Consider the following 45,580-nt stretch of genomic DNA (forward strand, 5'->3'; position numbering starts at 1 on the left):
CGCGGTCGCCAGGCGCTGCGCGTGATGCGTTCCAACGCAGTTGCTTTGGAGAAGCGGTGGGAACAGCTGCTGGGTCCCGAGCGGCTGGGCGAATTGCGCGACACCCTGCAGACGTTGCTCGCCAGCGAGGCCGACGCGGCGCGCGACTGACACGGCGTAAGTTCGACGCAAGACAATGACAGGAGTCCGCCGTGCCCATCTTCATGGTCGAGCGCAACTTTGCCGAGGACATGGAACCGAGCTTGGAGGTCGCCGACGGCATCAACCGGATCAACGACCTCGAGGGCGTTCGCTGGATGTACTCGTTCCTGTCGGCGGACAAGCGCAAGACCTACTGCCTTTACGAGGCACCCTCACCCGAGGCCATCAGGACGGCGGCCGCGAGGGCTGGCCTGCCCGCCGACGTGATCGTCGAGGTCCGCGATCGCGTCATGCCCGACGGCAAGCTCTCCGATATCTGAGGGTCGTCACCCGAGCAGCTCGTGGTCGGCGGCGTACATTGCCGCCTGGGTGCGGTTCGCGGCGCCCGTTTTGATCAGGATGTTGCGCACGTGGTTGGCGGCCGTGTTGGTGCTGATGTAGAGGCGTTCGCCGATCGCCCGATTGCTCAGCCCCTCGGCCAGCAGCCGCAATACCTCGACCTCCCGGTCCGTCAAGCCGTCCGGGCCCGTCACCAGCACCGCATCCACCAGTTCGACGACGCGGTTCTGACCGATCGGCGTGGCGATCGCGCGTGCCTCGTCGGCAAGGCGCCGGGCTTCCTCCGTGCGCCCGCGTGACGCCGCGAACAACGCGTGCCGGGCCAGCGTCTCGGCGATGTGAACCACCGAGCCCATCCGGCGGTCCATCTCGAGCGCCGCGGCGAAATGCCGCTCGGCCGCCGCGGTGTCGCCGTCGAGTGCCGCGATCCGGGCGAGGTAACGGTCGGCGCTGCCGAACAATGCGACGAACTGGCCGGCGACAAGGTTCTTGCCGGCATAGCGCCCCATGTACGGACGCAGCGAATGCAGAGCCTCGCGGTTGCCGAGCTCCAGCGCCGCCTCGACCATGAACGCCAGCTCCATCGGCCACTGCGCCTCGTCGGTGCGATCGCCGAGTTTGCGGTTGAGCAGATGGTTGAGGGCTCGGGTCATGCCCGCTTCGCAGTTCAGCTCGGTGTACAGCGCAAGCAGCCCGGGCACCCAACGTCCGGCGAATGTCTCGCTGCCGTCGATGAACCCGGCGAATCGCTTCAGGTCCGAAGTCTCCCGGCGGATCATGAACATCTGGACGCCGTTGGAACCCGCGGTATCGTCCGCGTCGAACAAATCGCCTGCGCGCAAAGCGATGTCGGCCCACCGTTCGGCGCCGGTGAAGTCGCCGCGCAGATAGGCCAGCGCCTGCTCGACGCACGCACCGACGAACCCGAAGACCGGTTGCCCGATGGCTTTTCCTGCGCGGCGCATGTCCGCGGTCGACGCGGCCAGGTCGTCGGGTCGGCCGGCCAGGTAACTGACCATGGCGCGAAAGTGCGAGGACGCCCCGAGCACCTCGTAGTCGCGGCGCTCCAGCGCCATGCGGGATACCTCGGCCGATCGCTCCGCCTGGGCTTCGCACAGCTCCGGGGTGAGCCCGTGCCACAGGCTCGTCTTGAGCGTGTGCATCAGCACCGTCTGATCACCCGTGGCCCGCGCGCGGTCGATGGCGTGGCTGCCGACCTCGCGCGCTCGCGCCGCCTCCCCGGCGAAGGCCAGCGCGCGCCCAAAGCTGCCGAGTGCCTGCAGGTAGCGCAGGTCGTCGGTCTCCAGCCCGCAGGATTCCAGCGCCGACGCGAGCAGGTCGGCGGCCGTCGAATCCGACTGTCCGCGACGCCAATTCGCTTCTTCGTAGCCGACGGCCGCCCCCAGCCGGATGAGCGGATCGTCCATCGCGCTCAGGCGTTCATAAATCGCTCGCGACCGCGCGAAATCGCCGGCGCGCACGTGGTTGGCGGCCGCATCGAGGTCCAGCCGCGCTCGATCGGTGCGGCTCAGCTCCGGCAGCGACGCCGCCCGCTCGAACCACCTCGCGGCGTCCTCGTAGGCCAGGCTTTGTTCGGCCATCCGGGCCGCCTGGTGGGCGTACCGCAGCGCCTGCTCGTGGTAGCCGAGCACGTGGGCCCGTAGGTAGTGGTTTGCCAACCGGGGAATGAGCGACGGGTCTGCCCGGCCCTCGAGCGCTTCGGCCGCCCGCGCGTGCATGATCCGCAGCCGGGACGCCGCCATTCCGCCGACCACGGCCTCGCGGGTGAGGGCGTGCACGAACGCGAACTCGCCGTCGGAGTCGCGAACCGGCCGGATCAGGCCGACCCCCTCGGCCGAATCGACCGCCGCCAGCGTCGCGGCGAGATCGGTTTCGCTGGCGGCGATCAGCGCGGGCAGGTCGAACGTCTCGCCGAGCACCGCCGCCTGTTCGATGACGGCCCGGACACCGGCGCCCAACCCGCTGAGCCGGCGGGCAATGGCGTCCCCGATCGACGCCGGCACGGTCTGCTGCACACCGAGTGTGGCCAGCCCACCCCGGGCTTCAAGGTCGCCGACCAGCTCGGTCAGGAAGAACGGATTGCCACCGGTCTTGTCGCGCAGCAAGGCGGCGGCCGTGCGCGCCGACGCGGGAGCCAGCTGCTGGGTCCGCCTGACGAACTCGGCGATCGCCTCGGTGTCCAGCCCAGCGAGATCCAGGCGCCGCACCCCGTCGAAGCGGTGCAGCTCGGCCAGCCGGGTGGTGAGCTCGTCGGAACGGTCCGGTTCGGTCGACCGGAAGGTGGCGACCACCAGCATTCGGACGTCGGCGCAGCCGATCACGACGCGTTCGAGCATCACGAGCGTGGGCAGCTGCGCCCAATGCAGGTCATCGAGGATCAACGCGATCGGACGGTCGGCGGCCAGGCGCCGCAGGAAACCCGTCAGGGCGTCGAAAAGTGCCTGCCTGGGCGCCCCGACCTCGTCTGCCGGGCCGATGTCGGGCAAATGCCGATCCACCTGGGTGGACAGCCGGCGCAGTTGCGCTCCGGCGTCGGCCAGGGTGGGGGCCAGCGAACCTGGCGGGGCCGCGAGCAGCAGCCGGTCCAGCGCCTCGGCGAACGGCGCGTACGGCACGTCCGCGTCGGCCGTCGAGCTCCCGACGAGCACCGGGACGCCGTGGTCGGCCAGCGTTCCGGCCACCTCGGCCGCCAGGCGGGTCTTGCCCGCCCCGGGTTCACCGCCGATGAATACCGCCTGGCGGGTGCCGCCTTCGACGCGTTCCCACGCCTGCTCGAACGCGGCAAGCTCCGCCGCGCGGCCGACGAGCGGGCCGCGCCGACGCGCCAGCAATTCCGCCGGAAGGGGTGGTGGCACCCACTGGGCCATGGAATCAAGGTAACCGCGCCGATTTGGCCGGTCGATAGTCAGATCTGACTATCGTTGGAGGCCTGGCAAATGCTTCGTTGTGGTCATGACGCGGGGCCTCGCCGCCTCGTAGCGTCGCGGCATCAAACCTGCGAGGCAACCAGAGGAGGTGCGGGCGATGAGCGTGACAACCGCAACCGACGAACTACGCGGCCGGTTCGGGGCACAGGTGATCCTGCCCCACGACGCCGGATACGACGAGGCCCGTGCGCTGCACAACGCGATGATCGACAAGCGGCCCGCCGTGATCGTGCGCTGCGGAACCACCGGCGACATCGTCGGCGCCCTCGAGTTCGCCAGGGCATCGAACCTGGAGGTCGCCGTCCGCGGGGGCGGCCACAACGGACCCGGCTTCGGTTGCGTCGAGGGCGGTCTCGTCATCGACCTATCGCCGATGAACCGCGTCCACGTGGACCCCGACCGGCGGACCGCCCGCGTCCAGGGCGGGGCGACGTGGGCGCAGGTGGACGCCGCGACCTACGCACACGGCCTGGCGACGCCGTCGGGCATCATCTCGAGCACCGGCGTCGGTGGGCTGACCCTGGGCGGCGGCCACGGCTACCTGACCCGCAAGTACGGCCTGACCATCGACAACCTGCTCGAGGCCGAGGTCGTGCTGGCCGACGGCCGGGTGGTGACGGCCTCCGAATCCGAGCACCCCGACCTGTTCTGGGCGCTGCGCGGTGGCGGCGGAAACTTCGGCGTGGTCAGCTCGTTCACGTGCCGCCTGCACCGGGAGCACACCGTGCTGTGCGGCCCCACGGCGTGGCCCGCATCGGCGACCGCCGACATCCTCAGCTGGTACCGGGACTTCCTGCCTGCCCAGGACGAGGACCTCTACGGCTTCTTCGCGACCATGACCGTCCCGCCGGCGCCGCCGTTCCCCGAGGCGTTCCACCTGCAGAAGGCGTGCGCGGTGATCTGGTGCTACACCGGCGATCCCAGCGGGGCCGACGAGGCGTTCGCGCCGGTCCGCCAGATGCGGCCAGCCTTCGAGGGCCTCATGGCGGCACCCTATCCCGCGCTGAACTCCACCTTCGATGCACTGTATCCCAAAGGGCTGCAATGGTATTGGCGCGGCGACTTCATCCGCACGATCCCCGACGCCGCCGTCGCGGCCCATGCGCGCTTCACCGAGGAGCTGCCGACGATGCACTCCACGATGCACCTCTACCCGATCGACGGTGCGGTGCACCGGGTCGGCCAGACCGACACCCCCTGGGCCTATCGCGATGTGAACTTCTCTCAGGTCATCGCGGGCGTCGACCCCGATCCGGCCAACGCCGGGGCGTTGAAGCGCTGGACGAAGGAGTACTGGGAAGCCATCCACCCGTACTCGGCCGGCGGCGCCTACGTCAACTTCATGATGGACGAGGGCCAGGACCGGGTCCGCGCCACCTACGGCCCGAATTACCAGCGGCTCAGCGAGATCAAGGCCGTATACGATCCGGCCAACGTGTTCCACATCAACCAGAACATCCTTCCGGCCGGGTCGCCTGGCACCGCTTAGGCGTCGAACCGGCGAAACAGGCGCGGGCGGGGGTCGGCGTCCATAATCATCGGGTGATGGAAGATCCCCATATCTACCGCCGCCTCGCGCTGCTCGAACAGCAGGTGCGCCTGCTGTCGGATCGGCTCGGGGTTCCGTGCCCGACGTTCGGCAGCGACGTGGGCGCCACATCGGGTGTGCTCGAAAACGGTGTGCCCTCGGAAGTCGTCGCCCTGGCCCGCTCCGGGAACGCCATTGCCGCGATCAAGCTGTATCGCGAGCTGACCGGCGCGGGGTTGCGCGAGGCGAAAGACATCGTCGACAACCTGTAGGTCGGCTACTGCCGGCGAAAAGCACCGTTCATCCGCCGCTTGAAGGCGCGATCGAAACGCCGATAGCCGCGGCGCAAGTCCTGGCCCGGCCAGTCGTCGCCCGCGAGTTCGACCGGCAGCAGCGGGTCGAGCTGAAGATGGCGCACCACGGCGATCGACAGCGCGAACTCGTAGGTGAAGCTTTCGGTCGAATCGTCACGCGTGTCGGCGTCGAGCGCGGCATCCATGGCCTCGATGAGCGCCCGCGCGTTGGCGGCCCATTCGTCGAGGGAAAACAGCGCTCGCACGTGCGCTGCCGTGATGTCGGTGGCGGCGCCGTGAAAGCGGGTGCACTGCTGGTCCAGGACGGCCGTGAGGGCCGGAAACCGTTGCGGATCAAGGTTGTCCGGGCGGATCCAGACGCCCTCCCGCAGCTCGGCCAGGTGCAGGGCCGTCGCGGCCTTTCTCAGCTCCAGGCGATCGGTCGCCGATCTGCGCTCCAGCGCGACGATCGCGAGTTCCCACGTCCCGTCCCATCGGTGGGCGGCCGTGTCGTCGAGCCTTGCCGCCTCGTCGACGCGCTGGCGGCGATCCGACAGCCGGCCCGCGAGTGCGTAACTGCCGTCGTCGGCGGTCAGTTCACCCGCGGACACCATCCGCCACAGGCAGGTGCGGGCCGCGCCGGGGCTGATGCCGAACAGCGAGGCAACCGCCACCAGTTCCGCCACCGTTAGGCGGCCGCGGTCGGACCCCAGCAGCGCGGACGCCAGCACCGAGCGCGCGCTCAGCGGCCGGCTATCGACCAGGTCGCTCGCTCGGGATCGGGGCAGGGCGGGCACGGCTGACAACGGTATCACCAAATCATTGACGCGTGACGACGATGGTGTGATACTGACACGCATGAGCTTGCCGACCAAGTCGGTGCTCGCCGACGATGTGGAGATCGTCCGGCGCGTTCTCGCCCATATTGACGCCGGTACCACCGACGAGGGTGACGCCTGGCGCGAGCCGGTCGAAAACTATTTGAGCCCAAGCCGATTCGCCGAGGAACTGCGGTTGCTCCGCGCGATGCCGAGCGTCTTCGTTCCGTCGGCGACGATCCCCAATCCAGGCGACCACGTCGAGCGGAACGCATTCGGCGTGCCCCTGTTCGCGGTGCGCGGGCGCGACCGCCGGGCGCGGGTATTCCGCAACGCGTGCCGGCACCGCGGTTTCGCGCTCGTCGAGGGGGCCGGCTGCGCGCAAGCGTTCGTGTGCCGCTACCACGGCTGGACATATCGGCTGGATGGCTCGCTCTCGCATGTGCCGCACGCCGAGGCTTTCCCCGGTCTCGACATGGCGACCCGTGGTTTGGTCGAGGTGCCCAGCCACGAGGTGGACGGTCTCATCGTCATCGGCGCGCTCGACTCCTCGGGCGCGGGCCCGGGACACGATGTCGAAGATGCGATGGCCTGGCTCACGGACGGGAATCCGTGGCGTGACAAAGTTTTGCCATTTGAACGGCTGGTCTACGTGGAATCGACCCCGCGAGAGATGAACTGGAAGGTGCTTGCCGAGCAGTTTCTGGAGGGTTATCACATCCGATCGACGCACAAGAACACCTTCTATCCTTTGCAATACGATGATCTCAACGTGGTCGAGAAATTCGGCCCAAATAGCCGTATCACGTTCCCGTACCGCAATATTGAGCGACTGCGGGATCGTCCCGAGAGCGCTTGGACGATCGACGCGCGGGTGACGTTTTTGTATCAGCTGTTTCCCAACGTGATGTTGGCGACGTTCCCGGACCTGATATCCGTGGTTGTGCTCGACCCAGTGGCCGTCGACCACACCACGGTAACGGTGTATTCGATGGTGAGGCCCGAGGTCGCCGAGCGGGAGTCGCTCGACCGACCGAGCACTCTCGTGGGCGCGGGAAGCCTCATTGGAACCGGTCTCGTCGAGGACAACGAGATGTCCGAGGGTGTCCAGCGCGGGCTGCGTTCGGGCGCTAATGAATTCGTGGAGTTCGGTCGGCATGAGAGCGCGATCGGCCACTTTCACGCCACGCTTGATGAGCGCCTTGCCGCGCTGGCCCGCTAGGAGTCGAACGGCGCCATCCGCACGGCCAACGGCAGCCCACACCGAACCAGGAGCCCGAAGCGTCCCCTCGGCACCGCGGCGGCCTCGGCGCGCGCCATGCCGATCAGCTCGGTCTTGAAATCGCCTCGCGGATAACGCCGCAACACCGCTTCGACGTTACGGGGCGCGACGTCCCATATCCGCAGTCCGGCGCCGTCGACCATCGCGCCCCATTGCAGATAGCAGCCGATCGGGCCGTCGGTGTCGACCTTGACGCCCGGCGTGGTGTGGACGCAGATGCCATCGGCGAGCAGTTGCGCGCGTTCGTCGTTCAGCCCGGCGGCGGTGGCGCACGAGAGCAGCCGCTCGGCGCTGCCGAGCGTGAAATCGCGGTCGGGCGTCGGGTTCACGATGCCGTAGTCGTGCAGGAGCGCGCCGCAGTAGAAGAGCTCAGCGTCCAACTCGCACCCGTCGAGGCTCGCGAGCGCATGCCCGAACAACCACGTCCGGTAGGAGTGCCCCTGAAGGCCGGCCGGTAATTCCGCGCATGCCTGCTCGGCCTCGCGCGCGAACCGGGAGTCGGGGATCGAAAAGGCGGTTACATCCACGCGCTCGGCGGCGGCCGGAAGCCGGCCCAAGGCGAGCTTGGCCCGGCCCACGGCGTTCTGCCACTGACCCACCGCGATCGCCACGAAAAGTCGGCGCCGCTCGGCGGCCGACAGCCGACCCCCGGTGCGACGGACCCAGGCAAGGCCGCCAAGCCGCTGCGGATCCGGCGCCTGCACTTACGGCGTCTTGAGGAAGACGTCGTTCAGGGTGACCGTGCGCAGATCTCGGTCGCGGATGATGTCGACGAGTTGCGGATAGACGTGCGTGACCGGCGGGTGGTTGAGGTGGCCGATCACGATGGACTGCGGGGTGAAGTACTCATCGGCCATCTTCACGATGTAGTCCTCGTGGATCAGGGTGGAATCCGACAGCGACCCCGACCACAAGGTCGGCACGGTGTAGCCGAGGTCGGCGGCCACCGCGTCGACGGCGGCGTTGCGCTTCGCGTACGGCGGCCGCCAGTAGGGTTTCGCGCCGATGCCGTAGGTCTTCTTCAAGAATTGGTCGTTGCGGGTGAGCTGCTGGGCGATCTGGTCCTTGGGCAGCGTGGTCAGGTCCGGGTGCGACCAGGTGTGGTTGCCCAGTTGGATCTGCCCGGAGTCGACCAGCGGCCGCAGTAGGTCCAGGTTCTCGGTCCAGGAGTCGTAAACCCCGTTGACGAAGAACGTCAGCCGGATCCCGGTGTCCTTGGCGAACTGCGTGTAGGCGCGCACCACTTCGCTGTTGACGCCGTCGTCGACTGTCAGCGCGAGCAGATCGCCCTCGCCGGGGATTTTGGTCAGCGCGCCGCCGCCAGGCAGCGCGATGCGCGCGCTCGGCGGTGGGGGTGGCAACAGAGCCGACGGGGCCGTCGGGCCGGAGGTCGCGACGTTCGCTGGCGGCGCCTGGGCGAACGTCCGGGGTTGTGGGTCGACCACCAGGCGAGCTGCGCCCACGCCGGCCACGGTCGCCGCGGCCAGCGCCCCCAGGAAACGGCGCCGGCTCAGCTCCGGCGCGGTGCCGCCGCCGATACTCGGGACGGCGAACGTCACGCGCCTCTCGGGTCTTTTGCGGTGGGATGTCGGCACTCGCGACCCGGTACCCCGGGTACCTGTGTTGCCAAACTCCGCCGCCACAGCAGCGAACGGTACCAGTGCCGGTTTCAATATGCCGGGTTCGTTACAGGAGGTTCAGCTGTGAATTGGGGCTCGAAAAGGTAACGGTCTTGCATAGCTGGCGTCAATGCGGCGCGCCGCCGCCGCGCCGCGGCAGTTCGACGGGGTCGGTGCCGGGAGTCCCCAGCGTCCCGGCCAGCCAGGGCAACGACGCGGCGAACGCCTGCGCGGCAAACGGCCAGTCGTGCCTGCCGGGCTGGGTGACCACCGCGCAGGTGATCCCGTTGGCGGTCGCGACGTCGCACAGCGCGTTGGCGGCGGCGTCCTGGCCCTCGGGGTTTGCGGCGGGATCGACGCTGGGGCCGGCGATGGCGGAGTTGGCTTCCTCGGCGACGGCGTGCGGACCGGGCGACGAGGGAACGTCGAACCACCCCGACAGCCCGGTGTAGTGGCCGTGCCGGGTCATGACGGTGGTGGGATCGAAGGCGGCCCAGGCGGCGCCGTCGCCGCCGAACAATCGGGCGACGGTCTGGTCCTTCGACCCGATGCTGGGGCTGCGGTCGCCGGCGATGTCGACGAACGCGCTGAACAGATCCGGATGCATGACCGCCAGGTCGACCGCGCAGGTGCCGCCCATCGACCATCCGGCGACGCCCCAGTTGGCGCGGTCGGCGCTCACCCCGAAGTTCGAGACGACGAAGGGCACCACGTCCTTCGTCAGGTGATCGGCGGCGTTACCGCGGGTGCCGTTGACGCATTCGGTGTCGTTGTCGAACGTGCCGGTGGGGTCGACGAACACCAGCACCGGGGCGAAGCCGTGATGCTGGGCCGCGAAGTCGTCGATGGCGGTGAAGGCGCCGCCGGGGCGCAGCCAGTCGGCGGGGGTGTTGAACGCCGAGCTGATCATCATCACCGCCGGCAGCCGGGGCGGCGGATTGCTGTTGAACCAGGCCGGGGGCAGATAGACCAGCTCCTGGCGGTGCGGGAAGTGCGACGCGTCGGCGCTGATCGTCACGGGCACCACGACGCCCTTGGCGGGCTTGGTCCCCTCGAGCTGCATCGCGGTGACCCTGAGCCGATCGATTTGATCGGGCAGGGGCTGCGAGGTCAGCTGGTCCCAGGCCGCCGCCACGGTGGGGAAGTAGCCGACCCAGCCGTTCAACGCGAGGGCCGCGCACAGCGCGCACAGCGGCACCGAAACCACTGCCAGGCCGCGTCGCCACCAGCGGGCGCCCGGCCAGCCGAGGGCCAGCACCGCGACCGCGAGCCCGCTAATCGCGATCCACAGCCACAGCGTCACCGGGGCCGGGTCCCCGGCCACACCGATCGACGTGATGTACCAATACGACAGCGCGGTGGCCAGGCCCGCGACGCCCAGCGCCACCGGAAGCGCCCAGCCGCGCCAACGGCGCCTCGTCACACCGATCGCGCCGACGACGACCAGCAGCGCGAGCGCTTGCGCCGCCACCGGCAGCCAGCCATGCAGCAAGGACAGCTGTTCGACGAATGGGGGCAACGGCGGCGACCTTCGCTAAATCAAATCTGGTTGCGAATAACCCACCGGCCAAGGCTTGAAGAACGCGGTAGGCCAGACCAACTATCCCACAGGATCCGTGCGCATCGTGCCCGCGAAGGTGCGCAGTCGCAGGCTGTTGCCGACGACGAACGCGCTGGAGAACGCCATCGCCGCGCCCGCCACCATCGGATTGAGCAGGCCGACCGCCGCCAACGGGATCGCGGCGACGTTGTAGCCGAAAGCCCAGAACAGGTTCGCCTTGACGGTGCGCAGGGTCCGGCGGGACAGCCGGATCGCGTCCACCGCGGCGCAGAGGTCGCCGCGCACCAGGGTCAGATCCGCGGCCTCGATCGCCACATCGGTGCCCGTCCCCATGGCGAGCCCCAGATCGGCGCGGGCCAGGGCCGCGGCGTCGTTGACGCCGTCGCCGACCATGGCGACCACCCTGCCCTCGGATTGCAGGCGTGCGACGGCGGCCACCTTGCCGGCTGGCGTCACCCCGGCGACGACGTGCGCTATGCCGACCTGCTCCGCGACGCGCCGGGCGACGGTCTCGTCGTCACCGGTCAGCAGCAAGGGCGCCAGTCCCAGGGCCTTGAAGCGCCGGACCGCCTCGGCGCTGGTGGGCCGGACGGCATCGGCGACCACCAGGATCCCGCGTGCGCGGCCGTCCCACCCGATGGCGACGGCGATTTTGCCGTCGGCCTCGGCGCGGGCTTTGGCCCCCGACAGTTCGGCGTCGAGCTGCTGGGCCCGGTCGGCCAGCAGGTCGTCCCGCCCGACGACGACGGCATGGCCGTCCACCATCCCGTGCACGCCTTGCCCGCCCACCGCCACGAAATCCCGGGCCTCGGGCAGGGCGCCGAGTTCCGCCCTGGCGGCGGTGGCGATCGCCTGTGCGACCGGATGTTCCGAGGCATCCTCCACGGCCCCGGCATAGCGCAGCAGCGTTTCGCGGTCCGCGTGCGGCCCGGCAATCACCTCGACCAGGGTCATCCGGCCGGTGGTGACGGTGCCGGTCTTGTCGAGCACGATCGTGTCGACCTTGCGCGTCGACTCCAACACCTCGGGTCCCCTGATCAGCACGCCGAGCTGGGCCGCCCGGCCGGCCCCGACCAGCAGGGCGGTCGGCGTGGCCAACCCGAGCGCGCAGGGGCAGGCGATGATGAGCACCGCGAGCGCGGCGGTCACCGCGGCGGGGATGGGAGCGCCCGCAGCCAGCCACGTCGCGAGGGTGGCCACCGCGACGACCATGACGGCCGGGACGAACACGCCGGAGACGCGGTCGGCCAGCCGCTGCACCCTGGCCTTGCCCGATTGCGCCGCTTCGACGAGCCGTGCCATCTGCGCCAGCTGAGTGTCGTCGCCCACCCGGGTGGCCCGCACCACCAGACGCCCCCCGGCGTTGACGGTGGCGCCGGTGACGGCGTCGCCCGCGCCCACCTCGACGGGGACGGACTCACCGGTGAGCATCGAGGCATCGACCGCGGAGGAGCCCGAGACGACGATCCCGTCGGTGGCGATCTTTTCGCCCGGGCGCACCACGAACACGTCGCCCACCGCCAGCTGGTTGACGGGCAGCCGGGTCTCCGACCCGTCCCGGAGCACGGCGACATCCTTGGCGCCGAGCTCCACCAGGGCCCGCAACGCGGCTCCCGCGCGCCGCTTGGCGCGCTTCTCGAAGTAGCGGCCGGCCAGGACGAACATCGTGACGCCCGCGGCAACTTCGAGGTAGACGTGTCCCTTCCCGAGGAGCAAGGCGTACAGCGAGCCCAGGAAGGCCGAGAGCGTCCCGACCGAAATGAGTGTGTCCATCGTGGCGGCGCCGTGCTTGAGGCTGGCCCACGCGCCCGCGTGAAACGGGCGGCCCGCCCACGCGACGACCGGGGCGGCGAGGGCCAGCGACACCGATTGCCAGCCGCGGAACTGCACGGCGGGCAGCATCGCCAGCGCGATCACCGGGACGGCGAGCACGATCGCGCCGACCAGGCGGGTGCGCAGCGCCGCCAGCTCGCCGTCAGGCCCCGGCGTTTCGGGGGCGGATTCTGGTTGCGGGAGCGCCGCGGTGAAGCCGGCCCTCTCGACCTCCGCGATCAGCTCCCGCGCGTCGTATCCGAGGGGGAGAGCGACGGCGGCCTTTTCGGTGGCGTAGTTGACCTGGGCGCTGACGCCCTCCAGCCTGTTCAGCTTCCTTTCGATGCGCGCCGCGCACGAGGCGCAACTCATCCCCCCGATTTCCAGCTCGACGTTGTTGGCCGTGTTAGCGTCCGCCGTCACGCGACCAGGACCGCCTGATAGCCGGCCTCGTCGACCGCTTCCAGCACCGCGCTCGCGTCGACCGGAAGGGTGCTCCGCACGACGAGCCTGCCCGTGCCGGCGTCGACGTCCACGCCGTCCACGCCGGGGATCCGGCCCACCTCGTCCTTCACGGCGGCCTCGCAGTGCCCGCACGTCATCCCGGTGACGCGGTACTCGTTGGTCGCCATGAAACTCCTTCTCGATGCCCCTGTGGAAGGCGGTATTCCCGTTATACGGGCGCCGGTTACCGCCGGCCACCCGGGGACTGTGCCGGTCGCCCGAACTTGCGCCGGCCGGGCTACGGCTCCGACAGCAGCAGCATGACCCGGCCGGTGGAAGGCGGCGCGGGAAATGCGCCCACGTCGAAGCCGTAGTACTTGCGCTCATCGGCCGAGACGGCATCGATCACCTTGCCTGTCGCGGTGAGTTCGCCATTGCGAACCTGGGCCATCATGCCCTTGAAGTCGGGCACCGCCATCGATTCGGCGAGTAGCAGCGCCTCACCACCGGTGCGCAGGGCCACCAACACGCCCGCTCCCGCGTAGTTGTTGCCACCGCGGCCGAGGCCCGCGGGCGCCCAATAGGCGGGGGTCGAGGCCACGGTGCCCTTCACCCGCCGATACTCGCCGGGATGTTCCGCGTCGGCGACGGTGACGACGGGCAGCCGGGCGATTGTGCGCTTTTCCTTCAACCACAATCCGCCGAGCGGGAGGCAGGCGATGGCGTACATCAACAACACCAGCGCGAGTACCGGCTTCCAGGCGATCTCCCAGCCGAGCCGCCGCGCTGAGATCGGCAAGCCACGCAACTGCGCATCGAGCTCGCGGCGACCGAATTTGAAGACGTACCAAGCCAATACGCGCGCCAGCGCCATGCACGCGATGATGATCAGACCCACGATGCCGCACACCCGCCAGTAGAAGGTGCTGTCGCCTTGGTTGATGGTCGCCGCGAGCATCACGGCGGGGATCGGGGCGGTGATCAGCAACAGCAGCGCGTACGACGGGTGGCTGGTCAGGTACGGGTAGGTCACGCGCCAGGCGCGGTTGCCGCCGTAGACGGTCACCTGGCCGATGTCGGCGTGCACCGTCGGTGTCCACGACCCCTGCACCACCCTTGGCCTGACCAACGAGCGGACGAAGAAGAACCCGAAGAACAGCGACACCGCGAGCGCTCCCCAGAAGGTGCCGTCGAGCCGCTCGCCGGTGCCCGGCACCCCGAACGCGCCGTGGATATCGATGACCTTGCCGATGAAGAACATCAGCGGCATCACGACGAAGAACTCCATCAGCCATATCTGGATCAGCTGGGGAATCCGTGAGCCGAGGCGGTCGAAGGCCAGCACCCGTTGCCAGAGAAACCGCAGAACCCGCACGACCAGGCACTCTAGCGGGCTTCAGACGTAGCCGACGCCGATGTCGACCGACACCTGACTGGCGGTGACCAGCCTGGACTGGTCCGAGACCAGCCACGCGACCGCATCGGAGATGTCTTCGGGCTGGGCGATGCCGTCGGGCAGCAGCGGTTTGTGCATGCCCCGCAGGTGTGGGTAGCTGTCGGCGGCCGATCGAAGCGCGTCGCGCATCCGGCCGGTGCCCATCGGGGTGGCCACCGCTCCCGGGTTCAAACTGTTGACGCGGATGTTGTAGCGGCCGAGTTCGGCGGCGAAGGCGCGCGCCATCCCGACGACGGCATGTTTGCTCGCCGTGTAGTGGACCATGAACGACTGCATGTTGATGCCGGCGGCGGATCCGATGAGGATGATCGAGCCGCCGCGACCGCCGTCGATGATGTGGTGAGCGCCGGCCATCACGGTGTTCCAGGTGCCGATCACGTTGGTGTCGATGGTGTCGCGAAACGCTTGCGCGGTGATCTGGTCCCAGGGCGCGGGACTGCAGATCCCCGCGTTGGCGACGATGATGTCCAGGCGGCCCAACTCCGCGACGGCCGCGTCGACGGCGGCCGTGAGCGCGTCGAGGTCACGGATGTCGACCGCCGAAGTGATGGCCCTTCGGCCGTTGGCGCTCACGAGTCGCGCCGTCTCGGCCAGGTCGTCGGGCGTCGCTGAATCGTAGGGAACGCTGGGCGGCAACGGCCCGGCGATATCGACCGCGATGATGTCGGCGCCTTCGGCGCTGAGCCGCACCGCATGCGCCCGCCCTTGTCCCCGCGCGGCGCCGGTAATCAACGCCACCCTTCCCGGAATCGACTGGCTCACCGAACGCCTCCCCGCTGAACGTCGTTGTTCGAACAACAGTGTTGTAAAGGTTCAATCCGGCGAAGCGTAGCGTCGAGTCCGCGCTGCCGGACACCCGGAAGGAGACCGTCATGACCGTCAACCTTGTGGACGCGGGTCCCCGACAGGTGAGCCGCTCGGTCGAAGTGGACGCCCCGGCCGCCGAGCTGTACGCGATGGCCATCGATCCGCGGCGGCACCACGAACTGGACGGATCGGGCACGGTGGGCGACAACATCAGTGTTCCCGCGGAAATGGCTGTGGGATCGAAGTTTTCGACCAAGATGAAGATGTATGGCGTGCCGTACCGCATCACCAGCCGGGTGACGGCCCTCAAACCGAATGAGCTGATCGAATGGCGCCACCCCGTGGGACACCGCTGGCGCTGGGAGTTCGAACCGCTGTCACCGACGAGGACGCGGGTCACCGAGACGTTCGACTACCGCGAGGCCGGCGCGATCAAGAACGCGCTGAAGTACTACGAGCTGATGGGTTTCCGCAAAGCCAACGCCGAAGGCATCGAGGCGACGCTGGCCAAGCTGCGCGACCGTTACGCGGGACAGTAGATCCGGGTCCGAGTATTTGGGTCAGTGAACCCAAACGTGTCGCCGACCGTGGTCTTGTCGGGAACGATTGCCCGCCCACCGACCCGCTCGGCGAAAGGATCCCTTCTCGATGATCGACCACGCCCCGTCGCCCGCCATCACGTCGTATCGGGTGGCCGAGTTGCTGACCCGCGCGGGACAGCTGATCAGCCGTTATGGGCTGGTGGTCGTCCTGGCCTGGATCGGGTTCGGCAAGTACGTGAAGATGGAATCCCGGGTGCTCATCGAGCACAACCCGCTGATGAGTTGGATTTATCACGTGGCCTCGGTCAGCACGGTGGCACGTGGGCTGGGGACGATGGAAATCGTTGCGGCGCTTCTCATTGCGCTGCGACCGGTGTGGCCGCGGGCATCGGTGGTCGGCAGCGCGCTTGCCGTGGTGCTATTCATGGGAACGCTGAGCTTCCTGTTCACCACGCCGGGGGTCGTGTCGACCCACGCCGCCGGCATTCCGGTGCTGTCCGCGCTGCCGGGTCAGTTCCTGCTCAAGGATCTCGTTTTGATCGGCGTTGCGCTGTGGACGCTCGGCGACTCGCTCGCGGCTCGAAAAGCGTTCCCCTGAGCAGCTTTTTGGCCGACGCCAGCGTGGCGGCGTACGCGTCCGCGGTCAGGTTGGCCGACCGGTCCGTCAGCCCACGGGCCAGCGCGTAGATTGCGTTGACCGCGGCGCCCGGGTCGGTATCGGGCGACAGCGCTCCCCGCGCCTGAGCGTCCCGGACGATGCCATCGATGGTGTCGCGCAAGCCTTTTAGGCCGGCATGCCCGCGCATCGCGCGTTCGAACGCGGCCAGGTGCGGATACTCGCGCAGCAACCTGTCCAGCTCGTCCAGCATCGCCTCGAGGCGCTCGACAACGTCATCGGAATGCGCCGCGGCGGACCGCACCCGTGGCAACGCGATCTCGTCGATCTCCCGGACGGTCGCCGTGAGCAACTCGGACTTGTTCGGGAAATAGTGGTACAGGCTGCCGCTGGTCATGTCGGCGGCCTTGGCGATCTCCCGAATTGTCGCCTGGGAGTAGCCCACCTCCGCCACGCAGCGCATCGCCGCGGTGATTATTCGAGCGCGGGTCCGCTCGCCGCTGGCGCCCACCGGGCGCCCCAACTGCGACCGCGCGGCGTTCATGCGGGCGCACCTCCGAGCAGGAACCGGATATTAATTGATCGTTCGATTATATTCGACGGCATGCTAGGTCGCCCGGTCGGCGCCAGCGGCGAGGAGACGCGCCAGCGGATAATCGTCGCCACCATGCGGTGCGTGGCCAGCGTCGGATACTCCCGCGCGACCATCCGGGAGATCGCCCGCACGGCCGACGTCACCAGCGCGAGCCTGTACAACTATTTCCCGAACAAGTCCGAGTTGATCAAGGCCGCCGTCGCCGCACGAACCGAGGTCGCGTTGCCGCGGCTGCGCGAGGCGGCCGGGAGCCCCGGTGACGTCGTCGACCGGATCGAAGCCGTGCTCGACGAATCCGGCCGGTTGATGCGCGAGTACCCCGACCTGGCGGCCTTCGAGTGGGCGATCCGCGCCGAGGGCGCAGTCGATCCCGGGGCGCACGGCGCCGGCTTTCAGGCGTTCCGCGAGATCATCGAGGGCATCGTCGGACGCGCCGGCAAATCGGGTCCGGTCGAAGCGATCTATTCGTTGATCTACGGGCTGACCGAACTGGCGGCCACGCTGCCGCCCGAGGACTACCACGCGGCGCTGGGCGCGGCCAAGCGGCTGGTCAGGGGCACGCTGCTGGGCGTCGGTCCACCGGCCCATTGATATGATCAAACGATTGATTATATAGTCGCCCCGGGGTCACGATGAGGGAGCCGATGCCAAGGCCTGCGACCGTTGGGGCGACGTTCGACGTCGACGCGCTGCGCCGCAAGTACGCCGATGAGCGGGCGCGCCGACTGCGCCCGGACGGAATCGCGCAGTACGTCGAGACGGCGGGTGCCTTCGCGCGATTCGCCGAAGACCCATGGGTGGACGGCACGTTCACCCGCGAGCCGCTCACCGACGAGGTCGACGTCGCGGTCATCGGTGCCGGCTTCGGCGGACTGCTGACCGGCGCCCGGCTGCGCGAGCTCGGTGTCCAAAGCGTGCGGCTGATCGACAGGGCGGCCGACGTGGGCGGCACCTGGTACTGGAACCGGTACCCGGGGATCGCGTGTGACGTCGAAAGCTATGTGTACATGCCGCTATTGGAGGAGCTCGGCTACGTTCCGGCGGACAAGTACGCCCGGGGTTCGGAGATCTTCGCCCATTGCCAGCGCATCGCCGAGCACTACGACCTCTACCGCGACGCCTGCCTGCAAACCGACGTACACGAGATCCGTTGGGATTCAAATGCTTCGCGCTGGATCATCCGGACCAACCACGGGGACGAGATGCGGGCCAAGTTCGTCTCCATGGCCAATGGTTACCAGGCCAAGCCCAAGCTGCCCGGGATCGCCGGCCTCGGCAGTTTTCGCCGGCCGACCTTCCACACCAGCCGGTGGGACTACGGCTACACCGGCGAAAAGCTGGAGCACCTGGCGACAAAGCGCGTCGGGATCATCGGCACCGGCGCCACCGCGATCCAGTGCGTGCCGCACCTCGCCGCGGCGGCGCGGCATCTCTACGTGTTCCAGCGCACGCCGTCATCCGTCGACGTCCGAGCCAATCGGCCCACGGACCCGCTGTGGGCCAACGCATTACGGCCGGGCTGGCAGGCCGAGCGCATCCGCAACTTCCAGATCCTGACGGCGGGCGGTCAGGCCGACGAGGATCTGGTCGCCGACGCGTGGACGAGCATCACCCGCAAACTGCCCGTCATGCGCCAGGACGGCGCCGGCGCCGCCCCGAACATCGAACTGGCCGACTTCGCCAAGATGGAGGAGATCCGGGCGCGCGTCGACGAGATCGTGATCGATCCCGTGACCGCCGAGGCGCTCAAACCGTGGTACGGCTACTTCTGTAAGCGGCCGTGTTTCCACGACGAATATCTGCAGACTTTCAACCGCGACAACGTCACGCTGGTCGACACCCGCGGCCGCGGGGTCGAGCGCATCACCGAGGCCGGCGTCGTCGTCGACGGAACGACGTACGAACTCGACTGCCTGATCTTCGCGACCGGATTCGAGGTCGGCACCGACTACTGCCGGCGCACCGGGTTCGACCTGATCGGCCGCGACGGCGTGACGCTCACCGACCGGTGGCGCGACGGAGTGCGCACGTTCCAGGGCTTGTGCGCCAACGGGTTTCCGAACTGCTTCATCGAAAGCATCGCCCAGGCGGGGCTCACCGTGAACTTCCCCTACCTGCTGGACGTGCAGGCCAGCCACGCCGCGTGGATCATCGCGTGGGCGCTGGAGAGCGGCGTCAGCGAGATCGAGGCGTCACGCGAGGCCGAAGCCGCGTGGGTCGACCTGGTGGTGGCCCGCTCGACGGCGACCGCCGAGCGGGCCAGGACCTGCACCCCCGGCTACTACAACCGGGAAGGCAAGGCGGACGCCAAGACTCGGCAGGGCAGCTTCTTCATCGGCGCACCGACCGAGTACGCGGACCTGCTGCAGGCGTGGCGGGCGAAGGGGGACCTCGAAGGGTACGACGTCCGCGGCGGAAGGGCCGGGCCGTGACGAGCCGAGGCGCCCGCCGGCGCTATGCGGTCGGCAGGCTGCGGGCGGCCACGCGCCGCCGGCGCCCGCCCAAGGTGGCGATCATCGGGGCCGGCTTCGGCGGCCTCGGCGCGGCGGTGGCGCTACGCCGCGCCGGCCTCGACGACCTGGTGATCATCGAGGCCGGCGACGGGGTCGGCGGCACCTGGCGCCGCAACACCTATCCCGGCGCCGCCTGCGACATCCAGAGCCACCTGTACTCCTTTTCCTTCGCGCCCAACAAGTCCTGGAGCCGCACTTACGCTCGTCAGCCCGAGATCCTGGCCTACCTCGAGTCCGTGGCCGACGACTTCGACCTGCGCCGCCATCTCATGCTCGGCACCAAAGTGCGTTCGGTCCGGTGGGACCCCGACGCGTGGTGCTGGAACTGCGAAGTGGACCGCGCGGGGCAAGCCGAGACGCTGAGCGCCGACGTCGTCGTCTGCGCCGTCGGATTGTTCGGATCGCCGAAGCGTCCCGACATCGCGGGGCTGACCGACTTCGGCGGCTCGCTGATGCACACCGCGCAGTGGGATCACGGCATCGAGCTGGCCGGCAAGAAGGTGGCGGTGATCGGCACCGGCGCCAGCGGCGTGCAGGTGGTCCCCGAGCTCGCGAAGACCGCGGAACGCGTGACGGTGTTCCAGCGGACCCCGCCGTGGATGGTGCCCAAGGACGACCGGCCTTACAGCCCGGCCGAATTGGCGCGCTTTCGGCGTGATCCCCTGGCGGTGCGCCGCGCCCGTTGGCAGATCTGGAAATTCCAGCACGACAACACCGCCACCTTCGCCGACGACCCGGTGGTCGCCGCGCGCACGCACGTCGCGACGTCGTTCTTGGAGCGCACCGTGGCCGACGGGCGGCTGCGCCGCGCGCTGACGCCGGACTATCCGTTCCGCTGCAAGCGGGTGCTGCTGGGCGACGACTATTACCGCGCGTTGCAGGCGGACAACGTCGAGCTGGTCACCGATCCCATCGCGCGGGTCACCGAGACGTCGGTGCTGACCGCGGCCGGCCGGACCGTCGACGTGGACGCGATTGTGCTGGCGACCGGCTTCGAAACGTCGCGCTACCTGTCGGGGATCGACGTGGTCGGCGTCGACGGTCAACGGCTGCACGAGCACTGGGGCGCCGACCCGAGCGCCTATCTGGGGGTGGCGGTCGCGGGCTTCCCGAACTTCTTCATGCTCTACGGCCCCAACACCAACCAGGGCGGCAACTCGATCGTCTACATCCTGGAGGCGGGCGCGCGGCTGGTGGCCAGCGCCGTTAGCCGGGTGGCGCGCCGGGGCGGCTACGTCGACGTTCGTCCGGAGGCCGAAAGGCGCTACAACGAGGCGCTTTCCGCGGATCTCGAGCGCACCGTGTGGACCCAGTGCGACAGCTACTTCCGTTCTCCCACCGGCCGCATCGTGACCCAATGGCCCTATACCGAACTGGAATACGCGCGGCGCACCTGGCGGCTGCGGTCGCACGATTGGTCGCACCGCTCAAGAGCTGCTCCGCCGCCTCCTCGGCACGCCGATCCGGCTCGCCACGTTATCTATCGCCCTGCGGAACGCCTGCATGCCGAAACCGATTCCCCGGGAACGTAATTGGAAGCATCTCAGCGCGCGGGGTCGTCGGCCACCTCGATGTCGCCGGCCTTGGCCGCCGCGCGCAGTTGATGGAAGTCGTCGAGCGACTTGTCGGCGTATGCGTAGCTCCACTCGGCAATCGCCTCGTGCAAGGTGTCAGCGGTGCCCGCATAGCCGCGCATTATCGATGCGTTGGCGCTCTGGGAGTGCGCCCGCGCCAGCAGCACCGCGCACGCACTGACGTATTCGCCGAACGTCGAAGGTGACATGCCTTCGGTGTCGACGGAGCCTTTCATGTCGTGGAATTGCCGGACGTAGTAGTCGCGGCCGTCCTTGCGTGTCGTGCCGAGGAACACGTCCGACATCGCCTGCAGGATCTGCTGGCCATCGATGACGCGGATGCCCTGGCCGCTCGCCTCGACCGCCGCGTTGAGGCTCTCCGGTTGGGCCCATCGGCCGTACTCGTCAAGCACCGATCGAGTGGCCTCTTTGATCTGCAGGATCAGCGGCGTGCCGTTGGGCCCCACCAGGATGACCAGGTAACACCGGGTGCCGACGCTGCCGACGCCGACCACGCGCAGCGCGACATCGGTAATGCGGAAATGCGACAGCAGGAGCGCAACGTCGGCCGGGACCGCCGTCAGGTACTCCTGGACCGCCTCCACCAACGGCCCTTCGGTCTCCTCGTCCACATGTTGGAGTACCGGCGGCGCCTCCCGCAGGCGCGGGGTTCCGTCGGGCCCAATCTCGGTGATCCGCTTGAAGACTCGCGCCGAGGTACGGGTGCGCGCCTGGGATATCGTCTTCTGGATCACCGCCTGCAGGCCCTTGGACACCGTCCCGGTATAGTGCTCCGGTTCCACCCGCAGGTAGTAGCGCTGCAGGACGTCCATTTCCTCGAGCATCGCCGTCAAACTCGCTTGGTAGCTCGCCAATGCCTGTTCGACGCAACTGCGGATGGCCTTGACCGGGTATCCGGCATGGCGTCCCCCGACGATCGCGCTGGTGATCAGGCGTTTGACGTCCCACTCGGAGGGCGCGACCGCAGCCTCGTCAAAGTCGTTGAGGTCGAAGACTATTGAGCGATCCGGCGCGGCATACACGCCGAAATTCGAGATGTGAGCGTCGCCGCAGCACATGATTTCGATCCCGCTGGTCGGGCCTGCGGCTAGGTCGGCGGCCATGACCGCCGCCGAGCCGCGGTAGAACGAGAAGGGGTCGGCGAGCATTCGGGCAAAACGCAGCGGGACGAGTTCGGGCAGTCGGCCGGCGTTTTGGGCGACGAGGATCTCGGTGGCCGATCGGCTCGCGGGAGTCAACCGCGCCAAAGAACGCCGGGGGGCGGTCTTGCGCAGGGCCCGCCCGCGCGCCACGTCCTGCTCGGGTACTTCGAGTTCGATCAGGCGGTCACGCAAAGCCCGCTGCGGCATCTGCCCAGCATAGGTACGGGGCGCGCTTTGCAGTTAGCTTCAGGGTGATTCTCAACGCTGTGCCGAAGTGGCCCGATCGTTAACATCCTTGAAAGTATTGGTGCCGGACAAAATGGTCCGGCGTTTGCTGTGAGAGGACGCCTGGATGTTGAAAGCGCGTCCGGCGTTCGAGCGTTTCCGCCCCCGGTTGCGCATCGGCTGGCTCAACGTCGTCGGGGTGGTCGCCCTCGTCCTCGCCGCCACCGCGATCGTCGTCAAGAATGCTCCCGGTGCCGGAACCAACCAAATCCTCAACGTCTCCTACGACCCGACGCGTGAGTTGTACGCGGCGATCGACAAGGCATTCATCCCACAATATCGCGTGCATACCGGAATCAGCTTGGACATCAAGGAATCTCACGGCGGTTCGGGCCGTCAGCTGCGCAGCGTCCTCGACGGCAGCCAGAAGGCCAGCGTGGTGTCGCTGGCGCTGATCAGCGACGTCGAGACGCTGAGCAAGCGGGGGCTGGTCGCCCCCGACTGGCAACGGCGGCTGCCGCACAACTCGGTGCCGTACACGTCGACCATCGTCTTCGTCGTCCGCAAGGGCAATCCCAAGGCCATCCACGACTGGCCCGACCTGATCAAGGGCGACGTGTCCGTGGTGACCCCCAACCCGCGCAGTTCGGGCAACGGCCAGCTCAGCGTCCTCGCGGCCTGGGGCTCGGTCACCACCCGGGGCGGCAGCCACGCCCAAGCGACCGACTACGTGCGGTCGCTGTTGCGCCACGTGGCGGTCTCGGATGCCGGGGCGCGCGGTGCCGGCGACAGCTTCACGCTGGCGAAGATCGGCGATGTCCAGCTGACTTGGGAGAACGAGGCGCTGCGCGAGGTCGCCGCCAACAAAGACGAACTGCAGCTGGTCTATCCGCCGGTCAGCATCCTTGCCGAACCCGCGGTGGCCTGGGTCGACGCCAACGTCACCGATCCGAAGACGGCGACCTATGCCAAGGCCTACCTCGACTACCTGTTCACCGACGCCGCGCAAGAACAGGTGGCGCAATACGGTTACCGCCCGTTCAAGCCGGAGATCCTGGCCAAACATGCCGACCGGCTGCCCCCGCTCGCGCTGTTCCCGATCACCGCCATCGCCAAGGACTGGAGCGACGCGCGCGAGCAGTTCTTCGGCATCAACGGAATCCTCGACACGATCTCGGCGCCGCCGGGTGCGGCGTCGGCGACCTGACGGAAAGACCGAACGCACCGTGGGCTTCGCGCTGAATTACGACCTGGTGAAGGGCCGGCACGATCTCATTGCCGGCCTGACCGTTGCCGCCATCTCGTTCCCCCAAGCGATGGCGTACGCGTTGATCGCCGGCGTGGACCCGAGGTTCGGGGTCTACTCGGCCATCGTCGTGACGATCGTCGCGTCGATCTTCGGCTCGTCGTCGCATTTGATCAACGGGCCGACGAGCGCCATCTCGCTGCTGGTCTTCGGCGCCCTGGCATTCATCGATTCGGAGAACAGCACCCAACTCTTCGAGGGGTTGTTCCTGCTGGCCGTGCTGGTCGGCGGATTCCAGATCGTGATCAGCCTGTTCAAGCTCGGCAACCTGACCCGCTACATCTCCGAGTCGGTGATCATCGGCTTCATGGCTGCGGCGGCGTTTCTGCTCGCCGCCGGGCAGCTGGGCAACGCACTCGGGGTGCGCGACAAGGGAAACGGGCACATGCAGGTCTTGCGCCGGGTATGGCTCACCCTCACGCACGGCGACGCGATCAACCCCCGCGCCCTGACGCTCAGCGTCGCCGCGGTGGTCCTGGCGGTCGTACTGCGCAAGCTGGTCCGACGCTACGGCTGGCCGCAGGTCGACATGCTCGCCGTGCTGATCGTCACCGCCCTGATCGCCTACGTGGCGGGGTGGTCGATTCCGGGCGCCAACGGACATACCGCCGTCGCGGTGGCCGCGAAGATCCCGCGCAGCCTGCCGGTCCCGCACATTCCGGAGGTCCACATCGACTGGCTGCCCGAGCTGTCGTCCGGCGCGCTGGCGATCGCGTTCGTCGGCATCATCGAGGCACTGTCGATCGCCAAAGCCATTGCCTATCAAACGCAACAGCAGATCGACTACAACCGGCAGATCATGGCCGAGGGTCTGGCCAACCTCACCGGCGGCTTCTTTCAGAGCCTGCCGGGCTCGGGCTCGCTGTCGCGATCTGCGATCAACTTCCAGTCCGGCGGGTTGACCCGGTTCTCCGGGATCGTCTCGGCCGCAACGGTTGCCGCGGCACTGCTATTGTTCGCGCCCCTGTTGCGCTATGTGCCCCAGGCGGCGCTGGCAGGGCTGCTGCTCGTCACCGCCGCCCGCCTCGTCGACTTCAAGCGCCTGATCTACACGCTCAAGGCGTCGCGCTATGACGCCGGCCTGGTGCTCGTCACCGCGTTCACGGGAGTGGCGATCGATCTCGACAAGTCGGTTCTGCTGGGCGTGATCCTGTCGATCCTGCTGTTTGTGCCCCGCGCGGCGAAGCTGAAGGCCAAAGAGCTGATCGTGACCCCCGAACGCGTGGTCCGCGAACGCATCCCGGGCGACCCGGCCGATCCCTCGATCGTCATCTACGACGTGGAAGGCGAGCTGTTCTTCGGCGCCGCACCGGAATTGGATCGCTACCTGTCGGAGATCAGGCAGCGGGTCGAGAGCGACGGCATCCGGTTCGTGGTGTTGCGGCTCAAACGGGTGCGCCATCCCGACGTCGTCTGCATCGAGCGCATCGAGCACTTCCTGCGCGAGGAGGCGGCGCGCGGTGTCACCGTCCTGCTCGCCGGAGTGCGCGCCGATACGCTCACGCTGCTGAAAAACGTTGGCTTCCAAGGCTGGTTCCCCGCGGAGCACGTCTTCCCCGAGGAAGACGAGGAATACTCCGCGACGCTCAAAGCGGTGCGCTATGCGCACAACGGGCTGGCGGAACCGGCCCCGCCCGCAGAGCTGTATTACCTGGTCTGAGGGTCAGCCCTTGGCCGCGGCCGCCCTGGCTCGCTCGGTCATCGAGGCGATCACCCCGCCGTCGTTGAGGATGTCGGTGCCGGTGAGGTAACCGGCCTTGTCGCTGGCGCAGAACGCGAGTAGCTCCGCCATCTCCTCGGCCTTGCCCCAGCGCGGTACGGCGGCGTCGGCGACCATGGCGCCGGCCCCGGCCTGCTCTTCCAGTCGGCCCATCTCGGTGTCGGTCGACCCCGGGGAAACGGAGACGATGCGCAGCCCGCGCGCATTGAATCGCTCGGCCTGTGCCTGGCTGTACCACTTGACGTAGGTCTTGCTCAGCGCGTAAGCGATGCCGGACCGGACATCCTCGGGCGCGATGTCGCAGGCCGTCAGCATGGCGCCCATGAAGGCCTCGGGGTCTTCCAGGGCCAGCGGAAATTTCTGTGCCGGAACGATTTCCGCGGGGAGGACATGGGCGGCCATGGACGCCACGTTGACGATCACCGCGCCCTCACCGGCGTTCGCGTAAAACGCCTCGTTGACGTTGAGCGTGCCGACCGCGTTGGTCCGCATGACGTAGTCGGCGGCACCCATGCTCGGACTGACCCCGGCGGTGTGGATGACCGAGGCGAGCGTCCCGAGATTGGTTGCAGTGTCGAGCAGCGCATCGACCGCGCCCCGGTCGGTGACGTCGCAGTTGACCGCCGTGGGCGTCATCCCGAGGCCTTCCAGGGTCGCGGCCGCCGCATTCAGGCGGTCCTGCCGCACGTCGCAGAGGACCAGGGTGTGGTCGCGGCCAACGATTTTGGCCGTGGCCAGCCCCATGCCGCCGGCGCCGCCCGTGATTACCGACACTCGATTCATACGTGGACCGTATACGCAGAGCGCTTTCGGAGCGGACGCCGGGTTATTCGCGCGCTACCTGGGGAGCGTGGGACCGTCCACCTCGTGATGGGGGTGGCCCGTGTGGCGGATCGCCCGGCCGACGAATGGCGCCCGGAACGTGTCGATCAGGTGGCTGCGGTTGACGATCAGGCCGACGACCGCCACCGCGGTATAGACACCGCAGAGCAGCAACCGCTCCTGCGTCGAGACCAACGGGAACTGGACGAAGAACAACGCCAGCAGCGTGCACGCCGCGAGCCGCCCGAAACGCAGCCCCAATATCAGCGCCACCCCCATCAGCGTCTGGGTGGCCGTCAGGAGCACTTCCTCGACCTGGCGGGAGTCGAGCGCCAGCGCGAACCCGCCGCCGCCGAGGAGGTGGGCCACGGGCAGCGATCCGATCAGCAGCGTCCACTGGTTGACCTTTGAGGAGATGAGCGTGGCGATCGCCGCGGTGCCCTTGCCGCGGGAGGCGAAGATGACCGCGATGATGAACTCGGGCGCCTCCGAGGCCAGCGGCGCGAGCCACTGCACCAGCAGGAACCGGTCGATGCCCAACTCGGTGCCGGCCGCGACGAGGTTGTCGGCGAACGGCTTGGCGCACAGCAGGATCACGGCGCCCGACGTGACGAACAGGCCGATCACGGCGGCGCGCCGGGTGCGGTCGGGCAGCTCCCCGAGGGCGGCCGCGGTACCGATGAGATCGGGCTCCTCCACGTCGCCGTGGCCGATCTTGTACAGATAAAAGCCGAACCAAGCCAGCAGCACCAGCCCCAGGGCCAGGTGGATCTGGCCGGTCGCGGGCATCACGAACGCGACCACCCCGGCGACGAGCAGGAAGCCGAGTTCGACGCGATTGGCGGGCTCCAGGGTCACGCCGCGGGATTTCGGGCTGCCCGCCTTTCGCGCGACCATGATGCTGACCAGCACCACGATCGGCCAGCCCAGCCCCATCAGGAGCCGGTTGGACCCGGTCATGTTGGCGGCGGCGTACTGGGTGTAATCCGGATCGTGGCCGGACACGTAGGCGTAGTAGAGGTCGACGGCGTATTCGGGCAGCACCGCCACCAGCGCCAGCACCGCGATCGCCAGCCCGCCGGAGACGTCGATCTGCGCGGTCTCGGCGGCCCACGCCAGCAGGAAGCTGGCGGCGACCACCGCGGACCCGTAGATCAGCAGCGCGGCGACCGGGTCCAGGTGCAGGCCGATGATTCGGATGACCACCGCCGGGGCGATGAAGATCGCGGTGATCAGCGCCGAACGGGCCAGGGTGAACCGCCGCGCGCGCGATGTCGCCGCGACCGTGGCGGCGGGTGAGTTTGTGGCCGGCATCGTCATCCTTCAGCTCGAAGAGGGGTGCCGATCAGTGGTGGGTGCTTGGCTCGTATGCCCTGGCGAACTGCTCCCAAACGTACCCGCGAAACCATAGGCCAGCAACGCGACCGGATCGGCGAAGGAGCCGTACACCGCATTCCGTCTTCGCTGGCCACGCCCGTCGGGGTGGAAAGTTCGGGCTGGCTGATCTGAAACTTTGGCAAACCTTTTGGGCGTTGTGGTGCCGTTTTGAGTTGCCCACGCCGCGGGCGGCCGTGTCTCGGGCCACGGATGTGTCGACGGTGCACGGATAGCTCGATCAGCTTCGCGGAAGTGCATTCCGGCGGACAGCCGTGGAACATCAATATTCACTACGACGCGTTGCTGGAGTCCAAGGTTCCCGGCGGAGCCCGGCGGGTGCCGGGTGCTGATCTCGTGGCGCGCCCCCGGCTAGCCCGGCGGGCCCATCGCCGCGGCCGCGGCCTGTGCGAAGAGTTCGACGGCCTGCTTGCGCGTCAGTGAACTCGTCAGCTGCTCGGCGGCGCGCATGACGTCGCCGACGAACCAGGTTGGGCCGTTCGCGAGGTTGTCGAACGCCTCCGCGATCACGTCCTCCACGGCGACGGCGCCCGGTGGGGTCTCGTCGGGCGAACTGATCTGGCCGCGGCTGTGCTCGAGCCGGCGCAGCGCGGGCGTGTCCGTCTTGCCGAGGATCAGGCCCACCACGTCGACGCCTTTGTCGTGCAACTCGGCCCACAACGCCTCGGCGAAGACCATGTCGAACGCCTTGGACGCGCCGTAGGCCACCATGTTCGCCCCGCCGGCCAGCCCGGCGCCGGACCCGAAGATGACGATGCCGCCGCTGCCCCGCTCGACCATGGCGGGCGCGAAGTGGTGACACAACTGCATCGGCACCATGCAGTTGCGTTGCACCATCGCCTCGGCGGCCTCGATTGGGTTGGCAAGGAACGGTTCATAGTTCGGGTCGGCACCGGCGCAGTACACGAGGAAGCCGATCTCCAGATCGCTGGTCGACGCCGCGATCGCCGACGCCGCGCCCGGCCCCGCGAGGTCGATCGCGAGGGTGCGTGTTTCGGCAGACGTCTTGGAATTGATTTCCGCCGCAACGCGATCCAGTTCCGATTGGCGGCGGGCCAGTAGCACGACGTTGACGCCGCGCTCAGCGAGCCCCGCGGCGAACGCGGCGCCCAGACCGTCGGAAGCCCCGGCGACCAGCGCCCACGGCCCGTACTTGGTTGCGAATGTCATCTAAGGGCTCCCCACTGTAGCCACCCGCACCACGGTGAACCGCCGCCGCGCGACGCGCCATCCGTCGGCGGTGCGGACGATGTCGTCGTCGTAAAAGCCGATCCCGTTCGCACCGGATTGGTTGTCGGCGAACATGATCAGCGCATCGACATACGTACGGGCCGTGGCCTTGTCGCCGTCGATCGTGATGACCTGGTTGGTCAACCGGTGCAGCGTGTGCCCCGCCAAGGCGTGCGTCTTCTCCATGAAGTCCGTGACGGCGTCAACGCCGTTCCATGCGCCGATCTCGCCGTAGTCGAGCTGGCAGTCCTCGGTGAACACCGTTCGAAACAGCGGCCAGTCGCGTCGGTCGATCCCCGTCGCGTAACGAACGAGCAGATCCGAAATCTCCTGCCGGTCGCCGTTTTCGGTCATCGGACGTCTCCATTCGGATGGACCACGATGCGCGGTGGTGCTTGGGATCTGCGGCCCCAGCTCCAGCGCGCCGGGCACCTCGTCCATCAGCCTCGTTTATTTTCTCGAATAATCGATATAGAGTTTCGAATGTTCGGTGCAACCATATGAACCTTGCGGTAAAGGAGTCAAGACATTCGCGGATCGCCGTCGGCGCCGACCGCCCGCGTGCTCGACGTAGTCGAGTTCCTGGCCCGGTCCCCGGATGCGCCGCTACGCTTCTCCGACGTCGTGCGCGAGTTGGATCTCACCCAGGCGACGGCCCACGCGATCCTCAAGACGCTGTGCGACCGGGGGTGGGTCAGCCGCGACCCCGTCACGAAGACGTTCACCCTGGGTCCCGCGCTGGCCGTGGTGGCGGCGCGGACCGACACCGCGCGTCCCTTGGCGCACGCCGCGCGTTCCGCGGCGCTGCGACTCTCCCGTGAAGTCGGCTACGCCGGTTCTGTGGTCGAGCGATTCGGTGACTCGTTGGTGGTGACCGCCTTCGAGGGCGACCCCGCGACGCAGCCCGCGGGCATCCCGGGCGATCGGATCCCCTACGCCCCGCCGTTCGGCGTCGCCCTGGCGGCGTGGGACGGGGAGGACGAGCAACGGGCATGGATCCGTCGCGGCGCCGGCGACAACATCGATCGCACTCAGCGCCTCGAACGCGTCCTGGAGCACACACGGGAGCGGGGCTTCGACGTCGACTGGACGACGCCCGCGCTGGCGCAGGCCGTCCAGGCGGTCGGGACGCTGGATCAGCACGAGATGCCGACGCCCGTGCGGCACATCCTGGATCAGCTGCTGGTCGAGTTCACCACGATCGGCTTCCTCTCCGACGACAACCCCGGCCGGCGCAAGCAACCCGTGGTCACGATCGCCGCGCCGGTTTTCGACCATCGTGGGCAGGCCGCCCTGATGCTGGCCGTGCATCCGTTGTGCCCGCTCAGCGCGAGGCAGATCCGGCTCATCGGCGAGAAGCTGACCGACGAAACGGCGGCGATCACGCGATCTCAACGGCACGCGGTGGATCGCGCCGTCTAAGTTCGCCTTCCGGATTTCAGAGCGTCATCACCAAAGTACCTGCAGCACAGCCCGTTCGTCGGCATCCCGTTCTGCCGCAAAGCCGCCGTCTCCCGGCCCGATGGGCGCTATGTCTCCTCGCGGCCGGGAACTCCCGCGTCGAAGGCGTTGAGCGTCACGGCAACCATAGAGAAGCAGCCCACCAGAAAAACGATCTCGGCGGCCCCTTGCTCGCCGAACCGCGCGACGGCACGTCGATAGGTGGTCTCGGGCAGCACGCCGCCGCGGTTGAGCGCGGCCGCCATGTCGTACGCGGCGCGTTCGTCGGCGGTCAGGTCGGCGGGGCGCTCACCGGCGGCGACGGTGGCGATCTTGTCGTCGGACAGCCCCGCGCGGCGTGCGAAGTACTCATGCCCGTAGATCTCGTACCGTGCCCCGAACTTCGCGGCGGTGACCAGGATGACCAATTGATGGACGCTGCCGGGCAGCACGGCATGCTCCCACAGCGATCTGTTGAAAGCCCAAGCCGGCGCGCCGAATTGGGGAAAATGCAGCCAACCGTTGAACGGCCCGACCAGCGCGCCGTCGCCGTGGTATGCAATGAGTTCGCCGAAGCCGCTGTCGATTACGGCGCGCATGTCGGCGTACAGGGCTTGCTGCGCGGCGGTCAAACCGCTCGGTGGCAACAGCGGAAGTCGCACCGGCCCTCCTCACGTGATCGCGGTTGTCTCAACCCAGCAAATCCCCGGAACGCCGACGAGTCCACGACGGGCTTTCGACCAGTGCTAAGTCACGCTTCCTACCGCAGGTAGCGCCACTTAAGCTCGTCTCATGGAACTGCGGCAGCTGGGCTACTTCGTGGCGGTTGCCGAGGAGTTGCACTTCGGTCGGGCCGCCAGGCGGAAACACATCTCGGGACCGGCTCTCTCGCAACAGATCATCGCCCTCGAGCGCGAGTTGGGCGCCGAGCTGTTCGCGCGAGACCGGCGCAGCGTCCGGCTGACGGAAGCCGGACGCACCTTGCTGCCGGACGCGCGGAGGATATTGGCCCTGGCCGACGACGCCAAGCGTCGACTGCAGCTGGCGGCGGCCGAAAGCACGCCGGTGCGGCTCGGTTACGTCAGCTGGCTGCCCGACGACATCGCCAGCTTGCTCGGGCCCGAGGTGGCGCTGCGAGTCGATGAATGGGTGCTGCCGTCACACGCGCAGGCCGACCGAGTGGCGGAGGGCACGCTCGACGTCGCGCTGGCGTGGGTGACCGCCGAGCAGGTCAAGCAACGCGGGCTGACGGCACACCTGCTGCGTGCCGAGCCCCTGCAGACCGTGCTTCCCGGCGTTGGGTCACCGGAACCGATTGCCGCGCAACGGGTCAAGGTCCTCGTTGACGCCGACGAGTCGGCATGGTCGTCGTGGAATCGGTTCGCCGAGGAGTTCGCGGCCCACACGGGCGCGCGGATCGTCAGGATTGACGACGGCGGCGTCACGGGTGACGCCTTTTACGCCCATGTGCGCAGGATCGGCGCCCCGGTGCTCGCTTCACCGAAGCGACATACCGCGGTCATTCCGCCCAGCCTGGGCGAGCGTCCCGTCGCCGCGCCGACACCCCTGTGGACGTGGTCGTTGTTGCACCGCCAAGACGATGATAGGGCCGGTGTGCGTGGGCTGGTGGACGCGCTGCTGACGACCGCGCGCGGGCGCGGTTGGCTCACCCCGCCCACCGACCGGTGGTGGGCTCCCGCCGACGACCCGCACCGCGACGCCCTCGCCTCGGGCGCCGAACTGCGGTAGGAACTCCCGTCGATCACTGGTAAGAGATCGGTCCTGGACTTCCGTGTCGGTGCGGCGCTTCAGTGGAGTCAACGACGGGAGGACGAAACCCCATGGCACATAACTACGTTGTCGACGAGCTCGCCGGCTTCGTCGTCCGCGCCCAACAAGAGGACCTGAGCGGGCAACCCCGGGCCTTGCTGAAACGCAACGTGCTGGACAGCGTCGCCTGCGCCGTCGGCTCGCTGGACGGTGAGCTGATCACCACGATTCGCGAACACACCGACCAGTTCAGCGGCGTCCCCACCGCGACACTCGTCGGCGGCGGCCGGGCCTCGGTCGATCAGGCGGCGTTCTTCAACGCGGTCCTGGTGCGCTATCCGGATCTGCTCGACACCTATCTGACGGTGGGGGGACTGTGCCATCCGGCCGACAACTTCGGTGCGATCCTGGCGGTGGCCGAGCATGTCAACGCCACCGGGGCGGATTTCCTGTTGGCGCTCGCGGTCGCCTACGAGATCCAATGCCGGTTCAGCGCCCAGGTTCCCGTGATGGCGCGCGGGCTCAATCACGCACTGCAACTGGCGATGTCGGTCGCGGCGGGATCGGCCAAACTGTTGGGGCTCGACGCCGAGCAAACCGCCAACGCGATTGCCGCCGCCACCGTCGACAACGTGTCACTGGCGGCCGTGCACGCCGAACCGGTCTCGAACTGGAAAGGCATCTCGCCCGCGATCACCGGCATGCGCGCGGTATACACGACGATGTTGGCCGCCCGCGGCATCACCGGGCCCAAATCGCTGTTCGAAGGCCCGCACGGCCTGGTGCAGCTCTTCGATCAGCCGATTGACTTCCACATCGCCGACCGCGCACTTGCCTGCGTCGAGCAGACCTACTTGAAGCAGTACTGCTCACTTATCCACGGGCAGGCCATCATTGACGCGGTCTTGGCGATCCGCGGCGATAACGACCTGCGCGGAGAGGACGTCGCACGGGTAACCGTCGAGGTCTTCCAGGGCGCCTACGACTTCGCCGGCGGGGGAGCCTACGGCGCCAAGGATCACCCGCTGACCAAGGAGCAGGCCGACTACAACCTGAAATACCTGAGCGCGGTGGCGCTGCTCGACGGGGGCGTCGGTCCCGGCCAGATCGAGTCGGAACGCCTGTTGCGCGGCGACGTTCAGGGCCTGCTGGCCCGGGTCGACGTCAAGCCCGCGCCCGACCTGACCGCGGCCTACCCGCAACGCACCGCGACCCGGGTGCACGTGGTCATGCGCGACGGGCGGGAATTCCGCCGCGAGCAGAGCGATTACGAGGGATCGCCCACCCGGCCGATGTCCTGGGAGCGTGTCGTCGACAAGTTCGGTTGGCTCGCCGAGCCGTTCTGCGATGAGGCACTGCGCGACGACATCGTCGCCGCGGTCGATCGCCTGGACGAGATCCCCGTCGCCGAGTTCGCCGCCCTCCTCGGCGCGGTCAGCCCGAGCGCCTGGCGTCGCCGCAGCAGGGCACGCTTCTGACGCTCGCTGCGCGCGTCCCCTTGCGTGGTTCGCTGCGGGCGTTCAATGATCGGCCATGCGCAAAGATCGCGGCATCAACCGGTGGGAACTGGTCACCTGCGCGCTGGCGGGGCATGTGACGTACGCGCCGGACGAGAAAGGGCTGGCCGAGCGGCTCAGCGGCACCACCGGGCTGGGCGAAGTCTGGCGTTGCCTGCGCTGCGGCGAATTCACCGTCGGCGAACCACACGGCCGCGGCCACGCCGACGACGCCCCGATGATCATGCGCGGCAAGGCTTTACGCCAGGCCATCATCATCCGAGCGCTCGCGGTCGAACGGCTGTTTCGGGCCGTGGTGATCGCGCTGGCCGCGTATGCCGTCTGGAAATTTCGCGGCGCCCGAGGGGCCATCCAGGCCACCCTGGACCGTGACCTGCCGATCTTCCGCGCGGCCGGCTTCAAGGTCGATCAGATGACGATCGTGCACGAGCTGGAAAAGGCGCTGGCCGCCAAGCCGTCCACCTTGGCGCTGCTGACGTTGATGCTGGTCGGCTACGCGCTGATCGAGGTCATCGAGGGCGTCGGCCTCTGGTTGCTGAAGCGCTGGGGCGAGTACTTCGCGGTGGTGGCCACCTCGGTCTTCCTGCCCCTGGAAATCCACGACCTCGCCAAGGGCATCACGATGACCCGCCTGGTCACCTTCACGATCAACGTGGCCGCCGTGATCTATCTGCTGGTATCGAAGCGGCTGTTCGGCCTGCGGGGCGGTCGCAAGGCCTACGACGAGGAGCGCCGCGGCGAGCAGCTGCTCGACGTCGAGCGCGCCGCCACCGCGACCTGAATGGGCACCTACGCGATCACCGGATCGGCGTCCGGGATGGGCCGCGAGGCCGCGCAGCGGCTCCGGGCCGACGGGCACACCGTGATCGGAGTCGACGTGAAGGACGCCGAGGTGGTCGCCGACTTGTCGACGCCGCACGGCCGCGAGGCGGCCGCCGCCGGAATCCTGGCGGCCTGCGGCGGCAAGCTCGAGGGCGCCGTGCTGGCCGCCGGCCTGGGCCCGAGCCGCGGCCGGGATCGGGCGCGCCTGATCGCGCAGGTCAACTACCTCGGCGTGGTGGAACCGCTCGTCGCATTGCGCCCCGCGCTGGCCGAGGCTGACCGCGCCAAAGTCGTCGTCGTCTCCAGCAACTCCACGACGACGGTGCCCGCGGTACCGGGCCGAACGGTGCGTGCGTTGCTCGCGCACGATGCCGACCGTGCGGTGCGATCCGTGCGGCCCTTCGGGCCGGCCGCGCCCACGATGATGTATGCGGCCTCGAAAATCGCTGTGGCACGTTGGGTCCGACGCCACGCGGTCCGGCCGGAGTGGGCCGGCTCGGGGGTGCGCCTGAATGCCCTGGCGCCGGGCGCCATCATGACGCCGATGCTGCAAGAGCAGCTGGCGGACCCCAGGCAGGCCAAAGCGGTCCGATCGTTCCCGGTGCCGATCGGCGGTTTCGGAGACGCCGGACAGTTGGCCGACTGGATGCGTTTCATGCTATCCGATTCGGCCGACTTCCTTTGCGGCAGCATCGTTTTCGTTGACGGCGGGACCGACGCGTACTTCCGCGCCGACGACTGGCCGAAGGCCCTGCCGGCGCGCCGGCTGTTCGGCTATCTGCGGCGGTTCAGGACCGGCACGTGACGAGCCCGTCGCACCACCGCGAATGTGCCTTACGCCACAACGCGGCTTTTCGCGACGTTTACCGCGGCGCGGCGCGCCCGTAAAACCGCTGGGGTGCAATTCAATGAGTCGGCGAACTGGCCGAATGGACAAGGGACAAGGACGGCAACTGTGCCAACACTGCAGCACTGGATGAGCCAGAGCCCGACCAGCCTCGACGTAGTGACCCCGATCAAGGCGAGGGCGTGTGTCGCCCTGCAGGCGGTGTTGAGAAGCAGGCCGCGCCAAGTGGGTTCCCACGCGCGGATCATGCCGAAGGGGGTCGAGCGCTGCTGACGGCCCGCCTGCCGAACTAGCCGCTCGCGCGATCGCGTTCGCGTCGACGGGCCCGCGAAGCCCGCAAATTTGCGGCGTTCCCGCACGTCTTCACGTCGTGCCACACCCCGCTGTTGTTCTTCGAGCGGTCGTAAAACGTCGACGCGCAGCCGGGGCTGTGGCATTGCTTGACCCGCCGCCACGTGCCGTCGCGCTGGCTGAGCAGAATCTCTCCCCACAGGGCCGACGCCAGCCATCGCCAGCCGGTTCCGGCGGGCTCGAGCCGTACGTCGCCGTTCTCCGACAGCGTCAACGAGGCCGAGGCCACGCCCGCCGCGCGTCCAGTCTGCGGCTCCCCCGCGACCAGCCGCGCGATCGTGTCGCGCAGGGCGCGAAGCTTCGCCACGTCCGCGTCGCCGAGCGGCGGCGGCTGCACGTCCAGCCCGCGCGCGGTTGCCCATGTCCGGACGGCGCCGGCCGCCCAGTCGCCGGCAACGGCCGCGTCCGCAAGCAGGTCCGGGCCGTATTCTCCGATGCCCACCGTATTGAGAAAGTCCTGGACCAGGCCCAGGCCCCCGGGCGCCGGAGCGAGCTGGTAGCGCTGTGATGCACGCCATTCGGTTGACATACTCAAAAGATACTTGCCTATGTCGCAGGCGTCAACTATGGTGACAGAACCAAAACACTTTTAACTACGTCAAGGAGGACGCATCATGGTTAACATCAATGGCTCGACGGTCGTGGTAACCGGCGGGCAGCGCGGGCTTGGCAAGGCCATCGTCGAGGAGTTCCTGCAGCGGGGCGCGGCGAAGGTGTACGCCACGGCGAGGGCGCCCAAGCCCAGCGAGGACCCGCGGGTGGTCGCCCTCGAGCTGGACGTCACCAAGCCGGATTCCGTTGCGGCGCTGGCTGCTACGGCGTCCGACGCCGACATTGTCATCAACAACGCCGGAATCATCGGTGCGTCGAAGTTGCTCGGCAGCGACATCGAGGAGGTGCGCGAGGTGTTCGAGACGAACTACTTCGGCGCCCTTCGGGTCGCCAAGGCGTTCGCCCCGATCCTGGCCGACAACGGCGGCGGAGCCCTGGTCAACACCCTTTCGATCCTGTCCTGGGTCGCGGGCTTCGGCGGCTACGGCGACTCCAAGGCGGCCCTGTGGGCGGCGACGAACTCGCTGCGCATCGAGCTGGAGAAGCAGGGCACCCTGGTCACCGGCGCGCACCTGAGCTTCACCGACACCGACATGGCCGCCGGCTTCGACGCGCCGAAGAACGACCCACGCGATGTCGCGCGGCAGATCGTCGACGGTATCGAGCGGGGCGACGCAGAGGTGCTGGCCGACGACGACACCCGTTACATGAAGGCCGCGCTGTCCGGACCGGTGGAGGCGCTGCGGGTCGGCTAACCGAGGCGGGCGCGTAAATGGCCTGTCCGAAGGCAGATCCCCGTCTTGTGACGGTGGGTCAAGCAGGCCGTGGGGGCCTCACCCAAAAATGGGCTTGCTGCACTTCGGACAGGCCACCGGGCTGTCCCGGCACCGATCACGATGCCAGCCCAACCGGAGCGCCACGACGGCCGAAGGTCCCGAAGGCCGCCGGCCGAAAGTCACATCCACTCCGCCCAGGCGGGCATGTTTGGATGGCGACATGGAACCGGAACGCATCGTGAGCGCGACCCGCGTGATCTCGGCGAGCGCCGAGCGGATTTTCGAACTGATCGCCGATCCCGCTCAGCAGCCGAGCTGGGACGGTAACAACAACCTCGCCTCGGCCGCCCCCGGTCAGCGGGTCCGCCAGGTCGGCGACGTGTTCAAGATGACGCTGACCAACGGCGCCGTGCGTGAGAACCACGTGGTGGAGTTCATCGAAGGCACGAAAATCGCCTGGCGGCCAGCGGAACCCAAGAAGCTGCCGCCCGGCCACCTGTGGCGCTGGGAACTGCAGCCGATCAACGCGACCCTCACCAGCGTGACGCACACCTACGACTGGACGGCGCTGAACGACAGCACCCGGTTGGCAACAGCGAGCTCGATAACATCCGACATGCTGCGCGAGTCGATCGACCGGCTCGCCACGCTCGCCCAGGCAAGTGACGGCTGACATGGCCCTCCCGCCGCCGGGCGCCGACAGCGCCGCGATCGTCACCGGCGCGTCGTCGGGTATCGGCGAACAGTTCGCCGGGATACTCGCGCGGCGCGGCTATCAGGTCGTGCTGGTGGCCCGCAGGGCCGACCGTCTCGAGGAGCTGGCCGCGCGGTTGGGCGCGCCGGCGCACCCGCTGCCGGCCAACCTGTCCGATCGAAGCGAACGGGCCGCGCTGCCAGACCGCATCGCGGCCCTCGGTCTGATTCCGGACATCCTGGTCAACAACGCGGGCCTCTCGACGCTCGGCCTGGTCGCAAAATCCGTTCCGGAGCAAGAACTCAACCTCGTCGAGGTCGACGTCGCCGCGGTGGTGGACCTGTGCAGCCGGTTCCTGCCCGGAATGGTCGAGCGCCATCGGGGCGCCGTGCTGAACGTTGCATCGGTGGCCGGGTTCGGTCCGCTGCCGGGCCAGGCGGCGTACGGCGCCGCCAAGGCGTTCGTGTTGTCCTACACCCACAGCCTGCGCGGTGAGTTGCGCGGCACCGGGGTCGGCGCGACGGCACTGTGCCCGGGGCCGGTGGACACCGGATTCGGCGAGGCGGCCGGTTTCTCCAAGGAGGAGGCCGAATCGGCGCTGCCGCGGGTCATGTGGGTGCCCGCCGACAAGGTGGCCCAGGCCGGAATCGACGGGCTCGCGGCCGGCAAGGCCGTTGTCGTGCCCGGCCGCGTCAACCGGGTGGCGTCGGCCTTCTTCCGGGTCGCGCCCCCCGAGCTGCTGCTGCCGGTGCTGAGGCGCGGGCATCCGGCCTTCAAACGCGGCTGAGGCTCAGCCGTTCTTGCCGCGCACCCACTGGAACGTGCCGTAGTTCTTGACCCGCACGCTGACGAATCCGTTGTCTTCCAGGATGTCGCCGATTTCGTCGTCGTCGAACACGTGCGCCCCCACGTTCGGCAGCTTTTGCCAAAACCTGGCGGCCTGCCCGACGGTGGGCACCATGATGGCCAGCCGGGCGCCCGGCCGCAACACCCGGGCCATCTCGGCCAGTGCCGCCGCCGGATTCGGAACCAGCTGCAGCACTGCCATTGAAACCACCGCGTCAACAGTGTTGTCGCGCAGCGGAAGTCGTTGCGCGTCCGCCTTGATGAAGCCGACCTGCGGCCCGGCTTCGTTGCGGACGGCCCGGGCCAGCATCGCCTCGGAGATGTCGACACCCAGGGCCAGTCCGTCGGGACCGGCCGCGCGCGCCAGCGACGCGGTGACGTTGCCCGGGCCCGAGCCGACGTCGAGCGCCACACCGCCCGGCGGGATGCTCAACCAGTCGATGGGCAGTTGCCACGCGCTGATCAGCCGGCGCGACAGGGCTTGTGCGTTGTCGTACAGCATCGACCCGATGGGTGATGCCCAGGCCGCCTGGATCGGGCCGGTGTTCTTTTCGACGGGGTCGTCCTCTGCCGATCCGGCGCCGAGCAGATCCAGGTAGCCCCTGCTGACGTCCGGCTCCGCGGGCGGATCGGCGAGTAGATCCAGCGCGCGGCGCAGCGCGGGCGGCAGCGAGACGTGCACGTCGGTCACGCGTACTCCTTCGGATCGATAATCAAAGCCCCGCAACGGGAATCGAATTCGGGGCTCGCTGGCGAGCCTACGCCGAGCCGAGGGGCGCCTCGACCGCTCGCGATGTGGGTTTCGTTACCGCCGGACCGGTGTGCGCTCGCGCACCAGGGCACAGAGCTGCCACCGACCCGGCACGCCTTTGAGCTCGCCCGCGCCGCGGTCGGCGAACCTGTGGCGCGAGCCGGTGACGATGTCGCGCACGGTCGAGGACACCAGCACCTCGCTGGCTTCGGCGTGCGCCGCCACCCGCGCACCGATGTGCACCGCCATGCCGGCGACGTCCGACCCGCGCACCTCGACCTCGCCGGCGTGAATGCCCACCCGCACCTCGATGCCCAGCACGCGCACGGCGTCGACGATTTCGTCGGCGCAGGCGAGCGCGGCGCTGGGGCTGGAGAAGGTGGCGACGAACCCGTCGCCGGCGGTGTTGACCTCACGCCCACCGAACCGCTGCAATTCGTGCCGAATGATGGTGTCGTGGTTGTCCAGCAGGTCGCGCCAGCGGCCGTCGCCGAGCAGCGCGGCCCGCTCGGTCGAGCCGACGATGTCGGTGAACACGATGGTGGTCAGCAGGCGCTCGGCTTCCGAACCGCCCCGCATCCCGGTGATGAACTCCTCGATCTCGTCGAGCATCGTGGCGGTCTCGCCGACCCAGTACAGCGTGTCTTCGCCCGGTAGCTCCACGAAGCGCGAACCGGCGATGTTGTCAGCCAGGTACCGGCCGTGCGCCACCGGGGTGAACTCGGAGTCGACGCGATGCAGGATCAGCGTCGGCGCGGTGATGCGCGGCAGCGCGTCGCGCACGTCGGCCTGGCGGATGGCCAGGATCATCGCGCGGGCCATGCTGGGCGATGCGGCGCGGTTGCCGGCGGCGTCCCACCAGGCCCGGAAGGCGTCGTCACGCGCGACGCTGGGTGCGATCATGCCGAGCATGTCGAAGCCTTGCTCGACGGCGTCCGGGTCTATCGCCAGGGTGGTGTATGAGTCGATGTCCTCGATCTCGGCGCCCATCGGATAGTCGGGGGCGTACAGGGTGCGGGCCGCGCCGTTGATGATCACCAGGCTGATCACCCGTTCCGGGTACTCGGCCGCCAGCGTCAGCCCCGTCATCGAGGTGAAGCTCGGCGCCACGATCGCGGCCCGCTCGCATCCCACCGCGTTCATCACCGCGACGACGTCCTTCGCCCAGAACTGCGGCCCGATCTCGTCGATCGAGGGCACGCGGGACGAGAGCCCGATGCCGCGCTGGTCGAGCCGGATCACCCGGGCGAATGCCGCCAGCCGTCGATGGAAGCGGTACATCGACGGCTCGGCGTCGACCGAGTCGATCGGAATCGAGGGGCCCGGAAGCAGCAGCAGGTCGATCGGGCCATCGCCGAACACCTGGTAGGCGATGTCCGTGTCGCCGCAACTGGCGTATCGGGTTCGTGGTGTCCCAGGAAACCCAGCCACGGTTTAAAGGCTAGTGCAGGGCTGTGACAAGCCCGAGACAAGCACGGGCCAGGCCGGGCCCCGCTAGCGGCCGATGATCGGGACCAGGTAGCGGGCGGCGTAGTCGCGCACGGCCGCCTGGTCCGAGGTGTCGAGGCGGTCGGTGGGGAACACGATGATGCCCAGGGCGACGCGCAGCAGGACGTCGGCGATGTCGGCCAGCTCGGCGTCGGGGATGTCGGCCCCGCAACGCCGCAGCGTGTGCGCGATCCCGTCGGCGAATTGGCGAATCGGGAAGACATGGGACCGGGAAAACAGGCCGAGCAGCTCGGGCTCACTTTCGACGATCCGCGAATAGAGGCGGGAGTCTCCGACGAGCCGCACCCCGAGCGTGAACGCCTCGATCACGGCCTCTTGCGGGGTGCAGCCCTCGGTCGCCCGGTCCAGGGTGCCGAAGAAGGTTTCGGCCTCGCGCCGCACCACGTGTTCGAACAGGTCGTCCTTGGTCGGAAAGCGCCGGTAGATGGTGCTGCGACTGACCCCGGCGCGGGCCGCGACGTCTTCGATGTTGGCCCGGCGCACGCCGTAGGTCTCGAAGACCGTTCGCGCGGTCTCCAGGATGGTGCGGTCGACGTCGGTGAGCTCGTCGAGATTGCCGTCGTGGATGTGGTTCTGCATCAATAACGACCCCCAGGGCGATCTCGGCGGAGCGTGCTACCGTGACACAAAGATACGCATTTGTTTCTGTGCTTCACAACCCGATTTGGGGGCGAGGAGGTTGGGATGACGGCGCAATGGGCGGAGCAGGATTTCGACGCCGGCGTACGCGAAGCGGTGCCCATGCCGGTCGACGACGACGTCGCCGACTCGGCTCCCCGGCTCGGGCCAGAGTCGTTGACGTGGAAGTTCTACGGCGATCACCGCACCCAGTTCTTCGGGTTTCAGCGCACGGCCGGCGTGGAGAACTGCATCGAGCAGCTCGCCCAGGGCGTGCTCGATCACTCGGTGATCTTCAGCGACACGTTGGGCCGGGCCAAGCGGACGGCGCCGCCCCTGATGAAGACCGTCTACTCCGCCGACCCGCACGAGTGGGGCCGTAAGGTCCGCGACTTCCACAAGCCGATCAAGGGCACCATCAGCGACGGCTCGAGATATCACGCGCTTAACCCGGAACTGTTCTATTGGGCGCACGCCACCTTCGTCGATCAGGTCATCTACACGGCCGACACGTTCATCCGCCGGTTGTCCCGCGCGGAGAAGGAGCAGATCTTCAACGAGGGCAAGGTCTGGTACGGCCTCTACGGGGTGAGCGACCGCGGCCAGCCGCAGACGTACGACGAGTTCGTCGCCTACTGGGACGAGATGCTCGAGCGGTTCGTCCCGCATAAGACGGTCCTGTACGGCACGGGTTACATCCGCAAGGGGATCCCGGGCCCACGCTGGATTCCCAAGCCGGTCTGGAAGGTGTTGTCCGCGCCGCTCAACGCCTACACCCGACTGGTGCTCGTCGGCACCCTGCCGCCGCAGATGCGCGAGGTGTGCCGGCTGCAGTGGGATGCCAAGAAGGAGAAGCGATTTCAGCGGTTCGCCGCCGCGGTGCGCGCGCTCAATCCGCTGATCAACCGGCTGCCCGTGTCGTTCATATACCTGCCGTGGGCGGCCGCGGCGTGGCGCCGCGCGGGCGTCGACCCGCGCAAGCTGCACAACCGGGCGGCTTAACCGATGCGCAGCAGCCGTTCGGCGTTGCCGTGCGCGATCTTCTCCCGGTCGGCCGCGGACAGCGTCGTCCGCTCGAATCCCTCGACCGCCTCCTGGGACGACTCGTAGGGATAGTCGACCGAGAACATCACGGCGTCGGCGCCGACCTCCAGCATCGCTCCCAGCATCGCCGCCGGGGAGAACACCCCGCTGTTGGTGAACACGATGTTGGTGCCGAGGTACGCCGACGGCGGGCGCCGTAGCGGAGTCGTCGTCGCTATCGTCGCGTAGCGGGAGTCCAGCCGGCTGCGCTGAAACGGCAGGAACTCACCCATGTGCCCCAAAATCAGCGTCGCTCCCGGATGCCGGTCGAACACCCCGCCGAACACCAGCCGCAGCGCGTGCCCGCTGACCTCGGCGGCCCAGCTCCAGGTCGCCCCGTACAGTTCCGGGCGCCCGTCGATCACGTGCCAGCGATCCGCCGGCGGTGCGCCCGGGTGCAAATACATCGGCACCCCAAGGGATTCCACCGCGGACCACAACTCGTCGTATTCGGGGGCATCCAGATACCGCCCGCCGGGCCCGCTGATGCAATCGTTGACCAGTGCCCCGCACAACCCGTCCTCGGTGACGGCACGCTCCAGCTCCGCGGCCGCGGCGGCCGGGTCCTGTAGCGGCAAGGCGGCGAAGCCGCGGAACCGATCGGGATGCTGGGCAATGACTTTCACCAGGTAGTCGTTGGCGAACCGGGCGTTGGCGCGCGCCCGCTCGGCGTCGATGTCGACCTGCAGACCCGGGGATGTCAGCGACAAGACCTGCATGTCGATGCCGGCCTCGTCCATCTCCGCCAGCCGGTATTCGGTGAAGTCGGGTAGCCGGCGTTCGTACCGCTCGGCGAATTCGGGTTTCAGCAGCTGCATCAGTCGTTGATGGGCCGGCTGCAGGTCGGCCAGTTCCGGGACGAAAAACGCTTCCTCCAACGCGATGTAGCGCATCGGTCTCCCTTGTCCGTGGTGAGCGCCCGACGTGCAGTATTGCGCGGTCCGCCCATTCAATCCGCCCCCGGGTCTACCCATCGGTCCCCGAAAGCACGAAAGTGAGGGGGTAGGTGAAACCGAAGGAGGGGAGCGGCCATGCAGATGACGGGCAACACGGTGCTGGTAACCGGAGGCGGCAGCGGGATCGGTCGCGGCCTTGCCGAGGCGTTTCACCGACTCGGAAATACGGTTGTCATCGCCGGACGGCGCCGTGAGCTGCTGCAGGACGTCGCGAAAGCCAACCCCGGCATTCGGACGTTGTCGCTGGATCAGGGCGATCCCGCCGACATCCGCCGGTTCGCCACCGAGCTGACCGACCACTACCGGGACGTCAACGTCGTCGTCAACAACGCCGGCGTCCAGCGCTTCGAGAACCTCACCACTACCGGCCCCAGCGTGGCCGAGCTGACGGTCGCCATCAACCTGCTGGGTCCGATCCGGCTGACGGCGGCGTTGCTGCCGTCGCTGCTGAAGAAGCCGCGGGCCGCGATCCTCAACGTCACCTCGGGCCTCGCCTTCGTCCCCAGCGCCGTGACGCCGACGTATTGCGCCACCAAAGCGGCGCTGCATTCTTACACCGAGTCGCTGCGCTTCCAGCTCCGCGGAACCGCGGTCCAGGTGATCGAGATAATCCCGCCGCACGTGCAGACGGAGCTGCAGCGCGGCCGGGGATTCGACACCAGCGACCCCAGGGCGATGCCCTTGGACGAGTACATCGCCGAGACGATAAAGCTGTTGGAGACGCAACCGGACGCCGACGAGATCATCGTCGAGCGGGTCAGGCCGTTCCGCTGCGCCGAACGCGACGGCGTCTATCAGGACACCTTTGCCGCCCTGAACGAGGCGATGGTGGCGGCCGTCGCTCAATCGCGCAACGGCTGAAAACGGGCCGGTCACAAAGAGTTCGCCGCGGGATCGGGCAACGTTCAACGCCCGTATGCCCGGCGCGCTCCGGCACGGTTGTCGGGCGGGTCAGCGATGCGACAGGATCGACGGCATGGGCGACTTTTCGCTGTTGGACGTTCCCCGATCGGCTCCGGTCGCCGACCCCGAGGCGTACCTGCGCGCCGCCATGGCGTGGCACTTCGGCGAGGACACCGGTTCCCGCTTCTGGTTGCGCACCGCCGAGACGCTGAACTTCGACCCGTTGACCGACGTCAAAACCTTCGCCGACTTGCGCCTGTTCCCCAACCTCGTCAACGAGTTGCGGGTCACGCCGGTCGAGGACCTCATTCCGCGCGGTTATGGGTCGCCCGCGCCGCTGCCCCAAATATTCGAGTCCGGCGGCACCACCGGCGCGCCGAAACGCACTGTGCAGATGCCGGATTGGATCGCGCAGGTCGTCGAATGGCAAACCGAGGACTTCGCGGGGGGCGGATTTGTTCGGGACCGGGGCTTTTTGTGCCTGATGCCGAGCGGGCCGCACGGGGTCGGCTACTTCTCCCGCTTGGTCTCCCAACGGCTCGGCGCGGTCTTTCACGCGATCGACATCGACCCCCGCTGGGTGAAGAAGCTCGCGGCCCGCAACGCGGCCGACGAGGTGGCCGCCTACATCGACCATGTCGTCGAGCAGGCGGTGTTCGTCCTGCAGACCCAGAACGTCGCCAATCTGCACACCACCCCGCCGCTACTCGAGGCCATCGCCCGAGACGACCGCGTGGTCGACCTGGTCAACGACAAGGTCCGCTGTTTGTTGCTCAGCGGTGCCCACGTGGACGCCGACACGCTTGACCTGCTGCGCGACATCTTCCCCGACACGACCATCACCATGGCTTTCGGCAGCACGATGGTGCTCTCCCAAGCGGTCACCCGCACCACCGACGGCGACTCGTTCGTGTTCGACCCGCGCACACCGTATGTGGTGTTCTGGGTCGTCGACCCCGAGACCGGAGAGCGAGTGCGGTACGGGCAACGAGGCCAGGTGGTGATGAACCACATCAGCAGGGGCATGTTCATCCCCAACAACCTGGAGCGGGACCTGGCCATCCGGATGCCGGGGCCGGCGGGCGAACTCAGCGATTCCGTCAGCGAGGTGCGGCCCGTCACCACCTTCGAGGGCGAGGCCGTCATCGAAGGCGTGTACTGACCGTGGGAGGGCAAAGCTCCGGCCTCACAACCGATTTGGTGCAGATCGACGCGCTTGGCCCCGGCGGCGAGTATCGCACCCGCAACCGCGAGGTCGTCATGAACACCGCCGGCGGCCCCGTTGCCGAGCTGAGCATCGTTCCGCCGCTGTATGTTTCGCGCACCGTCGGCGCGCAGCGGAAGGCCGCGCCGCTGCCCGCCGGGCAGCGCGAAGCGGCGCTGGCCGACGCGGCCG

44 protein-coding genes and 2 pseudogenes are annotated in these 45,580 nt (G+C 68.3%); 25 read left to right on the top strand and 21 right to left on the bottom strand.

Translation table 11 applies throughout. The features are described 5' to 3' along the window. Both N415_RS32635 and N415_RS11130 read left to right on the top strand, forming a co-directional pair. Nucleotides 1-150 (top strand): annotated as a pseudogene (locus N415_RS32635) (MarR family transcriptional regulator); the annotation flags it as partial. Between the two features lie 41 nt (nucleotides 151-191). Then, the gene (locus tag N415_RS11130) at nucleotides 192-461 is read left to right on the top strand and encodes a DUF4242 domain-containing protein (protein WP_068180997.1); all 270 of its coding nucleotides are present in this window, start codon (nucleotides 192-194) and stop codon (nucleotides 459-461) included. 6 nt (nucleotides 462-467) lie between these two features. Here N415_RS11130 and N415_RS33210 read toward each other — a convergent pair whose 3' ends face one another. Further along, the gene (locus N415_RS33210) at nucleotides 468-3,368 is read right to left on the bottom strand and encodes a helix-turn-helix transcriptional regulator (protein ID WP_068181000.1); all 2,901 of its coding nucleotides are present in this window, start codon (nucleotides 3,366-3,368) and stop codon (nucleotides 468-470) included. A 157-nt stretch (nucleotides 3,369-3,525) separates the two neighbouring features. On the opposite strand from N415_RS33210, the gene N415_RS11140 reads away from it, so the two are divergent. Both N415_RS11140 and N415_RS11145 read left to right on the top strand, forming a co-directional pair. Then, nucleotides 3,526-4,917: an FAD-binding oxidoreductase gene (locus tag N415_RS11140; protein ID WP_068181003.1), complete on the top strand. Its 1,392-nt coding sequence runs from the start codon at nucleotides 3,526-3,528 to the stop codon at nucleotides 4,915-4,917. Between the two features lie 56 nt (nucleotides 4,918-4,973). After that, nucleotides 4,974-5,228 carry a ribosomal protein L7/L12 gene (locus N415_RS11145; RefSeq protein ID WP_068111648.1) on the top strand — a complete coding sequence of 85 codons (255 nt, stop codon included), beginning with the start codon at nucleotides 4,974-4,976 and terminating at the stop codon, nucleotides 5,226-5,228. A 5-nt stretch (nucleotides 5,229-5,233) separates the two neighbouring features. Here N415_RS11145 and N415_RS11150 read toward each other — a convergent pair whose 3' ends face one another. Next, nucleotides 5,234-6,046, bottom strand: a complete 813-nt coding sequence (locus N415_RS11150) for a PaaX family transcriptional regulator C-terminal domain-containing protein (RefSeq protein WP_068181005.1) — start codon at nucleotides 6,044-6,046, stop codon at nucleotides 5,234-5,236. A 61-nt stretch (nucleotides 6,047-6,107) separates the two neighbouring features. Here N415_RS11150 and N415_RS11155 point away from each other — a divergent pair, with 61 nt between their 5' ends. After that, a complete protein-coding gene (locus tag N415_RS11155) occupies nucleotides 6,108-7,289 on the top strand; it encodes an SRPBCC family protein (RefSeq protein WP_068181010.1) in 1,182 nt (393 codons plus the stop codon). Here N415_RS11155 and N415_RS11160 read toward each other — a convergent pair. From N415_RS11160 to N415_RS11190, 7 genes are all read right to left on the bottom strand, one after another. Then, nucleotides 7,286-8,053 carry a hypothetical protein gene (locus tag N415_RS11160; protein WP_068181014.1) on the bottom strand — a complete coding sequence of 256 codons (768 nt, stop codon included), beginning with the start codon at nucleotides 8,051-8,053 and terminating at the stop codon, nucleotides 7,286-7,288. The genes N415_RS11155 and N415_RS11160 overlap by 4 nt on opposite strands. After that, nucleotides 8,054-8,863 (bottom strand): polysaccharide deacetylase family protein, encoded by an 810-nt coding sequence (locus N415_RS11165; RefSeq protein WP_068181097.1) that lies wholly within the window; start codon nucleotides 8,861-8,863, stop codon nucleotides 8,054-8,056. A 232-nt stretch (nucleotides 8,864-9,095) separates the two neighbouring features. Then, nucleotides 9,096-10,487: an alpha/beta hydrolase-fold protein gene (locus N415_RS11170; protein WP_068181017.1), complete on the bottom strand. Its 1,392-nt coding sequence runs from the start codon at nucleotides 10,485-10,487 to the stop codon at nucleotides 9,096-9,098. Nucleotides 10,488-10,568: 81 nt separating this feature from the next. Then, entirely contained in the window at nucleotides 10,569-12,764 is a 2,196-nt protein-coding gene (locus N415_RS11175) for a heavy metal translocating P-type ATPase (RefSeq protein WP_343203457.1), read from the bottom strand. Then, complete coding sequence (locus N415_RS11180) at nucleotides 12,761-12,973, bottom strand: heavy metal-associated domain-containing protein (RefSeq protein WP_068181021.1); 213 nt, start codon at nucleotides 12,971-12,973, stop codon at nucleotides 12,761-12,763. Before N415_RS11180 ends, N415_RS11175 begins: the two co-directional genes overlap by 4 nt. Nucleotides 12,974-13,083: 110 nt before the next feature. Then, nucleotides 13,084-14,160: a hypothetical protein gene (locus N415_RS11185; RefSeq protein WP_068181024.1), complete on the bottom strand. Its 1,077-nt coding sequence runs from the start codon at nucleotides 14,158-14,160 to the stop codon at nucleotides 13,084-13,086. A 21-nt stretch (nucleotides 14,161-14,181) separates the two neighbouring features. Further along, a complete protein-coding gene (locus N415_RS11190) occupies nucleotides 14,182-15,003 on the bottom strand; it encodes a mycofactocin-coupled SDR family oxidoreductase (protein WP_068181027.1) in 822 nt (273 codons plus the stop codon). Between the two features lie 110 nt (nucleotides 15,004-15,113). On the opposite strand from N415_RS11190, the gene N415_RS11195 reads away from it, so the two are divergent. Together N415_RS11195 and N415_RS11200 are read left to right on the top strand one after the other, a co-directional pair. Further along, nucleotides 15,114-15,587, top strand: a complete 474-nt coding sequence (locus N415_RS11195; RefSeq protein ID WP_068181030.1) for an SRPBCC family protein — start codon at nucleotides 15,114-15,116, stop codon at nucleotides 15,585-15,587. Nucleotides 15,588-15,696: 109 nt separating this feature from the next. Continuing rightward, nucleotides 15,697-16,188, top strand: a complete 492-nt coding sequence (locus N415_RS11200; protein ID WP_068181031.1) for a DUF417 family protein — start codon at nucleotides 15,697-15,699, stop codon at nucleotides 16,186-16,188. On the opposite strand, the gene N415_RS11205 is transcribed toward N415_RS11200, so the two are convergent. Next, entirely contained in the window at nucleotides 16,112-16,750 is a 639-nt protein-coding gene (locus N415_RS11205) for a TetR/AcrR family transcriptional regulator (protein ID WP_068181034.1), read from the bottom strand. The genes N415_RS11200 and N415_RS11205 overlap by 77 nt on opposite strands. Nucleotides 16,751-16,810: 60 nt before the next feature. On the opposite strand from N415_RS11205, the gene N415_RS11210 reads away from it, so the two are divergent. Genes N415_RS11210 through N415_RS11220 form a run of 3 tightly spaced genes read left to right on the top strand, consistent with a single transcriptional unit; the run spans nucleotide 16,811 to nucleotide 20,846 of the window. Then, nucleotides 16,811-17,392 carry a TetR/AcrR family transcriptional regulator gene (locus N415_RS11210; protein ID WP_068181038.1) on the top strand — a complete coding sequence of 194 codons (582 nt, stop codon included), beginning with the start codon at nucleotides 16,811-16,813 and terminating at the stop codon, nucleotides 17,390-17,392. A gap of 53 nt (nucleotides 17,393-17,445) precedes the next feature. After that, a complete protein-coding gene (locus tag N415_RS11215) occupies nucleotides 17,446-19,233 on the top strand; it encodes an NAD(P)/FAD-dependent oxidoreductase (protein ID WP_068181042.1) in 1,788 nt (595 codons plus the stop codon). After that, on the top strand, nucleotides 19,230-20,846 hold the full coding sequence (locus N415_RS11220) for an NAD(P)/FAD-dependent oxidoreductase (protein WP_068181047.1): 1,617 nt from the start codon (nucleotides 19,230-19,232) through the stop codon (nucleotides 20,844-20,846). Before N415_RS11215 ends, N415_RS11220 begins: the two co-directional genes overlap by 4 nt. Before the next feature lie 11 nt (nucleotides 20,847-20,857). Here the strand turns inward: N415_RS11220 and N415_RS11225 are convergent, their stop codons facing one another. After that, the gene (locus tag N415_RS11225) at nucleotides 20,858-22,258 is read right to left on the bottom strand and encodes a DUF2252 domain-containing protein (RefSeq protein WP_068181050.1); all 1,401 of its coding nucleotides are present in this window, start codon (nucleotides 22,256-22,258) and stop codon (nucleotides 20,858-20,860) included. A 145-nt stretch (nucleotides 22,259-22,403) separates the two neighbouring features. On the opposite strand from N415_RS11225, the gene N415_RS11230 reads away from it, so the two are divergent. Both N415_RS11230 and N415_RS11235 read left to right on the top strand, forming a co-directional pair. Continuing rightward, nucleotides 22,404-23,483: a sulfate ABC transporter substrate-binding protein gene (locus tag N415_RS11230; RefSeq protein ID WP_068181054.1), complete on the top strand. Its 1,080-nt coding sequence runs from the start codon at nucleotides 22,404-22,406 to the stop codon at nucleotides 23,481-23,483. Nucleotides 23,484-23,502: 19 nt separating this feature from the next. Beyond that, the gene (locus tag N415_RS11235; RefSeq protein WP_068181102.1) at nucleotides 23,503-25,242 is read left to right on the top strand and encodes a SulP family inorganic anion transporter; all 1,740 of its coding nucleotides are present in this window, start codon (nucleotides 23,503-23,505) and stop codon (nucleotides 25,240-25,242) included. Nucleotides 25,243-25,245: 3 nt separating this feature from the next. Here N415_RS11235 and N415_RS11240 read toward each other — a convergent pair whose 3' ends face one another. The 4 genes from N415_RS11240 to N415_RS11255 all read right to left on the bottom strand — a co-directional run bounded on the left by N415_RS11240 (nucleotide 25,246) and on the right by N415_RS11255 (nucleotide 29,103). Beyond that, complete coding sequence (locus N415_RS11240; RefSeq protein ID WP_081665189.1) at nucleotides 25,246-26,085, bottom strand: SDR family oxidoreductase; 840 nt, start codon at nucleotides 26,083-26,085, stop codon at nucleotides 25,246-25,248. Between the two features lie 54 nt (nucleotides 26,086-26,139). Next, nucleotides 26,140-27,444: a sodium:proton exchanger gene (locus tag N415_RS11245; protein ID WP_081665190.1), complete on the bottom strand. Its 1,305-nt coding sequence runs from the start codon at nucleotides 27,442-27,444 to the stop codon at nucleotides 26,140-26,142. A 426-nt stretch (nucleotides 27,445-27,870) separates the two neighbouring features. Beyond that, entirely contained in the window at nucleotides 27,871-28,689 is an 819-nt protein-coding gene (locus N415_RS11250; protein ID WP_068181057.1) for an SDR family NAD(P)-dependent oxidoreductase, read from the bottom strand. Then, complete coding sequence (locus N415_RS11255; RefSeq protein ID WP_068181114.1) at nucleotides 28,690-29,103, bottom strand: nuclear transport factor 2 family protein; 414 nt, start codon at nucleotides 29,101-29,103, stop codon at nucleotides 28,690-28,692. A gap of 207 nt (nucleotides 29,104-29,310) precedes the next feature. On the opposite strand from N415_RS11255, the gene N415_RS11260 reads away from it, so the two are divergent. After that, nucleotides 29,311-30,171, top strand: coding sequence for a helix-turn-helix domain-containing protein (locus N415_RS11260; protein WP_068181059.1), 861 nt, complete (start codon nucleotides 29,311-29,313; stop codon nucleotides 30,169-30,171). 107 nt (nucleotides 30,172-30,278) lie between these two features. On the opposite strand, the gene N415_RS11265 is transcribed toward N415_RS11260, so the two are convergent. Further along, nucleotides 30,279-30,851, bottom strand: coding sequence for a carboxymuconolactone decarboxylase family protein (locus N415_RS11265; protein WP_068181062.1), 573 nt, complete (start codon nucleotides 30,849-30,851; stop codon nucleotides 30,279-30,281). Nucleotides 30,852-30,981: 130 nt separating this feature from the next. Between N415_RS11265 and N415_RS11270 the strand changes: the two genes are divergently transcribed. The 5 genes from N415_RS11270 to N415_RS32225 all read left to right on the top strand — a co-directional run bounded on the left by N415_RS11270 (nucleotide 30,982) and on the right by N415_RS32225 (nucleotide 35,418). Next, nucleotides 30,982-31,938, top strand: a complete 957-nt coding sequence (locus tag N415_RS11270; protein WP_068181066.1) for a LysR family transcriptional regulator — start codon at nucleotides 30,982-30,984, stop codon at nucleotides 31,936-31,938. Between the two features lie 92 nt (nucleotides 31,939-32,030). Then, nucleotides 32,031-33,437 (top strand): MmgE/PrpD family protein, encoded by a 1,407-nt coding sequence (locus N415_RS11275; RefSeq protein ID WP_068181069.1) that lies wholly within the window; start codon nucleotides 32,031-32,033, stop codon nucleotides 33,435-33,437. Between the two features lie 55 nt (nucleotides 33,438-33,492). Next, entirely contained in the window at nucleotides 33,493-34,257 is a 765-nt protein-coding gene (locus N415_RS11280; protein WP_068112941.1) for a DUF2127 domain-containing protein, read from the top strand. Beyond that, the gene (locus N415_RS11285; protein ID WP_068181071.1) at nucleotides 34,258-35,103 is read left to right on the top strand and encodes an SDR family oxidoreductase; all 846 of its coding nucleotides are present in this window, start codon (nucleotides 34,258-34,260) and stop codon (nucleotides 35,101-35,103) included. Between the two features lie 150 nt (nucleotides 35,104-35,253). Then, entirely contained in the window at nucleotides 35,254-35,418 is a 165-nt protein-coding gene (locus N415_RS32225) for a hypothetical protein (RefSeq protein WP_193376433.1), read from the top strand. Nucleotides 35,419-35,434: 16 nt separating this feature from the next. Here N415_RS32225 and N415_RS11290 read toward each other — a convergent pair whose 3' ends face one another. Next, nucleotides 35,435-36,025 (bottom strand): CGNR zinc finger domain-containing protein, encoded by a 591-nt coding sequence (locus N415_RS11290; RefSeq protein ID WP_239645503.1) that lies wholly within the window; start codon nucleotides 36,023-36,025, stop codon nucleotides 35,435-35,437. An 85-nt stretch (nucleotides 36,026-36,110) separates the two neighbouring features. Here N415_RS11290 and N415_RS11295 point away from each other — a divergent pair, with 85 nt between their 5' ends. The 3 genes from N415_RS11295 (at nucleotide 36,111) to N415_RS11305 (ending at nucleotide 38,305) form a co-directional block, all read left to right on the top strand. Further along, nucleotides 36,111-36,803, top strand: a complete 693-nt coding sequence (locus tag N415_RS11295; protein ID WP_068181074.1) for an SDR family oxidoreductase — start codon at nucleotides 36,111-36,113, stop codon at nucleotides 36,801-36,803. A gap of 241 nt (nucleotides 36,804-37,044) precedes the next feature. After that, complete coding sequence (locus N415_RS11300) at nucleotides 37,045-37,497, top strand: SRPBCC family protein (protein WP_068181076.1); 453 nt, start codon at nucleotides 37,045-37,047, stop codon at nucleotides 37,495-37,497. Nucleotide 37,498: 1 nt separating this feature from the next. Then, nucleotides 37,499-38,305, top strand: coding sequence for an SDR family oxidoreductase (locus tag N415_RS11305; protein WP_068181120.1), 807 nt, complete (start codon nucleotides 37,499-37,501; stop codon nucleotides 38,303-38,305). Between the two features lie 3 nt (nucleotides 38,306-38,308). On the opposite strand, the gene N415_RS11310 is transcribed toward N415_RS11305, so the two are convergent. From N415_RS11310 to N415_RS11320, 3 genes are all read right to left on the bottom strand, one after another. After that, the gene (locus N415_RS11310) at nucleotides 38,309-39,055 is read right to left on the bottom strand and encodes a methyltransferase domain-containing protein (protein ID WP_068181078.1); all 747 of its coding nucleotides are present in this window, start codon (nucleotides 39,053-39,055) and stop codon (nucleotides 38,309-38,311) included. A gap of 114 nt (nucleotides 39,056-39,169) precedes the next feature. After that, entirely contained in the window at nucleotides 39,170-40,546 is a 1,377-nt protein-coding gene (locus N415_RS11315; protein WP_068181080.1) for an adenylate/guanylate cyclase domain-containing protein, read from the bottom strand. Between the two features lie 63 nt (nucleotides 40,547-40,609). After that, nucleotides 40,610-41,203: a TetR/AcrR family transcriptional regulator gene (locus N415_RS11320; protein ID WP_068181083.1), complete on the bottom strand. Its 594-nt coding sequence runs from the start codon at nucleotides 41,201-41,203 to the stop codon at nucleotides 40,610-40,612. 105 nt (nucleotides 41,204-41,308) lie between these two features. Here N415_RS11320 and N415_RS11325 point away from each other — a divergent pair, with 105 nt between their 5' ends. Further along, the gene (locus N415_RS11325; protein WP_068181085.1) at nucleotides 41,309-42,244 is read left to right on the top strand and encodes an oxygenase MpaB family protein; all 936 of its coding nucleotides are present in this window, start codon (nucleotides 41,309-41,311) and stop codon (nucleotides 42,242-42,244) included. Here N415_RS11325 and N415_RS11330 read toward each other — a convergent pair. Continuing rightward, nucleotides 42,241-43,218, bottom strand: a complete 978-nt coding sequence (locus N415_RS11330) for an amidohydrolase family protein (RefSeq protein ID WP_068181089.1) — start codon at nucleotides 43,216-43,218, stop codon at nucleotides 42,241-42,243. The genes N415_RS11325 and N415_RS11330 overlap by 4 nt on opposite strands. A gap of 138 nt (nucleotides 43,219-43,356) precedes the next feature. Here N415_RS11330 and N415_RS11335 point away from each other — a divergent pair, with 138 nt between their 5' ends. The 3 genes and pseudogenes from N415_RS11335 to N415_RS11345 all read left to right on the top strand — a co-directional run. Then, on the top strand, nucleotides 43,357-44,142 hold the full coding sequence (locus tag N415_RS11335) for an SDR family NAD(P)-dependent oxidoreductase (protein WP_068181092.1): 786 nt from the start codon (nucleotides 43,357-43,359) through the stop codon (nucleotides 44,140-44,142). A gap of 115 nt (nucleotides 44,143-44,257) precedes the next feature. Further along, nucleotides 44,258-45,346 carry an AMP-binding protein gene (locus tag N415_RS11340; RefSeq protein WP_068181094.1) on the top strand — a complete coding sequence of 363 codons (1,089 nt, stop codon included), beginning with the start codon at nucleotides 44,258-44,260 and terminating at the stop codon, nucleotides 45,344-45,346. 35 nt (nucleotides 45,347-45,381) lie between these two features. Continuing rightward, a pseudogene (locus N415_RS11345) lies at nucleotides 45,382-45,580 on the top strand (aldehyde dehydrogenase); the annotation flags it as partial.

It is taken from the genome of Mycobacterium sp. UM_CSW, assembly GCF_000455205.1.
Classification (GTDB): domain Bacteria; phylum Actinomycetota; class Actinomycetes; order Mycobacteriales; family Mycobacteriaceae; genus Mycobacterium.

Coding starts and splice junctions, on each gene's coding strand:
- N415_RS33210 (WP_068181000.1), bottom strand. CDS start 3,368: ATGGCCCAGTGGGTGCCACCACCCCTTCCGGCGGAATTGCTGGCGCGT.
- N415_RS11140 (WP_068181003.1), top strand. CDS start 3,526: ATGAGCGTGACAACCGCAACCGACGAACTACGCGGCCGGTTCGGGGCA.
- N415_RS11145 (WP_068111648.1), top strand. CDS start 4,974: ATGGAAGATCCCCATATCTACCGCCGCCTCGCGCTGCTCGAACAGCAG.
- N415_RS11155 (WP_068181010.1), top strand. CDS start 6,108: ATGAGCTTGCCGACCAAGTCGGTGCTCGCCGACGATGTGGAGATCGTC.
- N415_RS11180 (WP_068181021.1), bottom strand. CDS start 12,973: ATGGCGACCAACGAGTACCGCGTCACCGGGATGACGTGCGGGCACTGC.
- N415_RS11195 (WP_068181030.1), top strand. CDS start 15,114: ATGACCGTCAACCTTGTGGACGCGGGTCCCCGACAGGTGAGCCGCTCG.
- N415_RS11200 (WP_068181031.1), top strand. CDS start 15,697: ATGATCGACCACGCCCCGTCGCCCGCCATCACGTCGTATCGGGTGGCC.
- N415_RS11205 (WP_068181034.1), bottom strand. CDS start 16,750: ATGAACGCCGCGCGGTCGCAGTTGGGGCGCCCGGTGGGCGCCAGCGGC.
- N415_RS11210 (WP_068181038.1), top strand. CDS start 16,811: ATGCTAGGTCGCCCGGTCGGCGCCAGCGGCGAGGAGACGCGCCAGCGG.
- N415_RS11215 (WP_068181042.1), top strand. CDS start 17,446: ATGCCAAGGCCTGCGACCGTTGGGGCGACGTTCGACGTCGACGCGCTG.
- N415_RS11225 (WP_068181050.1), bottom strand. CDS start 22,258: ATGCCGCAGCGGGCTTTGCGTGACCGCCTGATCGAACTCGAAGTACCC.
- N415_RS11230 (WP_068181054.1), top strand. CDS start 22,404: ATGTTGAAAGCGCGTCCGGCGTTCGAGCGTTTCCGCCCCCGGTTGCGC.
- N415_RS11240 (WP_081665189.1), bottom strand. CDS start 26,085: ATGAATCGAGTGTCGGTAATCACGGGCGGCGCCGGCGGCATGGGGCTG.
- N415_RS11245 (WP_081665190.1), bottom strand. CDS start 27,444: ATGACGATGCCGGCCACAAACTCACCCGCCGCCACGGTCGCGGCGACA.
- N415_RS11250 (WP_068181057.1), bottom strand. CDS start 28,689: ATGACATTCGCAACCAAGTACGGGCCGTGGGCGCTGGTCGCCGGGGCT.
- N415_RS11255 (WP_068181114.1), bottom strand. CDS start 29,103: ATGACCGAAAACGGCGACCGGCAGGAGATTTCGGATCTGCTCGTTCGT.
- N415_RS11270 (WP_068181066.1), top strand. CDS start 30,982: ATGGAACTGCGGCAGCTGGGCTACTTCGTGGCGGTTGCCGAGGAGTTG.
- N415_RS11275 (WP_068181069.1), top strand. CDS start 32,031: ATGGCACATAACTACGTTGTCGACGAGCTCGCCGGCTTCGTCGTCCGC.
- N415_RS11280 (WP_068112941.1), top strand. CDS start 33,493: ATGCGCAAAGATCGCGGCATCAACCGGTGGGAACTGGTCACCTGCGCG.
- N415_RS11285 (WP_068181071.1), top strand. CDS start 34,258: ATGGGCACCTACGCGATCACCGGATCGGCGTCCGGGATGGGCCGCGAG.
- N415_RS11290 (WP_239645503.1), bottom strand. CDS start 36,025: ATGTCAACCGAATGGCGTGCATCACAGCGCTACCAGCTCGCTCCGGCG.
- N415_RS11295 (WP_068181074.1), top strand. CDS start 36,111: ATGGTTAACATCAATGGCTCGACGGTCGTGGTAACCGGCGGGCAGCGC.
- N415_RS11300 (WP_068181076.1), top strand. CDS start 37,045: ATGGAACCGGAACGCATCGTGAGCGCGACCCGCGTGATCTCGGCGAGC.
- N415_RS11305 (WP_068181120.1), top strand. CDS start 37,499: ATGGCCCTCCCGCCGCCGGGCGCCGACAGCGCCGCGATCGTCACCGGC.
- N415_RS11320 (WP_068181083.1), bottom strand. CDS start 41,203: ATGCAGAACCACATCCACGACGGCAATCTCGACGAGCTCACCGACGTC.
- N415_RS11325 (WP_068181085.1), top strand. CDS start 41,309: ATGACGGCGCAATGGGCGGAGCAGGATTTCGACGCCGGCGTACGCGAA.
- N415_RS11330 (WP_068181089.1), bottom strand. CDS start 43,218: ATGCGCTACATCGCGTTGGAGGAAGCGTTTTTCGTCCCGGAACTGGCC.
- N415_RS11335 (WP_068181092.1), top strand. CDS start 43,357: ATGCAGATGACGGGCAACACGGTGCTGGTAACCGGAGGCGGCAGCGGG.
- N415_RS11340 (WP_068181094.1), top strand. CDS start 44,258: ATGGGCGACTTTTCGCTGTTGGACGTTCCCCGATCGGCTCCGGTCGCC.